Source organism: Agrobacterium sp. 22-221-1, assembly GCF_053522445.1.
In genome coordinates this window covers 1-56713 of sequence record NZ_JBNWCL010000014.1, presented here as the reverse complement: position 1 = coordinate 56713, position 56713 = coordinate 1, and the positions used below count along the sequence as shown (strand labels likewise).

At 60.7% G+C, this 56713-nt stretch carries 53 protein-coding genes and 1 tRNA gene (1 of these 54 cut by a window edge); 30 read left to right on the top strand and 24 right to left on the bottom strand.

From position 1 onward, the window contains the following. The 5 genes from ACQZ5N_RS19600 to ACQZ5N_RS19580 form a co-directional block, all read right to left on the bottom strand. Positions 1 to 957, bottom strand: partial view of an ABC transporter permease subunit gene (locus tag ACQZ5N_RS19600; RefSeq protein ID WP_003522483.1) — the 5' portion only. The gene continues 51 nt to the left of window position 1, outside the view; the window shows 957 of its 1008 coding nt (coding positions 1-957); it begins with the start codon at positions 955 to 957; its stop codon lies beyond the left edge, outside the window. Positions 958 to 1018: 61 nt separating this feature from the next. Beyond that, positions 1019 to 2623 carry an ABC transporter substrate-binding protein gene (locus ACQZ5N_RS19595; RefSeq protein ID WP_137453361.1) on the bottom strand — a complete coding sequence of 535 codons (1605 nt, stop codon included), beginning with the start codon at positions 2621 to 2623 and terminating at the stop codon, positions 1019 to 1021. A 119-nt stretch (positions 2624 to 2742) separates the two neighbouring features. Then, positions 2743 to 3930: a M24 family metallopeptidase gene (locus tag ACQZ5N_RS19590; protein WP_448733859.1), complete on the bottom strand. Its 1188-nt coding sequence runs from the start codon at positions 3928 to 3930 to the stop codon at positions 2743 to 2745. 553 nt (positions 3931 to 4483) lie between these two features. Beyond that, positions 4484 to 5233 (bottom strand): SDR family oxidoreductase, encoded by a 750-nt coding sequence (locus ACQZ5N_RS19585; protein ID WP_448733858.1) that lies wholly within the window; start codon positions 5231 to 5233, stop codon positions 4484 to 4486. Further along, positions 5230 to 5844, bottom strand: coding sequence for a nucleoside 2-deoxyribosyltransferase (locus tag ACQZ5N_RS19580; RefSeq protein ID WP_059756911.1), 615 nt, complete (start codon positions 5842 to 5844; stop codon positions 5230 to 5232). Before ACQZ5N_RS19580 ends, ACQZ5N_RS19585 begins: the two co-directional genes overlap by 4 nt. 176 nt (positions 5845 to 6020) lie before the next feature. Between ACQZ5N_RS19580 and ACQZ5N_RS19575 the strand changes: the two genes are divergently transcribed. The 4 genes from ACQZ5N_RS19575 (at position 6021) to ACQZ5N_RS19560 (ending at position 10119) form a co-directional block, all read left to right on the top strand. Further along, a complete protein-coding gene (locus tag ACQZ5N_RS19575; RefSeq protein WP_448733857.1) occupies positions 6021 to 6647 on the top strand; it encodes a ribonuclease D in 627 nt (208 codons plus the stop codon). 83 nt (positions 6648 to 6730) lie between these two features. Then, positions 6731 to 7960 (top strand): hypothetical protein, encoded by a 1230-nt coding sequence (locus ACQZ5N_RS19570; protein WP_269831883.1) that lies wholly within the window; start codon positions 6731 to 6733, stop codon positions 7958 to 7960. Between the two features lie 48 nt (positions 7961 to 8008). Beyond that, positions 8009 to 8317 (top strand): hypothetical protein, encoded by a 309-nt coding sequence (locus ACQZ5N_RS19565; protein ID WP_448733856.1) that lies wholly within the window; start codon positions 8009 to 8011, stop codon positions 8315 to 8317. A 254-nt stretch (positions 8318 to 8571) separates the two neighbouring features. Next, complete coding sequence (locus ACQZ5N_RS19560) at positions 8572 to 10119, top strand: hypothetical protein (protein WP_448733855.1); 1548 nt, start codon at positions 8572 to 8574, stop codon at positions 10117 to 10119. A 239-nt stretch (positions 10120 to 10358) separates the two neighbouring features. Here ACQZ5N_RS19560 and rpsA read toward each other — a convergent pair whose 3' ends face one another. Together rpsA and cmk are read right to left on the bottom strand one after the other, a co-directional pair. Beyond that, on the bottom strand, positions 10359 to 12059 hold the full coding sequence (gene rpsA / locus ACQZ5N_RS19555) for a 30S ribosomal protein S1 (RefSeq protein ID WP_003522474.1): 1701 nt from the start codon (positions 12057 to 12059) through the stop codon (positions 10359 to 10361). Between the two features lie 170 nt (positions 12060 to 12229). Beyond that, the gene (gene cmk, locus ACQZ5N_RS19550; protein WP_161987950.1) at positions 12230 to 12889 is read right to left on the bottom strand and encodes a (d)CMP kinase; all 660 of its coding nucleotides are present in this window, start codon (positions 12887 to 12889) and stop codon (positions 12230 to 12232) included. A gap of 199 nt (positions 12890 to 13088) precedes the next feature. Here cmk and ACQZ5N_RS19545 point away from each other — a divergent pair, with 199 nt between their 5' ends. Continuing rightward, positions 13089 to 13475 (top strand): TIGR02300 family protein, encoded by a 387-nt coding sequence (locus ACQZ5N_RS19545; RefSeq protein WP_003522472.1) that lies wholly within the window; start codon positions 13089 to 13091, stop codon positions 13473 to 13475. Positions 13476 to 13627: 152 nt separating this feature from the next. Then, positions 13628 to 13703: transfer RNA gene (locus ACQZ5N_RS19540), tRNA-Ala, on the top strand. 76 nt (positions 13704 to 13779) lie between these two features. Here the strand turns inward: ACQZ5N_RS19540 and ACQZ5N_RS19535 are convergent. Next, on the bottom strand, positions 13780 to 14280 hold the full coding sequence (locus ACQZ5N_RS19535) for a thermonuclease family protein (protein ID WP_448733854.1): 501 nt from the start codon (positions 14278 to 14280) through the stop codon (positions 13780 to 13782). A 73-nt stretch (positions 14281 to 14353) separates the two neighbouring features. Then, a complete protein-coding gene (locus ACQZ5N_RS19530; RefSeq protein ID WP_448733853.1) occupies positions 14354 to 14728 on the bottom strand; it encodes a PAS domain-containing protein in 375 nt (124 codons plus the stop codon). Positions 14729 to 14934: 206 nt separating this feature from the next. Here ACQZ5N_RS19530 and ACQZ5N_RS19525 point away from each other — a divergent pair, with 206 nt between their 5' ends. The 7 genes from ACQZ5N_RS19525 (at position 14935) to ACQZ5N_RS19495 (ending at position 20332) form a co-directional block, all read left to right on the top strand. Continuing rightward, entirely contained in the window at positions 14935 to 15837 is a 903-nt protein-coding gene (locus tag ACQZ5N_RS19525) for an NUDIX hydrolase (protein ID WP_448733852.1), read from the top strand. A gap of 69 nt (positions 15838 to 15906) precedes the next feature. Next, positions 15907 to 16878: a quinolinate synthase NadA gene (gene nadA / locus ACQZ5N_RS19520; RefSeq protein WP_003522468.1), complete on the top strand. Its 972-nt coding sequence runs from the start codon at positions 15907 to 15909 to the stop codon at positions 16876 to 16878. After that, positions 16875 to 18446, top strand: a complete 1572-nt coding sequence (locus ACQZ5N_RS19515) for an L-aspartate oxidase (protein WP_448733851.1) — start codon at positions 16875 to 16877, stop codon at positions 18444 to 18446. Before nadA ends, ACQZ5N_RS19515 begins: the two co-directional genes overlap by 4 nt. A gap of 1 nt (position 18447) precedes the next feature. After that, positions 18448 to 19305, top strand: a complete 858-nt coding sequence (gene nadC, locus ACQZ5N_RS19510) for a carboxylating nicotinate-nucleotide diphosphorylase (RefSeq protein ID WP_448733850.1) — start codon at positions 18448 to 18450, stop codon at positions 19303 to 19305. A 150-nt stretch (positions 19306 to 19455) separates the two neighbouring features. Beyond that, positions 19456 to 19707, top strand: a complete 252-nt coding sequence (locus ACQZ5N_RS19505) for a GlsB/YeaQ/YmgE family stress response membrane protein (RefSeq protein WP_003522465.1) — start codon at positions 19456 to 19458, stop codon at positions 19705 to 19707. Positions 19708 to 19719: 12 nt separating this feature from the next. Next, complete coding sequence (locus ACQZ5N_RS19500) at positions 19720 to 20121, top strand: DUF3597 domain-containing protein (RefSeq protein ID WP_448733849.1); 402 nt, start codon at positions 19720 to 19722, stop codon at positions 20119 to 20121. A 22-nt stretch (positions 20122 to 20143) separates the two neighbouring features. Then, the gene (locus ACQZ5N_RS19495; RefSeq protein WP_448733848.1) at positions 20144 to 20332 is read left to right on the top strand and encodes a hypothetical protein; all 189 of its coding nucleotides are present in this window, start codon (positions 20144 to 20146) and stop codon (positions 20330 to 20332) included. Between the two features lie 221 nt (positions 20333 to 20553). Here ACQZ5N_RS19495 and cydX read toward each other — a convergent pair whose 3' ends face one another. The 8 genes from cydX to ACQZ5N_RS19455 form a co-directional block, all read right to left on the bottom strand. Further along, positions 20554 to 20676, bottom strand: coding sequence for a cytochrome bd-I oxidase subunit CydX (cydX, locus tag ACQZ5N_RS19490; protein WP_003508602.1), 123 nt, complete (start codon positions 20674 to 20676; stop codon positions 20554 to 20556). 22 nt (positions 20677 to 20698) lie between these two features. Next, on the bottom strand, positions 20699 to 21856 hold the full coding sequence (gene cydB, locus ACQZ5N_RS19485) for a cytochrome d ubiquinol oxidase subunit II (RefSeq protein ID WP_448733847.1): 1158 nt from the start codon (positions 21854 to 21856) through the stop codon (positions 20699 to 20701). 6 nt (positions 21857 to 21862) lie between these two features. Beyond that, positions 21863 to 23440: a cytochrome ubiquinol oxidase subunit I gene (locus ACQZ5N_RS19480; protein ID WP_142781016.1), complete on the bottom strand. Its 1578-nt coding sequence runs from the start codon at positions 23438 to 23440 to the stop codon at positions 21863 to 21865. Between the two features lie 67 nt (positions 23441 to 23507). Next, the gene (gene cydC / locus ACQZ5N_RS19475; protein ID WP_448733846.1) at positions 23508 to 25199 is read right to left on the bottom strand and encodes a thiol reductant ABC exporter subunit CydC; all 1692 of its coding nucleotides are present in this window, start codon (positions 25197 to 25199) and stop codon (positions 23508 to 23510) included. Continuing rightward, entirely contained in the window at positions 25196 to 26992 is a 1797-nt protein-coding gene (gene cydD, locus ACQZ5N_RS19470; protein ID WP_448733888.1) for a thiol reductant ABC exporter subunit CydD, read from the bottom strand. Before cydD ends, cydC begins: the two co-directional genes overlap by 4 nt. 17 nt (positions 26993 to 27009) lie before the next feature. Further along, complete coding sequence (locus tag ACQZ5N_RS19465) at positions 27010 to 27588, bottom strand: GbsR/MarR family transcriptional regulator (protein WP_003522458.1); 579 nt, start codon at positions 27586 to 27588, stop codon at positions 27010 to 27012. 2 nt (positions 27589 to 27590) lie between these two features. Next, positions 27591 to 27797: a hypothetical protein gene (locus tag ACQZ5N_RS19460; protein ID WP_448733845.1), complete on the bottom strand. Its 207-nt coding sequence runs from the start codon at positions 27795 to 27797 to the stop codon at positions 27591 to 27593. Between the two features lie 251 nt (positions 27798 to 28048). Then, a complete protein-coding gene (locus ACQZ5N_RS19455; RefSeq protein ID WP_003522159.1) occupies positions 28049 to 29080 on the bottom strand; it encodes an L-idonate 5-dehydrogenase in 1032 nt (343 codons plus the stop codon). Between the two features lie 220 nt (positions 29081 to 29300). Here ACQZ5N_RS19455 and ACQZ5N_RS19450 point away from each other — a divergent pair, with 220 nt between their 5' ends. The 3 genes from ACQZ5N_RS19450 to ACQZ5N_RS19440 all read left to right on the top strand — a co-directional run bounded on the left by ACQZ5N_RS19450 (position 29301) and on the right by ACQZ5N_RS19440 (position 32182). Next, positions 29301 to 30056, top strand: coding sequence for an SDR family oxidoreductase (locus tag ACQZ5N_RS19450; RefSeq protein ID WP_003522158.1), 756 nt, complete (start codon positions 29301 to 29303; stop codon positions 30054 to 30056). 88 nt (positions 30057 to 30144) lie between these two features. Next, on the top strand, positions 30145 to 31038 hold the full coding sequence (locus ACQZ5N_RS19445; RefSeq protein WP_433823377.1) for an NAD(P)-dependent oxidoreductase: 894 nt from the start codon (positions 30145 to 30147) through the stop codon (positions 31036 to 31038). Positions 31039 to 31198: 160 nt separating this feature from the next. Continuing rightward, positions 31199 to 32182, top strand: a complete 984-nt coding sequence (locus tag ACQZ5N_RS19440) for an aldose epimerase family protein (RefSeq protein WP_448733844.1) — start codon at positions 31199 to 31201, stop codon at positions 32180 to 32182. Between the two features lie 18 nt (positions 32183 to 32200). On the opposite strand, the gene ACQZ5N_RS19435 is transcribed toward ACQZ5N_RS19440, so the two are convergent. Continuing rightward, the gene (locus tag ACQZ5N_RS19435) at positions 32201 to 32662 is read right to left on the bottom strand and encodes an Lrp/AsnC family transcriptional regulator (protein ID WP_003522155.1); all 462 of its coding nucleotides are present in this window, start codon (positions 32660 to 32662) and stop codon (positions 32201 to 32203) included. A gap of 167 nt (positions 32663 to 32829) precedes the next feature. Between ACQZ5N_RS19435 and ACQZ5N_RS19430 the strand changes: the two genes are divergently transcribed. The 10 genes from ACQZ5N_RS19430 to ACQZ5N_RS19385 all read left to right on the top strand — a co-directional run bounded on the left by ACQZ5N_RS19430 (position 32830) and on the right by ACQZ5N_RS19385 (position 47462). Further along, a complete protein-coding gene (locus ACQZ5N_RS19430) occupies positions 32830 to 33543 on the top strand; it encodes an aspartate/glutamate racemase family protein (RefSeq protein ID WP_080819962.1) in 714 nt (237 codons plus the stop codon). Further along, positions 33544 to 34314, top strand: coding sequence for a class II glutamine amidotransferase (locus tag ACQZ5N_RS19425; protein ID WP_448733843.1), 771 nt, complete (start codon positions 33544 to 33546; stop codon positions 34312 to 34314). 441 nt (positions 34315 to 34755) lie between these two features. After that, positions 34756 to 37218, top strand: a complete 2463-nt coding sequence (locus tag ACQZ5N_RS19420) for a glycogen/starch/alpha-glucan phosphorylase (RefSeq protein WP_003522152.1) — start codon at positions 34756 to 34758, stop codon at positions 37216 to 37218. Continuing rightward, complete coding sequence (glgB, locus tag ACQZ5N_RS19415; protein WP_448733842.1) at positions 37218 to 39425, top strand: 1,4-alpha-glucan branching protein GlgB; 2208 nt, start codon at positions 37218 to 37220, stop codon at positions 39423 to 39425. The genes ACQZ5N_RS19420 and glgB overlap by 1 nt, the downstream gene beginning before the upstream one ends. A gap of 21 nt (positions 39426 to 39446) precedes the next feature. Further along, positions 39447 to 40709 (top strand): glucose-1-phosphate adenylyltransferase, encoded by a 1263-nt coding sequence (gene glgC / locus ACQZ5N_RS19410; protein ID WP_003522150.1) that lies wholly within the window; start codon positions 39447 to 39449, stop codon positions 40707 to 40709. A 5-nt stretch (positions 40710 to 40714) separates the two neighbouring features. Next, on the top strand, positions 40715 to 42157 hold the full coding sequence (gene glgA / locus ACQZ5N_RS19405; RefSeq protein WP_269831900.1) for a glycogen synthase GlgA: 1443 nt from the start codon (positions 40715 to 40717) through the stop codon (positions 42155 to 42157). A 4-nt stretch (positions 42158 to 42161) separates the two neighbouring features. Next, complete coding sequence (locus ACQZ5N_RS19400; RefSeq protein WP_142781007.1) at positions 42162 to 43790, top strand: alpha-D-glucose phosphate-specific phosphoglucomutase; 1629 nt, start codon at positions 42162 to 42164, stop codon at positions 43788 to 43790. 106 nt (positions 43791 to 43896) lie between these two features. Then, positions 43897 to 45852 carry a glycogen debranching protein GlgX gene (gene glgX, locus ACQZ5N_RS19395; protein ID WP_448733841.1) on the top strand — a complete coding sequence of 652 codons (1956 nt, stop codon included), beginning with the start codon at positions 43897 to 43899 and terminating at the stop codon, positions 45850 to 45852. Positions 45853 to 45906: 54 nt separating this feature from the next. Beyond that, a complete protein-coding gene (locus ACQZ5N_RS19390) occupies positions 45907 to 46395 on the top strand; it encodes a MaoC family dehydratase (RefSeq protein ID WP_080853869.1) in 489 nt (162 codons plus the stop codon). 23 nt (positions 46396 to 46418) lie between these two features. Further along, positions 46419 to 47462 carry a DUF2332 domain-containing protein gene (locus ACQZ5N_RS19385; protein WP_448733840.1) on the top strand — a complete coding sequence of 348 codons (1044 nt, stop codon included), beginning with the start codon at positions 46419 to 46421 and terminating at the stop codon, positions 47460 to 47462. On the opposite strand, the gene ACQZ5N_RS19380 is transcribed toward ACQZ5N_RS19385, so the two are convergent. From ACQZ5N_RS19380 to ACQZ5N_RS19360, 5 genes are read right to left on the bottom strand one after another with little or no spacing between them, the layout of a single operon-like run. Beyond that, complete coding sequence (locus ACQZ5N_RS19380; RefSeq protein ID WP_065657378.1) at positions 47459 to 48013, bottom strand: sarcosine oxidase subunit gamma; 555 nt, start codon at positions 48011 to 48013, stop codon at positions 47459 to 47461. The two genes, ACQZ5N_RS19385 and ACQZ5N_RS19380, sit on opposite strands and share 4 nt — an antisense overlap. Further along, positions 48006 to 50966, bottom strand: a complete 2961-nt coding sequence (locus ACQZ5N_RS19375; RefSeq protein WP_448733839.1) for a sarcosine oxidase subunit alpha — start codon at positions 50964 to 50966, stop codon at positions 48006 to 48008. Before ACQZ5N_RS19375 ends, ACQZ5N_RS19380 begins: the two co-directional genes overlap by 8 nt. Further along, positions 50963 to 51277: a sarcosine oxidase subunit delta gene (locus ACQZ5N_RS19370; RefSeq protein WP_144578533.1), complete on the bottom strand. Its 315-nt coding sequence runs from the start codon at positions 51275 to 51277 to the stop codon at positions 50963 to 50965. The genes ACQZ5N_RS19375 and ACQZ5N_RS19370 overlap by 4 nt, the downstream gene beginning before the upstream one ends. 11 nt (positions 51278 to 51288) lie before the next feature. Beyond that, positions 51289 to 51699 carry a hypothetical protein gene (locus tag ACQZ5N_RS19365; protein WP_448733838.1) on the bottom strand — a complete coding sequence of 137 codons (411 nt, stop codon included), beginning with the start codon at positions 51697 to 51699 and terminating at the stop codon, positions 51289 to 51291. Next, on the bottom strand, positions 51699 to 52952 hold the full coding sequence (locus ACQZ5N_RS19360; protein ID WP_059756984.1) for a sarcosine oxidase subunit beta family protein: 1254 nt from the start codon (positions 52950 to 52952) through the stop codon (positions 51699 to 51701). Before ACQZ5N_RS19360 ends, ACQZ5N_RS19365 begins: the two co-directional genes overlap by 1 nt. A gap of 316 nt (positions 52953 to 53268) precedes the next feature. Between ACQZ5N_RS19360 and rpsU the strand changes: the two genes are divergently transcribed. Both rpsU and ACQZ5N_RS19350 read left to right on the top strand, forming a co-directional pair. Then, the gene (gene rpsU, locus ACQZ5N_RS19355; protein WP_003508541.1) at positions 53269 to 53496 is read left to right on the top strand and encodes a 30S ribosomal protein S21; all 228 of its coding nucleotides are present in this window, start codon (positions 53269 to 53271) and stop codon (positions 53494 to 53496) included. Positions 53497 to 53629: 133 nt separating this feature from the next. Then, complete coding sequence (locus tag ACQZ5N_RS19350; RefSeq protein WP_080819947.1) at positions 53630 to 54526, top strand: tetratricopeptide repeat protein; 897 nt, start codon at positions 53630 to 53632, stop codon at positions 54524 to 54526. 72 nt (positions 54527 to 54598) lie between these two features. Here ACQZ5N_RS19350 and ACQZ5N_RS19345 read toward each other — a convergent pair whose 3' ends face one another. Next, entirely contained in the window at positions 54599 to 54865 is a 267-nt protein-coding gene (locus ACQZ5N_RS19345; protein ID WP_035239160.1) for a DUF6074 family protein, read from the bottom strand. 340 nt (positions 54866 to 55205) lie between these two features. Here ACQZ5N_RS19345 and ACQZ5N_RS19340 point away from each other — a divergent pair, with 340 nt between their 5' ends. Together ACQZ5N_RS19340 and ACQZ5N_RS19335 are read left to right on the top strand one after the other, a co-directional pair. Then, positions 55206 to 55484 (top strand): exopolysaccharide production repressor protein, encoded by a 279-nt coding sequence (locus ACQZ5N_RS19340; RefSeq protein ID WP_059756990.1) that lies wholly within the window; start codon positions 55206 to 55208, stop codon positions 55482 to 55484. Between the two features lie 110 nt (positions 55485 to 55594). Then, positions 55595 to 56584 (top strand): glycosyltransferase family 2 protein, encoded by a 990-nt coding sequence (locus ACQZ5N_RS19335; RefSeq protein ID WP_448733837.1) that lies wholly within the window; start codon positions 55595 to 55597, stop codon positions 56582 to 56584. Positions 56585 to 56713 lie beyond the last annotated feature (129 nt).

The following is a 56713-nucleotide window of genomic DNA, read 5'->3' as shown; positions in this document are numbered from 1 at the left end:
CAGGTTGACGATCATCACCAGACCCGCGATCAGGAGCAGGCCGCTCTGCACGACCGGATAATCACGGCGCGAGATGGAATCGATCATCCACTTGCCGATGCCCGGCCAGGAAAAGATGGTTTCGGTCAGGATGGCGCCAGCCATCAACACGCCGATCTGCAGGCCGATGGTGGTGATGACCGGGATCATGGCGTTGCGCAGCGCATGAATGCCGACGACGCGGGCGGACGACATGCCCTTGGCGCGGGCGGTGCGCACATAATCCTCACCCATGACTTCCAGCATGGCCGAGCGCGTCTGGCGCGCAATCACCGCCAGCGGAATGGTGGCGAGCACGACGGAGGGCAGGATGAGATGCGAAAAGGCCGACGCGAAGGCGCCCTTCTGGCCCGAAATCAGGCTGTCGATCAGCATGAAACCGGTGACGGAGGGGAAGAAATACATCAGCGAGATGCGGCCCGACACCGGCGTCCATTGCAGGATGCCGGAGAACATGATGATGAGCAGCAGCCCCCACCAGAAGATCGGCATGGAGAAGCCGACGAGCGCGGTCGTCATGGAAATCTGGTCGAACCAGGAACCGCGACGGATGGCGGCGATGACGCCGACCGGCACGCCGATCAAGGTTGCGATGATGATGGCGACGAGACCAAGCTCGACCGTCGCGGGGAAGAGCGACAGGAACTCGGTGAGAACCGGCTTCTTGGTGACTAGCGAATTGCCGAGATCGCCCTGAAGCAGCCGTCCGAGGAAATGAAGATATTGCTGCCAGATGGGCTGGCTGAAGCCGAGCTGTTCGGCAAGCTGCGCATGCCGTTCGGGTGAAATGCCGCGTTCGCCCGCCATCAGCAGCACGGGATCTCCCGGCAGGACGCGCACGAAGGAGAAGGCGACAAAGGTGATCCCGAGAAATGTCGGAACGAGATAGAGAAGTTTGCCGAGAATGAACCGGATCATGGCTTTTTCCTGAAAAGACGCGCGGAAGAACAGGGTTCTTCCGCGCGTCCGTTGTTTGGGATTATTCCGCGATGTCGACGTTTTCGAAGGTGAAGTCGCCAAGCGGGCTCATGGTGAAGCCGGAAACCTTGGCGGACATCGGAACGAACTGCGTGGAATGCGCAAGCGTCGCCCACGGAGCCTGTTCCTTGAAGATCACCTGCGCCTGCTCGTAAAGCTTGGTGCGCTCGGCAACGTCAGTCGCCTGCTTCGCCTTGGAAATCAGCTCGGAGAACTCCTTGTTGCACCACTGCGCACGGTTCGTGCCGCCTTCGCCTGCCGAAGCGCAGGAGAGCAGAACGCCCATGAAATTGTCCGGATCACCGTTGTCACCGGTCCAGCCGAGGATGACGGCGCCGTCGCGGTTCACTTCGGTCGACTTCTTGAGGTATTCACCCCATTCATAGGAGACGATCTCAGCCTTGACGCCGACCTTGGCGAAATCCGCCTGGATGAGTTCGGCGGTGCGGCGTGCATTCGGCATGTAAGGACGCTGAACCGGCATTGCCCAGATCTTCATCGACAGATCCTTGACGCCAGCGGCTTCGAGAGCCTTCTTGGCCGCTTCCGGATCGTACGCATCGTCCTTGATGCTGTCGTTATAGGACCACATCGTCGGCGGGATCGGGTTCTTTGCAACCTGACCGGCGCCCTGGAACACGGCGTCGATGATCGCCTGCTTGTTCATCGCCATGTTCAGCGCCTTGCGGACTTCCGGCTTGTCGAAAGGCGCAACGGTGGTGTTGTAGGCGAAGTAGGCGACGTTCAGACCCGACTGTTCATCGAGCTTGAGGTTGGAATCGGCGCGGATGGCGGCAAGGTCAGCCGGTGCCGGGTAAGGCATCAGGTGGCATTCGCCGGCCTTCAGCTTCTGCAGACGAACGGCGGCGTCCGGCGTGATCGCGAAGATCAGGTCGTCGATCTTCGGTGCTTCGCCCCAGTAGTCGGCGTTCTTCTGGTAGCGGATGACCGCGTCCTTCTGATAGGCGACGAACTTGAACGGGCCCGTGCCGATCGGCAGGTTGTTGAAGTCTTCCTTGGTGCCGGCCTTTTCCAGCGTATCGGCATATTCCTTCGATACGATGGAGGCGAAAGGCATGGCGATGTTGGCGAGGAACGGCGCTTCCGGACGCGTCAGCACGAACTTGACGGTGTAATCGTCGACCTTGACGATTTCCTTGATCAGCGACGGCATTTCCATGGAGTTGAAATATTCGTAGGTGATGCCTGCGATATACTGGTTCCACGGGTTCTTCGCATCGCGCTGGCGGTCGTAGCTGAAGATCACGTCATCGGCGTTGAATTCGCGGCTCGGCGTGAACTTGTCGTTGGCGTGCCACTTCACGCCCTTGCGCAGGTGGAAGGTATATTCCAGACCGTCGCTCGAAACTTCCCATTTTTCGGCAAGGCCGGGCTCAACTTCGGTCGTGCCCTTCTTGAACTCGGTCAGGCGGTTGTAGACCGGATGCGCGGAAGCGTCGAAGGTGCCGCCAGCGGTGTAGGGCGACGGATCGAAGCCTTCCGGCGATGCCTCGGAGCAATAAACGAAGGTCTTCGCCATGGCGGGCATGGCGGAAGTGATCGCAATCGCAGAGGCGATAAGCAAACTGCGGGTCAGCGTTTTCATCTGGTGGTCCTTTCCCTCTTTTTCTGAGTTCCTGCGGCCCCGTCCGGGGGCCTACCTCTTCTGGTCAGCAGCGACATGGGAGCCCCGTGTCGCCGTTCGGTCCTTTGCCTCCCGACCAATTACCCGGCGACCGGCTGAAACAACCGGTCGAGGTTCTTCTCCGGTGGGCAGAACCAGCGCGGTCCCGCCTCCGTCATATAGGCTATATCCTCGAGACGGACGCCGCATTCGCCATAAACGCACAGCATCGGCTCGATGGAAAAACACATGCCCGGCTCCAGCGCCGTGGCATTTCCTGCAACGATATAGGGTTCTTCGTGAATATCCAGCCCAAGCCCGTGGCCGGTGCGGTGCGGCAGGCCGGGAAGCTGATAATCCGGGCCGAAACCGGCCGCTTTCAGGCTGTCGCGCGCGGCCCTGTCCACATCCGAGCAGGCAGCACCGACTTTGGCTGCGGCAAAGGCCGCCGCCTGCGCGTCGCGCTCGGCGTTCCAGAGGAAACGCTGCCGTTCCGTCGGTTTGCCGAAGACATAGGTGCGGGTGATATCGGAACGATAGCCGTGAAGAATGCCGCCGAGATCGACCAGCACCATATCGCCTTCGCTGAGCGTCTGCGCATGGGGCACGCCATGCGGATAGGCCGTCGCCTCGCCGAACTGCACCGCCACGAAAAGCGGCTTCAGGCCAAGGGCGACATGCGCCGCATTAACGAAATCAGCGACTTCCGTGGTGGAAACGCCGGGACGCAGCCCTTCGAACACGGCCTTCTGCACGCCGTAACTCGCGTCCATCGCCGTCTGGATGATGGCGATCTCGGCTGCGGATTTGACCTGCCGCTGGGCGACGATCATCGGCTGGGCGGAAATGATGCGCCCTTCAAGACGCTGCATGAGGGCCGATGCGAAGACAAAGGGGGTGGCCGGATCGATGGCGACAAGATGACCGGGACAGGTCAAGTCACCGATACGTCTTGCCATCAGGTCGAAGGGGCTTTCATCCTCTTCCCAGACGGCAACCTCACCCGCAATGCGGATGAGCGTCTGAAGCTTCGGCTCCTCGAAGGTCGGGCTGACATAGACCGGCACACCTTCCGCCGGCACCAGGGCGCCGTGAATGCGCTCGGAAAGACCAAGCGACAGGCCGGTATAATAGGTTAGCGACGATGATGCATCGAGCCAGACCGCCTTGATATTTTGCTGGATCATTCGCGCCTGCAGGCCGCGTAGTCGCAACCTGAGCTCGTCTTCAGCGATCGATGAAACCGCGATCGGCTGAAACCGCTTCAGCGCCTCTTGAAAGTCTGCCATTCTCTCCCCGCCGCTTTCGGGCCGCAGACACAGGCGTGCCGACAACCTCCCAAGCGTTCTTTTGCCCATGCTTAAACACAGGGCGGGGGGTAAGCAATGGCCCGGCAAGGCACGCCACCACAAAACTGTGCAAATTTATCTAGACATAACGAAAATGTGATCGACGCACGCCTGATTTCAACATTCGTTGCCTTGACGCAGAAATTCAAAATCCCCCGGAAATCCAAGGGGAGACTGCGGACCGTTTTCAGCACCGAGCCGGTGCACGGGAAGTAAACGGCCAAAAATATTCAAGGAAAAGACGCCCAAAAAAGGAAAAAGCCTGCCGCGGGAGGAGGTGCGGCAGGCTTCAAACTTGATCGGTGATTGGGAGGAGGAGTACCACCGATCCACATCGAGCGACGCTGGGAGGAGGAGTGCGTCGCTTCGATGATTTGAATATAGCGGTATCCGTGATTTTTAACAGAGCAAGTCTCGCAATGCAGCATTGCATTTCTGCATAGCTCGAAAATTCCTGCCCGGTTTTTCAGCACTCCCCAAAATCGCGGGAAAATCAGCTGTCCCGATAGACCTGGAAACCGGCGAAGGACTGGTTGACCGGCATGAGTTCGAGGCTGTTGATGTTGATATGCTTGGGCTGCGAGGCGACCCAGTAGATGGTGTTGGCAATATCGTCCGCCGTGATCGGATTGACGCCCTTGTAGAGATTGTCCGAGGCTTCCTGATTGCCGCCGGTGCGCACCAGCGTAAATTCCGTTTCGCACATGCCAGGCTCGATGGATGTCACCCGCACGCCCTTGCCATGCAGGTCGGAACGCAGGCCGAGCGAAAACTGCCGCAGGAACGCTTTGGTACCGCCATACACATTGCCGCCCGTATAGGGGTAATGCGCGGCCACAGACGAGAGGTTGACGACAATACCCTTGCGCCCGATCAGCGTCGGCAGCAGATGGTGGGTGATGTTCAGGAGACCGGTGATGTTGGTGTCCACCATGATCTGCCAGTCTTTCAAGGGCACCTGCGGTGCGGGCGCGGTGCCGAGTGCGAGACCGGCATTGTTGACGAGAACGTCGATATCCTGGAAGCCTTCCGGCAATCCGGACAGCGCCTTTCCTGTCGCCTCCTCGTCGGTGATGTCGAAGGCGAGGCCATGAAAGGCGGAACCGAGCTCGGCGGAAAGCGCCTCCAGCCGTTCCGCCCGCCGGCCCGTGCCGATGACCTTCCAGCCTTCCTTGACGAAGCGCCGCGCCGTGGCCTGTCCGAAGCCGGATGTCGCGCCGGTGATGAGGATGGTTCCGCTCATGATGATGCCTCCACTCTATTGGTTTTTTCAGGGTCAATCGGTGTCAGTAACTTTTCGGCCGCCGCCGCGAGACAGCGCCTGTAGGCCTCGAGATCCGTATACAAGGCCTCTTCGGGAGCATCGCCAACGATGATGACGCCGCCGCGCCGCAAAATCCCGCCATGCAGCATGAGATTGTCGACCATGTCGAAATTCTCGATCGACAGCCCGTCCGGCCCGCGATAACGGCCCGTTTCATCCAGGGTGGCGACGCCGCCATAATGCGCCTTGATGCGGGTGAAGTGATTGGCCGCGACATTGGTATAAGCGAAAACCGGCTTGCCCAGCGCGCACATGAAGCCCAGCTCATAGCTGGTTCCCGTATCGGCGGCGATGCCGCGAAACGGCGTGAGGTTGGCGATCACCGCATCCGCTTCCAGCATCATCCGCTCATCGACGGCATTGATGTTGCAGCCGTGACCGACCCTGGTATCCGCCGGCGGAATTTGCAGATCGCCCGGCGAAAGCGGCGTGAAACCGGCTTCCCGCGCCAGCGAGGCCTTGAGATCGAGCATTTCGCGCGCGTTCGGGAGGAAGACTTCCGGTCCGGCGAGATAGATTTTCTTTGTCATCGGGAATTCATGCGATTTGTCAGGAAAGGATTTCCCGACCCTAACCCGGGGGCTTTCGCAAAGGCAAGTGCCAAGGCCATGCGGCGTGACGCACCGGACGAGCCGATAAAACGGTATCGTCCCGCCGCTCTTTCCGTTATAGCCGGAGCAAGAAACTGGAATTTCTGGAGCAGGACATGGCAGCACCCATCCGTTACCACGAAGGCGATATTTCCGCCGAAGATGCCGCGCGTTACACCGGCGCCATCGCAATCGATACGGAAACGCTGGGACTGGTGCCGCGCCGAGACCGCCTCTGTGTCGTTCAGCTTTCGCCGGGCGACGGCACGGCGGACGTCATTCGCATTGCCGCCGATCAAAAGGAAGCGCCGAACCTCGTCCGGATGCTTGCCGACCCTGCCCGCCAGAAGATTTTTCACTATGGCCGTTTCGATATCGCCGTTCTGTTCCACACCTTCGGCGTGACGACCACGCCGGTCTTCTGCACCAAGATCGCCTCGCGACTGACCCGAACCTATACGGACCGGCACGGGCTGAAGGATAACCTTAAGGAAATGCTGGAAGTCGATATTTCCAAGGCCCAGCAATCTTCCGACTGGGCGGCCGAGACCCTGTCGCCGGCGCAGCTCGAATATGCCGCCTCCGACGTGCTGCACCTGCACGCGCTGCGCGACAAGCTGACAGGTCGTCTCGTGCGTGACGGCCGCCTCGACCATGCCGACGCCTGTTTCGCCTTTCTGCCGACCCGCGCGAAGCTCGACCTCCTCGGCTGGGAAGAAACCGATATTTTCGCCCATAGCTGAGCGAGCCCGCCTCCGGTTTAAGCACTGATTTACCAGAATTGCCTATTCTCGGCCGCAACTTTGGCGGCCGGGGACTTTGAGGGATGATTACTCCGCTACAGCAGACGGCGGGCATTGCGGTCAGCGACCTCATGCGCTCGATGGTCGAAACCATCGAGGAACGCCAGCGCGAAGAGCAGGAAAAGGCCAACGGCACCAAAAAGGACGATGCGGTCAAGACAAACCCGCAGCCGGACGAAAGCCAGCGCACCGCCAATGAGAAGATAAGCGCCTATCTCTTCGGCGTGATGAAACCGGATGCCGATGCCTTCGCCTCGCTCGTCTCCCGCTTTTCCTCCGCTCTGGGCATCACACAGGAAAAGGACGAATCGAGCTTTTCCTTCGCGCGAAGACTTCAGGATGCGCTGACCCTGACCGACAGCTTCGAAAAAACCGATGCGCAGGGGAAAGCCACGAAGATTTCCCTGAAATCCTTCGGCGTTTCGGAGGCTGAGGTCGTGGACGTGCTGAACAATGGCGTCAACAGCAAGACCGATCCCATGGCCGCCCTTGCCGCCCGCATCGCAAAGGGTGCAGGCCTCACAGGCACGGAAGAGGATTTCGGCGAGCAGATGTCGAAAGCCATCATGGCGGCGCGCGCGACCCTGCCGAAAAACGTCGACGATCTGGAAGAATCGACCGGCCTCAAACAACTCGGCGTTTCCGCCCGGCAGATGATCTCCGCCATCGCCAACCCTTATGGCGATGAGGCGCGCGCCGTGAAGGAGGCCTTGGACGAACAGGCGCAGGGCACCCGCTTCATGACGCGTGAAACCCTGAAGGTCATTCAGCGTCTCGAAGATGTCGCCGATCCCAAAACCAGGGAAGAGTTGCAGGCCGAACGCGGTAAAGATCGTATCGGCGAAATCAACGATGCCGAGGTGAAGGCCGAGCGGGAACAGGATATTCAGGCGCGCGATGCGCAGGGCAAGCTTGAAGACGTGCAGGAGCTTCAGGACGTCGTGAAGGAGCATATCGATGCTTCCGGCGACGAAAAAACGGAAGGCGTCGATCCGCAGGCGCCGGCCGACACATCGTCGGAAACGGCCCTGATCGCCGTGCTTGCGGCTGCGCCTGCTGAGCAAGCCGCCCCGGCGGAAAACGAAAATGAGCCGGCGGAGACAGACGCGGGCACCGATCCGACCGATGCGGAAGACGACGGCGAAAAACTGCTCGATGCGCAGGCGCTTGTCGAAGACACCCGCAACGCCATTTTGCCGATCTCGATCGACGACAATGGCCTTTATGAACTGCTGAAGAAAAAGGCGGCATGATTGCCGCTTCCGATCGTCACTTGAGCGAAACATGATGTGAGTTCAGACATGACCGATATTTCCAGCCTATCCGGCAGCGCCGTTTACGACACAGAACCCAATGCCGCGCAGGCGCTGCTATCCATGGCCGCCCCGTCGCTCGTTCCGGATGATGCGGCCTTCACCGCGCCCGCTGAGGAAGACAGCCTCATCGAACCGGTGAACATTCAACCGGATCGAAATCTTCCCAAGGCAAGCTGGCTCGATGCCATGCCGCCGGAAGCTTTTGAGACGGCGCCCAGCGATCCCGACCATATTTCCTCGGTCAATTCCGACGATAACGGTCTTTACCGCATGTTCATCGGCGTTTCGCCCTGACCGGACGCGCAATTCGTTGGTTAGCCAAATCTTAATATCTGCAAGCCAAGATTGAGCTTGATGATTCTGTATGCGCTGCAACCGGCATTGCGGCCAGAGGCGTATACGGCGCTCCCGCATGAGCGGGCGAGATGACACCTGTCCATCACCGGCGCGGCGATTTTTCAACATTCAAGCCAGATGCGGATCACAGAGCCAATGGGGATTGGCCCTTTCGCAGCCAGCGGCGGTCACCGATAGAAACGGAGCGCAGCATGTTACCGCCTGTACCGAAAATTGCGGCAACCGATGCCGCCTATGGAACCACGGTTTCACTGACACCGCGCGAGCAGGTGAAACAGACTGCACCGCCGCAACCGAACACTCCCGCCCCTGAAAACAGCAGCCTTTTTGCCCGCGCGGCAATCGCCTCCCTTGCCAGCGAATTTCAGCTCTCGCGCAGCACCGCCGTTCTGGCGGAAGCGCTCGGCAAGCTGATGAACCTGCCCCGGCGGGATGGCGAAGCCATAGAGACCTATGTGACGCGGCTGACGGAGGCGCTCCGCACCCTGCCCGCGCCACAACGCCTGGCGCTGGAACAGCAGGTCGGCAAGGCCCTGCAGGGCCTGACCCTTTCGATGCTCGCCGAAATCCTGAAACAGCCGACCGGGCCGGATGCTGCCCGCCTCGCGCTGCTGATCGAGCTTTCCCGTTACAAGGGAACGGACCTTGCGGCAAAGGCGGTGGTTTCCTCCTATCAGCAGAACAATTCCTCCAATCCCGCCCCCGCGCAATCGGCCCAGCCGAAACAGCAAAACGCACCGGGCCAGAATGCGGAAGCTCGCCCGTCTCCGGCCGCGACAGCGCAGGCGGCAAATTCCGCCACCGTCAGCCGGCTCCTGCCGCTGCTCATCGGGCCGCTCGCCCTCAGTGGCGCAGCGATGAAAGCCACGGTGGCGGCGCTAACGGCGCAACTGGACCCCCGGCCCACGCTTTCCACCCCGCCTGCCGACACACATGATACGCCGACCAATGCCGCAAAGCCGGATGGAAGAGCCGAAAACACGGCACGTCCGCTTCCGCCACAAACCGGCAGCGTGATGAAGGAAGTGTCGGCCGAGGCCCGCCCGGCAAATCCGCCCCGCGCCGAGACCGGCGAAGCCCGCCCTGCCCTTCCGCATCGGGAGACGATGAAGCCGGAGCAGAAAGAAATCCGCACGGGCCTTACCCCGCCATCAGGTTTGTTCGCAGACGACGCCGAGACCGTGAACAGCCTGCTGCTTGCCGCCACCGCCGGCAAACTTCCGCTCAAGCCGACCGGTACGCAAGAGCCTCCGCCCGCGCCGCAGGGTGTTGCGCAGCAACCGTCCGACGATCAGCCCCCCGAAAAATCGGCCCTCGCAACAGCCGCCGCCCGCCCCTCGGGTGAGGAAACGGAAACGGCGACCCAACGCCCCGAAGCCCAGCCGCTGCCTCGGAGTGTGCTGGACCCGGAAGCGAGAATGGCGATGCTGGAGCAATCGGCTTCGCAATCGTTGATCGCCGCGGCTCTGGTAAAAGACGGCACACCGCTGCCGCTTGTCGCCTATCCTCCGGCGGATGAGGACTATGAATCGGAAACGCCGCCGCGCGGAGGCGGCCCATTTTCCGAGGATGAGGCAAACGACGAGGCCGAAGCCGGCGCTGATAATTCCGACGGTCAGGACGAAAAAGAAGAGCGCATCGCCGCCAATGACGGGATCGACACGCAGGAAAGCCCGACGGCGGTGGCTTCCGACGACAGCGCGGAAAATTATTATCTGAAGATGAGCGGCATGCTCTGAATTCGGCGTGGTCAGATTGGAATGTAAGTTGCGCCAATCACGCCGACGTCATCCTCGGGCCTGTCCCGAGGATCTGCGACCGATTGATTTTATTCGACGTGATTAGATCCTCGGCACAGGGCCGAGGATGACGTCGAGAGAAGCCTTACCCTTCGCGCTCAAGCGGGCAAGGCCCGTTGAACCCAACAAAAAACCCGCCGGAAATTCCGGCGGGTTCTTCATTTCAAAGATCGGAGCGATTATTCGCCGCGGTTCTTCAGAGCCGCGCCGAGGATGTCGCCGAGCGAAGCGCCCGAGTCGGACGAACCGAACTGTGCGACGGCTTCCTTCTCTTCAGCGATTTCCAGAGCCTTGATCGAAAGCATGACCTTGCGGTCCTTCTTCGAGAAGTTGACGACGCGGGCGTCGACAACCTGGCCAACCGAGAAGCGCTCGGGGCGCTGCTCGTCGCGGTCACGGGAAAGGTCAGCGCGACGGATGAACGAGGTGAGGTCTTCGTGGTTGACGAGCTTCACTTCGATGCCGCCATCGTTGACGCCGATGACTTCAGCGGAAACGACTGCGTTCTTGCGCAGGTCGCCGGAAGAAGCGGCTTCGCCGACAGCATCCTTGCCGAGCTGCTTGATGCCGAGCGAGATGCGTTCCTTCTCGACGTCAACGTCGAGAACGACGGCCTTGACGACGTCACCCTTGTTGTACTCTTCGATGACCTGCTCGCCCGGACGGTTCCAGTCGAGATCAGACAGGTGAACCATGCCGTCGACATCGCCTTCGAGGCCGATGAACAGACCGAATTCGGTCTTGTTCTTGACTTCGCCTTCAACTTCAGTGCCGGCCGGATGGCTGTAGGCAAATGCCTGCCACGGGTTTTCCAGCGTCTGCTTGAGGCCAAGCGAGATACGGCGCTTGGACGGATCGACTTCGAGAACGACAACGTCGACTTCCTGGCTCGTGGACAGGATCTTGCCGGGATGGACGTTCTTCTTGGTCCAGGACATTTCGGAAATGTGGATCAGGCCTTCGATGCCCGGCTCCAGCTCGACGAATGCACCGTAGTCGGTGATGTTCGTGACCGTACCGGAGATCTTCTTGCCAACCGGGTACTTGGCGGAGATGCCATCCCACGGATCGGACTCGAGCTGCTTCATGCCGAGCGAGATGCGGTGGGTTTCCTGGTTGATGCGGATGATCTGAACCTTGACCTGCTGGCCAATGTTGAGGATTTCCGAAGGATGGTTGACGCGGCGCCATGCCATGTCGGTGACGTGCAGCAGGCCGTCGATGCCGCCGAGGTCAACGAACGCACCGTAATCGGTGATGTTCTTGACGACGCCGTCAACAACCTGGCCTTCTTCAAGGTTCTGAACGATTTCAGAACGCTGCTCAGCACGCGACTCTTCGAGAACCGTGCGGCGCGAAACAACGATGTTGCCGCGACGCTTGTCCATCTTGAGGATTTCGAAGGGCTGCGGGTTGTGCATCAGCGGGGTAACGTCGCGGATCGGACGGATGTCGACCTGCGAACGCGGAAGGAAGGCAACAGCGCCGTCCAGATCGACGGTGAAACCACCCTTGACCTGGTTGAAGATAACGCCTTCGACGCGCTCGCCAGCTTCGAACTTGGCTTCGAGCTTGACCCAGCTTTCTTCGCGGCGAGCCTTCTCGCGCGACAGAACGGCTTCGCCGAGAGCGTTTTCGATGCGCTCGACGTAAACTTCGACTTCGTCGCCGACCTTCAGCGTGCCGTCCTTGGACTTCGCGCCGAATTCCTTCAACGGTACGCGGCCTTCAACCTTGAGGCCGACGTCGACGATGGCAACGTCCTTCTCGATTGCCGTTACGATACCCTTGGCAACATAGCCTTCGGCAAGATCGTTGGAGGCAAAGGATTCTTCGAGAAGCGCTGCGAAATCTTCGCGCGTGGGGGTAGATACTGACATGAAATCTCCTGATTGCATCCGCGCAATGGCGAATACAAAAGCGCCGGTGGGCTAGTGTTGTTGATACCCGACCCCATGCCCGCCTTTTCAAAAGGCTTTCCGGCGCAAGGACATGTCTTCGGGCAATTCCGGACTAAACGCAGACGGCAGGAAGCCGTTCCGCGAGAAACCTATCTCTTCAGGGCGGCGTCGATGATCGTCCGCGCGGCCTGAAACGCCGCCTCTATACTCATTTCCGACGTATCTAGCAAGTGCGCGTCTTCAGCCGGCTTCAACGGGCTGTCGGCGCGGCCCATGTCGCGCTCGTCGCGTTTTTTCACTTCAGCGAAAATGGCATCATAATCGCCGCTGCCGCCATTGGCCAGAATTTCATCATAACGGCGTCGCGCCCGCACGTCCGCAGAGGCCGTGACATAGAGCTTCACCGGCGCCTGCGGGCACACAACCGTGCCGATGTCGCGCCCGTCAAGCACCGTGCCCGGTTCCTTTGCGGCAAAACGCTGCTGCGCCTTCACGAGCGCGCGCCTCACCGGCGTCATCACGGCGATTTTGGATGCGGCCTCGCCGATATCGTGCCGGGAAAGAACGGCGCGATCGAGCCCCGCAAGATCGACTTCCAGCGCGATCTTCTCAGCCACGGCTTCGTCATCGAGCGGCAGGCCCGCATCCAGAAGCGCCTTGGCGGTCGCCCTGTAGGTCAGCCCGGTATCGAGATGGTGGAAACCATAGGTCTCGGCAATCCTGCGCGACAGGGTTCCTTTGCCCGCCGCAGCCGGCCCGTCTATGGCGATCGTGAAGGTCATGAAGCTTTCCGCCTGTGCATTCGTCATTCATATAATAGAGTGCGCAACGCCTTCTTATTTATATCGGCATCCCCGCATAGGGGTTGCGCCGAGGCGGGCGGCACCCGAAGTTTGTCTTTGACACGAAAGAGCGCAACGATTAAGGGGACCGGCTATAAATTTTACCGTCTATGCCGGTTTTACGGCGTACACACCGAAACTCATTCGACAATTTGAGGCTTAGACAGTGGCAAAAGCGGAACTTGGTACCAAGCGCACAGACCCCGATACCGGCAAGAAGTTCTACGATCTGAACCGCGATCCGGTCGTTTCTCCCTACACCGGCAAGTCCTGGCCGCTCTCCTTCTTCGAGGAAAGCACCGCCCAGGCCAAGATGGAGCAGGCTGAAGAAGAGGAAGTGGCGGAAGTCGATACCGAAAACACGGAAGTCGAACTCGTCTCGCTGGAAGATGCCGATGGCGATAACAACGGCGACGATATCCCCGATCTCGGCGACGACGATGACGTCGAAATCGATGACGACGACGACACCTTCCTCGAAACCGACGACGAAGATGACGACGACGACATGTCCGGCATCATCGGCGTATCGGGCGACGACGAAGAAGCTTGATTTTACTTGATAATTCGGCCCGACGACAAAAAAATGACGCCGGGCCGTTTTTTATGCTTGCACTCGTCGGAAAGCCGCAGTAGTAAGCCGCCACCGAACGGAACAACAACCGCTTCGGTTCCCGGAACCGGAAGAAATGCCGGAACCCTTATGGGGCTATAGCTCAGCTGGGAGAGCGCTTGCATGGCATGCAAGAGGTCAGCGGTTCGATCCCGCTTAGCTCCACCAAACCTTCCCAGACAAAAAATACCTTCCCTTCGGCCAGTCGCTCTTGCGCATCTCGCAACCCGTTCGACCTGATCGCCTATTGCAGCAGCGCCCGTACATCCTGCCCGTTGATCCGGCACTCCACGGAACCGCCGGCACCACCTTCCTCCACCGTCCGACATTCCAGATATCCGCCGCGCAGCCGATTCTCCAGCGCCTTGAAGGCGTTGAGGCCGCAGGCGTAACGGCGGCCGTCGGGGCCGGTGCAGACGCGGTTGCGCTCGACATCCTCCACGCCGGCGAGGCGGAATTCCTTGCCCTTGAAAGTGAAGCGGCTGCTGGAGATGACGCGCAGGCGCTGGTCTGCATGCATCTTCAGCGGATAGAGATCGGGAGGCGTCGGAATGCGCTCGTAATTTTGGCTACGCGGATCGACCCGCACCGGCGAGGTCGTCCACAGCAGTTCCGTATTGGCCGCAAGGCCTGCTGGCGCCGATGTCGCCTCGCCATTGATGAGCGAGGCGATGCGGATGCCGGCTATGCCGAGGCCAATGGCCAGAACGATCTGAAACAGCAAAATTGCGATCTGCCGGACCATGTCACCGCAACATCAAAACAATGAACGAATTAAAATCGATCGGCCGCCGCCTCGCGAAGAGGTCCGCCGCTTATCACATCAATAAAATCTTGCCGGCACTGACATCACGCACCGTGCCCATAGCCATGATCGGGATCCGGTCGCCATCCAGGATCACTCTTCCCGTTGTCCGCAGCCAGCGAAAACTGCCGGATTTGAGCTGAATGCGGTATTCCTGATCGTAAAACACGCCGCTTGTCAGCGAATTATAGACCGCCTTGGCGACACGCGCCCGCGAGCCGCTTTCGATCTGCGCAATGAAATCTTCGACCGGAATGCCGCAGGCGGCTTCTTCCGGCGAAAATTCGCGCAGGCGGGCGGCCACGGCATCCAGATAAACCAGATTTTGCCCGACGTTCCAGGTGTAGTAACCCACAAGTGTCTCTTCGAGAGATATGTTTTCCAACATCGGCCTTCTACAGTCTGAAATGCTCGTGCGGGTCTGTAACATATCAGATGACGGACGACTAACCACAAGAATTCATCCTTTTGTCTGATGGCGTCCGGTTTTCAGTCAGACTACTTATCGACAGCCCTTTTCGGCCGCCATGTTGGCGAAGCAACCTTCCTGTGCCAAAGAAGATTGATCTTGCGCCAACGACCAGAGGAGCCGCCGTGACCATCGGGCTTGCCCATGCCGAACTCATCGCCGTCGTCACCGCCATCACCACGGATGAGCCGCGGGTCATGACCGTTCGGGAAGGTGCAGCGCTTCCGTCGGGACCGTTCGAATTCGGGCACAGAACCCTCCAGAGCGGCTTGCGGGAATGGATTCACGAACAGACCCATCACCCCGTCGGTTATCTCGAACAGCTCTATACTTTCGCCGATCGCGACCGCAACAACGACATTTTAGGCGGCAGAACCATCTCCATCGGCTATCTGGGGCTGGTTCGCGAACAGGAAGCCTCCGGCGGCAAACGTCCGCTCTGGCACGGCTGGTACGAATATTTCCCCTGGGAGGATCATCGTCAGGGACGCCCGGAAGTTCTGGACAGCATCATCGACAGGCTGCGCGCCTGGGCGGATTCCGATCCTGCTTCCAAAAGCCAGCGCCATTTGCGGGCCGATTTCACCTTCGGCCTCGATGGCGGCGGCTGGAACGAGGAATTGACCCTGCAGCGTTACGAGTTGCTGTATGAAGCCGGGCTGGTCGAGGAAGCACAGGGGGAACCGCGGATCAATTTCGGCAGGCCGATGTTTGCCGATCACCGCCGCATTCTCGCCACCGGCATCGCGCGTCTGCGGGCCAAGATCAAATATCGCCCCGTGGTGTTCGAACTGATGGCCGACGCCTTCACGCTCCTGCAGCTACAGCGCGCCATCGAGGCGCTGGCGGGGCTTACGCTGCACAAGCAGAACTTCCGCCGGCTGATCGAACAGCAGCAGCTGGTGGAAGAGACGGGCCAGATGGCGACCGAAACCGGCGGACGCCCGGCAAAGCTCTTCCGCTTCCGCCAGACCGTTCTCGATGAACGCGCCCTTTCCGGAACGAAACTGCCGCTCTCCCGCAATTGACATATGCTCACAATGAGAATATGTCTTTGCCCTGGATATACTCAAAAAGAGTATAAATGGGAGAGCACCGTGAACGAGCAGATTTCCGCCGCAAGCCTTTACGACCGCGTTGCCCGCGTCATTCCCAAGGCCGAATGGATGAGCTTTCAGGACGATGTGGAGGCGATCCTCGAGCTGAAGCGCAAGCGCAATGCCGTCATCCTCGCCCATAATTACCAGACACCGGAAATCTTCCACGGCGTCGCCGATATCGTTGGCGACAGCCTCGCCCTTGCCCGCAAGGCGATGGAGGTGGAGGCGGATGTCATCGTTCTGGCCGGCGTGCATTTCATGGCCGAGACGGCAAAGCTGCTCAATCCGGAAAAAACCGTGCTCATTCCGGATATGGCCGCCGGCTGTTCGCTGGCCGATTCCATCACGCCCGAGGACATCGCGCTTCTGCGCAAGGCCTATCCCGGCGTTCCGGTCGTGACCTACGTGAACACCTCCGCCGCTGTGAAGGCGGCGTCTGACATCTGCTGCACCTCCGGCAATGCCCGCCAGGTGGTGGAATCGCTCGGCGTGCCGCGCGTGCTGATGTTGCCGGATGAATATCTGGCGAAGAACGTGGCGCGGGAAACCAATGTCGAGCTGATCGCCTGGCGCGGCCATTGCGAGGTGCACGAGCTTTTCACCGCCGATGATATTCGCGAATTGCGCGAAAGCCATCCGGGAGTCACCGTGCTGGCGCATCCGGAATGTCCACCCGATGTCGTCGAGGCTGCGGATTTTTCCGGCTCCACCGCCGTCATGTCGGATTATGTCGGCCGCGAGCGTCCCGCCCGCGTGGTGCTTTTGACGGAATGCTCGATGAGCGACAATGTCGCCGTGCATCACCCGGATGTCGAATTCATCCGCCCCTGCAATCTCTGCCCGCATATGAAACGCATCACGCTTGGCAATATCCGCACGGCACTTGAGGAAAACCGCCACGAAGTGACGGTCGACCCGGCCATCGCTGTCGCCGCCCGCCGCGCCGTGGAAAGGATGCTGGAAGTATGAGCGAACGCCTCCCGTCGCATACGGGCTGGACGATCATTGTCGGCAGCGGCATTGCGGGCCTGATGGCGGCGCTGACGCTTGCGCCGCAGCCCGTGCTGCTTCTGACACGCGGCGCTCTCGGCGGCGAGACCTCCAGCGCCTGGGCGCAGGGCGGCATTGCCGCGAGCCTCGGGCCGGACGATAGCGCCGCACTGCATCTTGCCGATACGCTCGCCGCAGGCGACGGCCTCTGCGATGCAGATATGGCCGCAGAGATCGTTTCCGCCGCCCCCGCCGTCATCGAGGCGCTGGAGCGGGCCGGGGTGCGCTTCGATCGGGATACCGAAGGCAGGCTCGTTTTCGGGCTGGAAGCCGCCCATGGCAGAAGGCGCATCCTGCATGCCGAAGGCGACGGGTCGGGCGCGGCCATCGTCAGGGCTCTCGCCGCCGCCGTTCTTCGCACGCCGTCCATAACCGTTCTGGAAGGCACGGAGGTTCGCCGCCTGCTGACGGAAAATGGCGTCATCGCCGGCCTCGCCTGCATCGGGCCAAAAGGCTGCTTCACTTTGCCGGCAGGCCAGATCGTTCTCGCCACCGGCGGCCTCGGCGGACTTTATGAGGCGACGACCAATCCCTCCGGCAATTTCGGGCAGGGCATCATGCTCGCCGCCCGCGCCGGCGCCATCCTCGCCGATATGGAATTCGTGCAATTCCATCCGACGGCGCTTTCCTCGCCCAGACGGCCGCTGGCGCTGGTGAGCGAAGCGGTGCGTGGCGAAGGCGCACTGCTTCTCAATGAAAACGGCGAACGTTTCATGGCGGGAGTTCCGGGGGCGGAACTTGCCTCGCGCGATATTGTCGCCCGCGCCATCGACCGCGAAATACTGCGTGGTGGCAAGGTCTTTCTCGATGCCCGCAAGGCGCTCGGCTCCGGCTTTTCCGCCCGCTTCCCCTCGATCGACCTGCTCTGCCGCGAAGCCGGGATAGACCCGGCCCGTGAGCTCGTTCCGGTGCGCCCGGCGGTGCATTACCATATGGGCGGCGTCGCCACCGATGGTAAAGGCCGAAGCTCGGTGTCGGGTCTCTGGGTTGCCGGCGAAACCGCCTGCACGGGGCTGCATGGCGCGAACCGGCTTGCCAGCAATTCCCTGCTGGAAGCGGCGGCCATGGGCATGCGCGCGGCGGAAGACATTGCCGGCAGGCCGGCATATGCGGGAAAACAGGCAGCGGATATCGCAACGCTCCCCGTGCCCGATTTCCCGACAGCTGACCTCTCCCCGGTCCGGCCCATCGTTTCCCGCCATCTCGGCATCGTAAGACATGCGGAAGGGCTGACGGGTGCGATCCGCGATCTTCTGCCACTGACTGAGCGGAACGGCCCGGCATCCGATCCTGCCCTTGTCGCGCTGGCCATCGCCGTCTTTGCGGGGCTGCGCACGGAATCGCGCGGCGCGCATTTCCGCGACGATTTCCCTGAAAAACATGCGACGGCGACGAGGCGCAGGCTGAACCTCAGCGACGTCCTCACCATCGCCCATGAATTCTCCTCTTCCAGCCATTCTTCGGCCAGCCTTGCGCGGAGCGCCTGACATGACCCTTTCACCCCTGCCACGCCTCATCATCGAACCGCTCGTGCGCAACGCTCTTCTGGAAGACCTCGGGCTGGCGGGCGACATCACGTCCGCCGCCGTCATTCCCGCCGATCATCGCTCGGTCGTCGTCATGGCCGCGCGCGAACCGGGCGTTATTGCCGGTCTCGACGCGGCGGAACTCGCTTTCCAGTTCGTGGATCCGGCCATCGCGATGAAACGGCATATGCAGGATGGGGCCGCCGTGGCGCCCGGCGATATCATCGCAACGATTGAAGGCCCCTCGCGCGGCCTTCTGACGGCGGAACGCACGGCGTTGAATTTCCTCGGCCACCTGTCGGGCATCGCTTCCGTCACCGCAAAAATCGTTGCCGCCATTGCCGGCACCAAGGCCTCGGTCGCCTGCACCCGCAAGACGACGCCGGGGCTGAGAGCGCTGGAAAAATATGCCGTGCGCGCCGGCGGCGGCATGAACCACCGTTTTGCGCTTTATGACGCCGTTCTCATCAAGGACAACCATATCGCGGTAGCGGGCGGCGTGCGCGACGCCATCCGCGGCGCCCGGCAGGGCGTGGGGCATCTCGTCAAGATCGAGGTGGAAGTCGATACGCTTGCGCAGTTGCGCGAGGTCATGGATGAGGGCGTCGATGCGGTCCTTCTCGACAATATGACACCCGAACAGCTGCGCGAGGCGGTGGGGATCGTCGCCGGTCGCGCCATTACCGAAGCGTCCGGCCGCATCAATCCGCAGACGGCCGCAGCCATCGCCGCAACCGGCATAGATCTCATCTCCGTCGGCTGGCTGACCCACAGCGCGCCGGTTCTCGATATCGGCCTCGACTTTCAAAGCCAGAGCTAAAGAATATGCGGCGCACAGTTCGCCGCACGGAACCAATCGTCGATATCGCCGTTATTGCTCCGCCTGAGGTCTATTCAAGGCGGGGGGATCAGTGCGCGCAAAAGCCTGTCCATATGCCTGCGGACCTCTCTCACAAAGGAAAGGCTTGTTATGGAAGACGCACAAGTTGGCTGGATTGCAGCAATCATCATCGGCGGCGTAGCCGGTTGGCTCGCCGAACAGTTCATGAAAAGCAATATGGGTCTTTTCATGAACATTATCCTCGGCATTGTCGGCGCCATCGTCGCCAATTTCCTTCTGGGGCTCGTGGGCATTTCGCTCGGAGGCTGGATTGGCTATCTCATCGCCGGTTTCATCGGCGCCTGCATTCTCATCGCCGTCGGGCGGGCATTTCGCCGCTAAGGGGAGGACACCATGAGCTTTTTCGACAAGATCAAGAACGCTATTTTCGGCAAGGCCGAGGCCGCACCGCAGACTTCGGCTCCGGCCGGCACGCCGGCAGCCACAGCAAGCCCGGCCGCACCCGCTCCGACAGCCGCGGCTCCGGCCCCCGCCGGCAATGTCGACGTCGCTTCGATCCTGGATGCGGCGGTCAAGCAGAACGGCCAGAAACTCGACTGGAAACATTCGATCGTCGACCTTCTGAAAGCGCTCAATCTGGACAGCAGCCTCAGCGCCCGAAAGGAACTGGCAGGCGAACTCGGCTATACCGGCGACACTTCGGATTCGGCGACCATGAACATCTGGCTGCACAAGGCCGTCATCAAGAAACTGTCCGAAAACGGCGGCAAGGTCCCGGCCGACCTTCTGGATTGAACCGATAAACGGGAGCGCTGCGATGGACGACTATTCCAGCCTTCGAGAGCAGATCGGCCGGGACCTCGGCACCCTGCACAGGACCGAGAATCCGAAATCGATCTTCGAGATCGCGGACGACTATCTTCTGGGAAATCCAAATCTCAACAGAGCCATGGTCGAAGACATCATCAAGGAAGAAGCGGACAAGCGCGGCATCGCGATCCACTGACGCCGCACGGCAGTTGTAGCAAAAGGGCGGCATCCCAACCGGATGCCGCCCTTTTATATTTGGCGGAGTTGCATCATCCGCACTCCGTCACCCCGGACCAGATTCGGGGTCCAGCGCGATCAAGTCCTTGATCGCGAGAAACTCTTTTCACGGCGCGGACGCGTCGTGGCTGGATGCCGGATCTAGTCCGGCATGACGGAGGAGAGGCTTCCGCCGAAGCCCTATTTATCCAGCTTCGCTTCGGCCTTTTTCGCGTTTTCTTCCATCAACTCATACCACATGGCGTTCATGACGGCGAAGATGGCGGCGAGAGGCAGGCCGAGCAGCCAGGCGAAATACCACATGTTCGATCTCCTTCTTTCTTAATCAATAAGCATGACCGCTGTCGTCGCGGATCGCCTTTTCATCCACCTTGCCCCACAGCACGCGATAGACCCATGACGTATAGGCGACGATGATCGGGATGAAGATGAGGGCGACGACCAGCATGATGAACAGCGTCATATGGCTGGACGACGCATCCCATACCGTCAGGCTCGATTTCGGATCGACCGAAGACGGCAGGATGAAGGGAAACATCGTCAGCCCCACCGTGGAGATGATGCCGAAAATCGCGAGCGAGCTGGAAAGCAGCGCCAGCACTTCCCTGCGGGCCCGGAGCAAGAGGAAAGCGACGAGCGGGAAGACAAGACCGAGCGCCGGCGCCAGCATCATCCAGGGATGCGCCGCGTAATTGGCAAACCAGACACCGCCCACAACCTCGACCGTCTTCGACAGCGGATTGGAAGGACCGTCGGTCACGACCTCCGAGGTGAAGCGATAGCCATCGATACCGAGCCACAGAAAAACGCCGCCGAGCGCAAAAAGAACGGTGGTGGCAAGGGCCGCGATGCTGCCGAAACCGCGCGCGCGGGCCGCGACCGGACCATCCGTCTTCAGCACCAGCCATGCCGCGCCGTGCATGATGAGCATGGCGACGGATACGAGACCACAGAGGATGGCGTAGGGGTTCAGAAGCTCGAACAGCGTCGTGCCGTCATAGAAAATCCTGAGGTCGTCATTGAGGTGGAAGGGAACGCCCTGCAGCACATTGCCGATGGCCACGCCAAAGATCAGCGCGGGAACGAAGCCGCCGATGAAGAGCGCCCAATCCCAGCCGGTGCGCCAGGCGGCGCTTTCACGCTTGGAGCGATATTTGAAACCGACCGGCCGCAGGATCAGCGCAAACAGGGTGGCGAACATCGCCAGGTAAAACCCTGAAAACGACACCGCATAAAGCGGCGGCCAGGCGGCGAAGATCGCGCCGCCGCCAAGGATGAGCCAGACCTGATTGCCCTCCCAGACGGGGCCGATGGAATTGATGACGACACGCCGCTCAATGTCAGTTTTCGCCACGAAGGGCAGCAGCGCGCCGGTGCCGAGATCGAAACCGCCGGTCACGGCAAAACCAATCAGCACCACGCCAAGCAGCAGCCACCAGATGACGCGGAGGATTTCGTAGTCGATGAGTTGGTGCAATATCATGATCGTTTACTCCGCAGCGACGAGTTTTTCAGGAACGAGCGGCGCTTCCGGCTCATGGTCCGGCTCGGGCCCCTTGCGGATCGCCTTCAGCATCAGCCCCATTTCGACGATGAACAGCACCGTGTAGATGGCGATGAAACACAGGAGCGTGATGAGGACGGTGGAGGCGCTGAGGCTGGAGACGGCCGCCGCCGTGGGCAGCACGCCCTCGATGATCCATGGCTGACGGCCGAATTCGGCCACCACCCAGCCCATTTCCGCTGCGATCCACGGCAGGGGAATGGCGAAGACCGCCACTTTCAGCAGCAACGGATAATGATCCAGCCGGCGGCGGGCCGAAAGATAAAAGAACGTCGCCGTCAGCAGGATGAAGAAGATGCCAAGGCCGACCATGATGCGGAACGCCCAGAACAGGGTCGGCACATGCGGAATGGTATCCGCCGCCGCCTTGGCGATCTGCTCTTCATTCGCCTGGCGCGGATCGTCGACATATCGTTTCAGCAGCAGGGCATAACCGAGCTCATGGCCGAGTTCGGCAAAGGTGCCGCGCACCTCTTCCGGCAACGCCGCGCCCTTGCCGGTGGCGCGTATCTGCATCAGCGCGTCATAGGCCTTGATACCGTCGCGGATGCGGGTCTTGGCCTGCTCCACCAGATCGTTGATGCCCGGAATTTGCGTGTCGAGCGAGCGGGTGCCGATGAGGCCCATCACCCACGGGATCTTCACCGCGAAATGGGTTTCCCGCGCTTCCTGATCCGGAAAACCGATGGCCGTGAAGGGGGCCGGGGCCGGCTCGGTTTCCCACATGGCCTCGATGGAGGCGAGCTTCATCTTCTGGTGTTCGGTGGAGAGATAGCCGCTTTCATCACCCAGCACGACGACCGACAGCGCGGACGCCAGACCGAAGGAGGCGGCAACCGTCATCGAACGCTTGGCGAGATCGACATGGCGGCCTTTCAGCACATACCAGGCCGAAACGCCGAGCACGAAGATGGAGGCCGTCACGTAACCCGCAGACACCGTGTGGACGAACTTCGCCTGCGCCACCGGGTTGAACAGGACCTCGAAGAAGTCCGTCACTTCCATGCGCATGGTCTGGGGATTGAAGGCCGATCCCGTCGGGTTTTGCATCCAGCCATTGGCGATCAATATCCATAGCGCCGAAAAATTCGAACCGAGCGCCACGCACCATGTCGCAACGAGATGACCGAGTTTCGACAGCTTGTCCCAGCCGAAGAAGAACAGCCCGACGAAGGTGGCTTCCAGGAAGAAGGCCATCATGCCTTCGATCGCCAGCGGCGCACCGAAAATATCGCCGACATAATGGCTGTAATAACTCCAATTCATGCCGAACTGGAATTCCATGACAATGCCGGTGGAAACGCCGAGCACGAAGTTGATACCGAACAACGTGCCCCAGAATTTCGTCATCTGCCGCCAGACCGTGCGGCCGGTCATGACATAGACCGTTTCCATGATGGCGATCACCACCGATAGTCCGATCGTCAGGGGAACGAACAGAAAGTGATATAAAGCCGTCACTGCAAATTGCAGGCGCGACAGCGCCACTATGTCGAGTTCCATAGTCCTATCTACCTTTTCCGGAAGGCCGGCCTTCCATTTTCAAGACGACGCCGGCTCTCAAAAAATCTCAGTCCGGGCGCAGTGTCTCCAGCACTACGCCGTATTCCGGGGTGCCGCTTTGACATTCATCAAATTGACGCCCCTCTTTCAGCACGATGATGCGATCGGCAAATTCCGCCTCGCGGCGATTATGGGTGATCATCACGACAGTCTTTCCCTCTGCCCTCGCAAACAACCGGGTGAGCACGTCGCGGGCGGTCTCGCCGTCCAGCCCTTCCGTCACCTCGTCGAGAAGCCAGAGCGGCCGGTCGGCGAGCAGGAAACGGGCGAGCGCCAGCCGGCGCGACTGGCCGCCGGAAAGCCCCTGGCCCGCCTCGCCAAGCCTTGTCTCCAGCCCGGCCGGCAAAGATTTGACGTGTTCGGCAAGGCCTGCCGCCTCGAGCGCGGCCCATAACTCGGCACCGGTTGCGGCGGGTTTCCCCAGCCGTAGATTGTCGGCGATGCTGTCGCGGAAAAGCTGGCTTCGCTGCGTCATAAGAGTGGACGGCAGGGCGTTGACCGTGCCGGCAGCCGGCTGCAATTCACCCGCCAGAAGCTGGATGAGGCTTGTCTTGCCCGCACCACTCTGGCCGATGATGGCAACCCGTTCCCCGGAGGCGATTGCAAGGTTAATATCCGTCAGGATCGGATTGTCGTTCCCTTCCCGCTCCAGACGCACGTTTTTGAGCTCTGCCGCCATGCCGTCGACCGGCGAGGCGGGACAGCGGCCTTCAGCCGTTGCCGAAAGACGCGGCGCGATGCGCCTTGCGGAAAACAGCGTGCGCCCAAGCTCCATCGCTCCACGACGAAGCGCCGTAAAAGGCTCCAGCGCGGCAAAACAGACGAGCAGCCCGAGAGCCGCGGCCGGCGCGCTCACCGCCCCCTGTTCCGCAAGCCAGGCCATGCCGAGAAGGGCAGCACTCAAAAGAACGGCCGCTGAAACCCCGAAGGAAAAACCGGCACTGGTCTCGATACGGTTCAGGGTGTCATCGCAGGCAGAGAGGTAATCATCCGCCCGTTTCACCGCCGCGACCTGTGCGGAAAGGCGGCCGGTGGTCAAGAGCTCCGTCTGCCCGCTCACGAGATCGGCCGTGCGAGCCCGAAGCGCTTCCAGCCCGATTGCCCGGCGGCGCGAGAATGTTTCCGCCTGCAAGGCGGCGCGAACCGAAATTCCAAGCCCCGCCGCAATGAGGAAAACCGCCGTCAGAGTGCCCGCCAGAGGATGGAGAAAAGCAAGCCCGAGACCTGTCGTAATTGCGGCAAGGATCGCCACGGCAGCGGGAACCAGCACGCGCAGATAAAGCGAATCCAGCGCATCGATATCCGCCGTCAGCCGGTTCAGCAGGCGCGCGGGCCTCGCCTCCAGGGATTTCGCGGCCTGCGGCGCGGCAAAGCCGCGAAACAGCTTTTCCCGAAGTGCTGCAAGCACGGAAAGCGTGGCGTCATGGGTCGTCATGCGTTCGCCGTAACGGGCGGCGGTGCGCGCCAGCGCCAGAAGACGAATGGCGGCCGAAGGCGCAAAGACATCGAAGGCATAGGCCGTTGCCGGCAGAAGACCGGCAATCGCCGTTGCGGTGATGAACCAGCCGGAAACGCCGAGAAGGCCGATGCCAGCCAGCACTGTCGTTACCGCCAGAGCCGCGCCCGCCATCAACATGCCGCGCCGCGCCGACCAGAACAGGCCGATAATGGGTCTCAATATCGCAAAACGCGCGATCATGGCTGCCCCCTCGAATGGATCGCCGTCATATCCACGATCCTGTCCATGCGCGCCGCAAGCACCGGATCATGGGTCGCGACGATCAATGTCCTGCCATTTGCCAGTTGCAGCAGGTTTTCCGTGACGAGAGCAGCCGTTTCCCGGTCGAGATGGGCTGTCGGCTCATCGGCCAGAACAAGCTGCGTTGCGGGGTCTGCGAAAGCACGCGCAATGGCAAGCCGCACCGCCTCCCCGCCCGAGATTCCATATCCGCCATCGCCAATCTGCAGATTCCGGCGTGCGTGAGACAAGCCATCGAGCCCGGTGCGGCGCAGCGTCTCTTCCACCATACCGTCACTGACAACCGAACGGCCGAAGCGAATATTCGCCTTCAGCGAACCGGCAAAAAAGAACGGCTTCTGGCTGACCCAGCCGATCGTCCTGCGCAGCCCATCCGCCGTCGCATGATCGAGCTTGACGCCACCGATCCTGATCGAGCCCTCTCCAGCCTCGGCCAACCCGGCAATCAAGGAGAGTACAGTGGATTTGCCACAACCGGAAGGCCCGAGAATTGCTACCCGCTCACCCTGCTGAACGGTCAGGTTGAGATTTTGGATGACAGGCGGGGCGTTCGGATAAGCGAAGGAGAGATTATCTATCTCCAGCAGGCCGGGTGTCGGGGATGGGACAGACGCCACATCCGCACCCTCGCCCGCGATGGCCGCACCGCCGGCCGTCAATTTGCCGAGCGCATCAAGCGCCGCTTCGCCGGCCGCGCGGTCGTGCCAGACGGCGGAGAGTTCCCGCAGCGGCTCGAAAAAGGCGGGCGCCAGCAGCAGGATGAAGAGGCCCTCGGCAAGCGTCAGCTTGTGGCCCCAGGCCCCGAAATCGAGAAAACCGAGCAGATGAAAACCGATATAAACGGCGGTCATGGCAACGCCGAGCGCTGCGAAAAGCTCCAGCACCGCCGAGGAGAGAAAGGCGATCCTGAGCACCGCCATCGTCCGCTTCTTCAGGTTTTGCGCATCGGCGCTGAGACGCTCCGCCGTCAGATCGACGGCTTTAAGCGTGCGGATCGTTTCCAGCCCGCGCAGGCGATCGAGCAGGAAGGCATTCATATTGCCCGTCTCGGCAAGCTGCTTTTCGCTGGCGGCCTTGGCCTGCCAACCGATGAGCGCCATGAAAAGCGGGATGGTTGGCATGGCGAGCAGCAGCACCAGCGCCGCAATCCAGGTAAAGGGCAGGATCGCCAGCACGAAAACCAGCGGCACGAGGGTCGCCTTCATCTGCGCCGGCTGGAAACGGGAAAGATAAGGCACCAGCGCTTCCGCCGCTTCGGCCACGACGCCTGCCGCCTCACCGGAGGCGGTGCGTGACAGATCGAGCGGGGAAACCTTCGCCACAGCCTGCAGCGCTTCCAGCCGCCGCTGCGACAGCGCCGTGCGAGCCGCACGAAACGACAGCCGCGCCGCGATCTTTTCCAGCCATGCCTTGATGAGGCCGAGGATGAGAACCGCGGCCGCAGCCGGCACGATCGCCATCATCGGCGCGCCATCGGCAATTCTTCCGACTGAAAAGGCAAGCAAACCTGCCTGCGGCAGCCAGAGCAAAGCCGCCAGCACATGCAGCAGGGCAACGGATCTCCCAACCGCCGGCGAGCGTGTCATTTTCGCCCGCTCGGCGGCTCTGTCGCGAGAGGTTTTGCGATTGGAATTGCTGAAGAAGCGCCGACGCCTCGCGTCGGGCGAGACTCCAACCGGCGCAGGACAGACTGCCCCGTCACCATCGGCCCCCTGGCGGATTTCCACGGACATGCTCACGGCCGATCTCCTCACCCGTCCTTCTTCGCGCCACGGGGTCTGGCGAGGGAGACGATCTTGTCCTTGGCCTCCAGAAGCTTCGTGACCTTCGAACCGAGCGCCAGAAGCGAAGCCAGCCTTTCCGTCTCCAGCCGCTTCACATCGTCATACCAGCCGGTCAGCTGCTCGATCAGCGTCTTCATCTCGTCGATGCGCTTTTGCGCATGCCGCTCATCTTCATTTTCCGGCGTCTCCATCAGAATTTCGCGCAGCACGCTGAGCGTGGGATCGATCTCGCGCTTCTTGCGCTCTTCGGCAAGGGTGCGGAGAATTTGCCAAACATCGTCAGGCGTCGTGAAAAAATCGCGCCGGTCGCCCGGAAAATGCTTGAGAATTGCAAGGTTCCACGCCTGCAACTCCTTGAGGCTCATCGACACGTTGGAACGGGAAATGCCGAGCGCCTCCACAATCTCGTCCGCACACAGCGGCTGCGGCGAAATATAAAGCAAAGCATAGACTTGGCCGACGGTGCGGTTGATGCCCCAGCGGCTGCCCATCTCACCGAAATGCAGCACGAAGGACTGAACGAGCGGGGACAGGCTGGTTGGCATTTTTACGTTTCCTGAATTTTCAGTAATTTCTGAAATTTCGATAACGCAAAAAACGGCAGGCGGCAAATCACCTTTTTGACCTGCGTCAAAATGTGCAAATGGGCAGAGGCGACGCCGGTAAAGACGGTCGTGGGTGCAGCCCGGGGCAAAATATGCGGCAGTCGTGTTAGGGGGGATGACAGGCTGGGGCGTTTGCTGGCGTCCGTCACTTTCCCTCCGTCATTCCGGCCTTGAGCCGGAATCCAGCCAGCCCAAGTCCTTGGGCTGAAAGGACTCTCTCGCCGCGCAGACGCGCGCCGGCTAGATTCCGGCTCAAGGCCGGAATGACGTATCTAAAGCAGTTGATGATATCGATAACATCTTCACGAGTCGCCACGGGCAAGAACCCACCGAAAAAATCGGCGGCGGGATGACCCGCCGCCGATCGAAACGTCGGCGCATTCGCGCGTAGAAACGTTGCTTACGAAAAAGCGATCTGCACCTTCATCGCACGGCTGCGGTCCGAGGCGAATTCAAAGGCCGAGATGGCGTCGGCGAGATCGACGGTCTGGGTGATGAACGGCTTGACGTCGATCAGGCCTTTGCGCATCAATTCCACACCGGTGGCGAATTCCTCGTGGAAGCGGAAAGAGCCGCGCAGATCCAGTTCCTTGGCGGTGATCGCCATCATCGGCAGGCTCATATCGCCGCCAAGGCCGAGCTGGACGATGATGCCGCGCGGACGAAGCGCGGCAATACCCCCGGCAAGCGCCACCGCCGCACCCGAGCATTCATAGAGAACATCGAAGGTTCCCTTGTTCGCACCATAGGCGGCAAGTGCGTCGGGCTCATCCTTGCTGTTGATGACACGATCCGCACCCGCCTCACGCGCCTTGGCAAGCGTGAAATCGGAAAGATCGGTGGCGACGATCTCAGCCGCGCCGGCACGACGCGCCGCCAGAATGGACAGGATGCCGATCGGGCCGCAGCCGGTGACGAGCACGCGTTTCCCCAGCAAATCGCCGGCGCGGCGGGTAGCGTGCAGCGTTACCGCCAGCGGCTCCGCCATGGCCGCCTCGCCGGCGCTCAGGCCATCGGCCGGCACGCATTGCAGGGCGTCGGCCACCAGAACCTCACGGAAAGCGCCCTGAATATGCGGGAAAGGCATGGCGCTGCCATAAAAGCGCATGTTGAGGCACTGGTTGTGCAGGCCTTCCTGGCAGAAGCGGCAGGTTCGGCATGGGCGGGATGGCGAAACGGCAACCAGACCGCCGACCTTCAACCCTTCCACGCCCTCGCCCAGTTCTTCGATGACGGCGGAGACCTCATGGCCGAGCACCATGGGTTCACGAAGCCGCACCGCGCCGAAGCCGCCATGGTTGTAATAATGCAGATCGCTGCCGCAAATTCCGCCCCGGACCAGACGAAGCCGCACTTCTCCCGGCCCCGGCGCTTCCTCGGGCCGCTCCTCGATGCGCACATCCTTTGCCCCATGGGCAACAATCGCTCTCATAAATATCTCCCGTTCGACATCGCGCTTGAGCGGCGCGACAAAATAATCCGCATCCCTGTCACCGCCGCCTGCCGCGCATTTGCACGTCGTGCCGCCTTCCCACCCGCCCGATCCGTACCGAAACCGGGCGTTTAAGCCTTGACATCCACGTCTGAAAGGGATGAATGTTATCGATAACATAAACCTGTATGAATACAATGTCGAGAGACTGGAGGAAACAGTGGGCCTTAAATTGTTCGATCTTTCCGGCCGCCGCGCCCTGATCACGGGTTCGTCCCAGGGCATCGGCTTCGCGCTGGCGCAAGGGCTGGCGGAAGCGGGAGCGGAAGTGGTGCTGAACGGGCGCGATGAGGCGAAGCTTAAAGCAGCAGCCGCCGGCATCAAGGGTGCGAAAACGCTTGCCTTCGACGCCACCGATCATGAAGCGGTGCGCAAGGCTATCGACGGTTTCGAGGCGGAAGTCGGCCCCATCGATATTCTGGTCAACAATGCCGGCATGCAGCACCGCACGCCGCTCGAGGATTTTCCGGCAGATGCCTTCGAGCGCCTGCTGCAGACCAACATCGCCTCGGTGTTCCACGCCGGACAGGCGGCCGCGCGCCATATGATCAGCCGCGGCCGTGGCAAGATCATCAACATCGCCAGCGTTCAGACCGCCCTTGCCCGCCCCGGTATCGCGCCCTACACCGCCACCAAGGGCGCCGTCGGCAACCTGACGAAAGGCATGGCGACGGACTGGGCCAAATACGGCCTGCAGTGCAACGCCATCGCACCCGGCTATTTCGACACGCCGCTCAACGCGGCGCTGGTGGCGGACGAAACCTTCTCGGCATGGCTTGAAAAGCGCACGCCCGCCGGTCGCTGGGGCAAGGTCGAAGAGCTTGTCGGCGCCTGCATCTTCCTGTCGTCCGATGCCTCGTCCTTCGTGAACGGACATATTCTCTATGTCGACGGCGGCATCACCGCTTCGCTTTAAAAACACCGAAACCGGATGGCCGGCTGCGGCCGCCATCCGGTTTTGAACCGATGACACCACGACACTTTGGGAGGAGGCCGTGAACACCATGACCGAGAAGAACAAAGTCGCCCTGATCGGCGCCGGCGCCATGGGCGGGGCAATCGGCACACGGCTCATCGAGACCGGAAATCATCTGACGGTTTTCGATCTGGATGCGGAAAAGGTGGCGGCGCTGACGAGCCTCGGCGCGCAGAGCGCGGGGACGGCGGCGGAAGCGGCTTCGGTTTCCGATGTGGTCATCCTCAGCCTCAATTCGCCGAAAATCGTTCGTATCGCCGTCTTCGGCAAGGATGGCGTCGCGGCGGGGGCGAAGCCCGGCACGCTCATCATCGACATGTCCTCCATCGATCCGGAAGCGACGAAGGAACTGGCGGCCGATGCCGCGGAAAAGGGCCTGCGCTGGGTGGACAGCCCGCTTTCGGGCGGCGCGCCCAAGGCGCTCATCGGGCAATTGACGCTGATGGCCGGCGGCAGCGAGACGGATGTGGCCGATGCGCATCGCGTGCTGCGGCATGTGGCCAGCAATTATACCCACATGGGACCCTGCGGCGCGGGGCAGACGACGAAACTCATCAACCAGGTTCTGTGCGGGCTGAACTTCCTTGCGGTGGCGGAAGCAACGCAGCTTGCGCTGGATGCCGGCGTCGATGCCGCCAAAATCCCGCAGGCACTGAAGGGCGGCCGCGCCGACAGCGCCATCCTGCAGGAATATATGCCGCGTTATGTGGCGAAGGATTACCGCCGCACCGGCCGCATCGACAATATGGTGAAAGACCTCAACGGCGCGCAGGATCTCGCCCGGCGCACCAACACGGCCATGCCGCTGACAGCGGTTTGCGCCGAGGTGCACCGCATGCTGACGGCGGCCGGGCTGGGTGGGGAGGATCAGGCCGCGCTGATGGAATATTTCAGCGGCGCGAAACGAACCTTTCCGGACTGATTTGCCCGGCAGACATGGAATGGCAGGAGCCTGTTGATACAGCCCTAGCGGGCCCTTAACGGCCATTGCGAAATTGTCCTTCAGCGAAGATGATCGGGCGAATCGGCACGGCAGCTGCCCCGATGACCGCAGACGCATGCATGCAAAGGACAATTTCCCGATGACTACCTCCACCACAGGCACGGGGATTGCCGGTCTGACCGTTTCTGGAAACGGTTTCACTGCCGAAATCGCTTACGAGGGCGCGACGCTTTTAAGCTGGCGGCCGGTCTCTGCCAATGGCTGCGAAGGCGAAAATCTTGTCGACGGATATTCGACGCCCGCCGAAATGCAATCGCAAAACGGCGTGAGAAACGGCATTCTCGCACCCTTCACCAACCGCATCCCGTATGGTCGGTTCGGTTTTGGCGGGCAGATGCATCGCATTGAGCCGGTGCTTGCTCACGAGGCCCTCGTCTTCCATGGATTTGTCAGAGCCGTGCCCTTCGCGCTTGCGCAGTCTTTCGAGGAAAACGGCGCTCACATCCTCGTCTTCCGCGCCGAAATAGCGCCTGCGGATTTCAAGGGTTATCCCTACCGTCTCGCCATCGAGGTGGAATATCGTTTCGCCGGCCATGAGATCACCATCGACATACGCGGCATCAATCGCGACGGCCGACCCCTGCCTTTCGCCGCCGGCTGGCATCCCTATTTCCGCCTGCCCGGCACGACGTCTATCGACGATCTTCTTCTCACACTGCCCTCGCGAACGGCGATTGAAACAGACGAAGACCTGATCCCCCTGCGCAACCCGCAGGGCGGGATGGTCAAACGGGACGACACCCGCTTTCTCCATGCGCCGCTGGCCGGCCATGTGCTCGATGTCTGCTTCACCGACCTCATCGCATCCGAAAACGGGCTTTACGAGACGAGGCTCGAAAACCGGCACGACGGCTCGAGCCTGACGGTATGGCAGGAGCGCGGGCACATGCATGTCTTCACCGGCGATACGCTCGCCCGCGACAGGCGACAATCCATCGCGCTCGAACCGGTGGAAACGCCGACCAACGCCTTCAATCAGCCAGAACTCGCGGATGCGATTGCGCTGCAACCGGGCGAGACGCGAAGCTTCCGCTTCGGCGTTCGTTTCGAGACGGCGCGCTGATTAAGGCTCGATGATCGCTCAGATATGTGTCGTCGGCAGCGAAGACGACAGCTTCACCGTCTCCATGGAGATATAAGCGGACATGTCGTAAAGCTCGACGCGGCGCAGGATCTGTTTGTAGATCGTGTCGTAATATTCGACATTCGGCAGCACCAGTTTCAGAATATAGTCGAAATTGCCGGTCAGCCGGTGAACCTCGACAATTTCCGGTATGGTGCTGACGGCGGCATGGAACCGGTCCAGCCAGTCCTCCGCATGCAGCCCGGTTCTCACCAGCAGGAAAACCGTGGTCGGCAGGTTGATCTTGCGCCGGTCGAGCAGCGCCATCGTACCCGTTACATAACCTTCCGCCCGCAACCGCGTAATGCGACGCGAACAGGCGGATAGCGACAGCGACACTTCCTCCGCGATATCGGCAAGCGGCGTTTCTGCATTTTCCTGGAGAATCGCAAGGATTCGGCGGTCACGGTCATCAATCATCGGCAAAGAATGCACAGGTTAACGCAACAGCGCAAGAAATTTGCGATCTTTAGAGAAAGAGCGCCCTAGTTTTGCATCTAGGCCGCGAAATCCCTGCAAAAACGCATGCCGTTTTCGTCCCGACGATGGCATTCTTATTTTCAATCAAACTTGATAAGGGAACTCTTATGAAACGGATCGGCCTGATCGGCGGCATGAGCTGGGAATCCACCGCAACCTATTACCGCATGATCAACGAGGCCGTGCGCGACAGCCGCGGCGGGCTGGTTTCGGCCGATATCGTCATGCATTCGCTCGATTTTTCCGAGGTCGTCGCTCTTCAGAAGGCCGATCGCTGGGATGAGGCCGGTGCGCTTCTGGGTGCGGCCGGCGCGCGCCTTGCCAATGCGGGCGCCGATTGCGTGCTGATCTGCACCAACACCATGCATCTGGTCGCGGACACCGTGGAGAAGATGTCAGGCGTGGCGTTGATCGACATCATCGATGAAACCGCCGCAGCCCTGAAGGCGGACGGACGCCGCAAGCCGCTGCTGCTCGCCACCCGCTACACGATGGAACATGGTTTCTACACCGACCGCATGCGCCGCCACGGCGTCGAGGTGGTCGTGCCCGATGCGGAAGACCGTGTTGCGATCCACGACATTATTTTCGGCGAACTCTGCCAGGGCGAAATCAAGTCCTGCTCGCGCGAGCGCTATCTCGCGGTCATCGAGAAGGCCCGCGCACTCGGCGTCGATTCCGTCATTCTCGGCTGCACCGAGATTTCGCTGCTGATCGATCCCGATGCCCTGCCGCTGCCGGGTTACGATTCGACCGCCATTCACGCGAAGGCCGCCGTCGGCTTCGCGCTCGGAAACAAGGCCCTGAACAGAGCCGCATGAATGTGCCGCCTCTTTGCCTATTCCGGTAAACCGGTCTGGCTCGACAGTCTGCTGATCGAGCCGGAAGCATCGCTGGTCAGCCAATCCATGGCCGCAAGGGAAGCGAAAACCGTCGTCAATGGCGATGGCTGCGGCCTTGGCTGGTATGGCGAACGTGGAACGCCCGGCGTTTTTCGCGATACAAGGCCCGCCTGGTCCGACGCCAATCTGGCGGCGCTTTGCCACCAGCTCCGCTCGGGCATGTTCATGGCCCATGTCCGCTCCGCCACATCAGGCGAAGTGTCCCGCGCCAATTGCCATCCCTTTGCGCATGGGCGATACCTGTTCATGCATAACGGCCAGATCGGCGGTTACGAGCAGATCAGGCGCGATATCGATTCCCTCATCCCCGACGATATCTATGCATCCCGGCGCGGCACCGGCGATAGCGAAGCCATTTTCCTGATTGCCGCCGGGCATGGCCTCGACACCGAACCGGTTCGCGCCATTTCCACCGCGCTGCGGCTTTGCCAGGAACAGATGATGGCGGCAGGCGTCTCTTCCGCGCTGCGATTCAGTGCCGTTCTTATGGATGGCGATTGCCTGCATGCCTTCCGCTGGTCAAGCGACGACAAGCCGCCGACGCTCTACTGGCGCGGGCTCGATGACGGCATCGCATTGAGTTCCGAACCCTTTTCCTTCGATTGCGCGCCCTGGTGCGCCGTTCCCCCCAATACCAGGGTGACGATCCGCGCCGGCGAGATGGCGATGGAACCTTTTCTCCTGCCGTAAACAGCGCCATTGGCGATGATCGCAGCCGGTTTTTACGCCCGCGCCACCACAGGTCGGCCCAGCGGCAGCGCTGCCCTGTTTATTTTCATTGAATTTTCACAACCGCGAAGGCTAGTGTGTGATCCGATAGTTCGAAACAGATTTCAGGACCGGTGAACCATTTCAGAAGTATTGCAGCCTCTTCCCCTTTTCCGAGCGATGCCCGGCATCGCAAGGACCAAGAAAATCCGCTGAAGAACGGCGCAGACAGGGCGATCAATGCCTTCGGCGATCCTTTGGGCGCCGAGAAAAACACTTATTTTTCATTGCGCTAAGCTGTTCAATTTTCCGAAAAAATTGCTGTTGCCACGCCTCCATATCGATGCATAAACTGGCATCAGCAAAGGCAAACCGGATCGACCTCATCAGACCCTCTCCTCCCACCAAGGTGCTGACCGACCAATGATCAATAATCTCAACGCCGCCGATCTTCCCCGCCCCGCCCCGCGCAGTTCCAACCCGGAAATCATGGCGTCGGAAATCATCGAACGCCTGACCTACCGCATCGGCAAGGACGTCAAGGTTGCAAAACCGCACGACTGGCTGACCGCAACCATCCTCGTCGTGCGCGACCGCATCATCGACAAGTGGATGGAATCCACCCGCAAGGCCTATGCCAACAATTCCAAGCGCGTTTATTACCTGTCGCTCGAATTCCTGATCGGCCGCCTGATGCGCGACGCCATCTCCAATATCGGCCTGATGCACGAAATTCGCGATGCCCTGTCCTCGCTCGGCGTCGACCTTGACGTCATCGCCGGGCTGGAGCCGGATGCGGCGCTCGGCAATGGCGGTCTCGGCCGGCTTGCGGCCTGTTTCATGGAATCCATGGCGACCGTCGACATTCCCGCCTATGGCTACGGCATCCGTTACGTGCACGGCCTCTTCCGCCAGCAGATGGCGGATGGATGGCAGGTGGAACTGCCGGAAACCTGGCTGGCGCACGGCAACCCCTGGGAATTCGAGCGTCGCGAAAGCTCCTATGAGGTCGGCTTCGGCGGCTCGGTGGAAACCATCGGCGGTTATGAAGATCCGCAGCGTTTCGTCTGGAAACCGGCCGAACGCGTCATCGCCATGGCTTACGATACGCCGGTCGTCGGCTGGCGCGGCACCCGCGTCAATACGCTGCGCCTGTGGTCGGCGCAGCCTATCGACCCCATTCTGCTGGCCGCCTTCAACGCTGGCGACCATATCGGCGCCTTGCGCGAAAGCAACAAGGCGGAAAGCCTGACGCGGGTTCTCTACCCCGCCGATGCGACGCCGGCCGGTCAGGAACTGCGCCTGCGGCAGGAGTTCTTCTTCTCCTCCGCCTCGCTGCAGGACATTCTGCGCCGCCATTTGCAGCAATATCCCGATTTCACCTCGCTGCCTGAGAAGGTCTCGATCCAGCTCAACGATACGCATCCGGCCATTTCCATCGCCGAAATGATGCGTCTTCTATGCGATGTGCACGGGCTGGAATTCGAGGAAGCGTGGAAGATCACGCAGGGCACGTTCTCGTATACCAACCACACGCTTCTGCCGGAGGCGCTGGAAAGCTGGCCGGTGCCGCTGCTCGAGCGTCTTCTGCCAAGACATATGCAGATCGTCTATGCGATCAACGCCAACACGCTGGTCTACGCCCGCAAGGAAAAGAAGATGGCGGATCAGCAGATCCGTTCGATCTCGCTGATCGATGAAGGCGGCGAACGCCGCGTGCGTATGGGCAACCTCGCCTTTATCGGCTCGCATTCCATCAACGGCGTTTCCGCCCTTCATACCGACCTGATGAAGGAAACGGTCTTTGCCGACCTGCACAGCCTTTATCCTGACCGTATCAACAACAAGACCAATGGCATCACACCGCGCCGCTGGCTGATGCAGTGCAATCCGGGTCTCACCAGCCTGCTGCGCGAAGCGATTGGCGACGATTTCCTCGACGATGCGGAAAAGCTCACCGCGCTCGACCGTTTTGCCGACGATGCCGGTTTCCGCGAAAAATTCGCCGAGGTGAAGCGTCTGAACAAGGTGCGGCTTGCCAATACGGTGGCGCAGCGCATGGGCATCCGCGTCGATCCTTCGGCCATGTTCGACATCCAGATCAAGCGTATCCATGAATATAAGCGCCAGCTTCTGAACCTCGTGGAGACGGTCGCGCTTTATGACCAGATCCGTTCTCACCCGGAACTGGATTGGGTGCCGCGCGTTAAGTTCTTCGCAGGCAAGGCGGCGCCGAGTTATCACAACGCGAAGCTGATCATAAAGCTTGCCAACGATATTGCCCGGGTCATCAACAACGATCCGGCCGTGCGCGGGCTTCTGAAAGTGGTGTTTGTTCCGAACTATAACGTCTCGCTTGCGGAAATCATGGTTCCCGCCGCCGATCTTTCCGAACAGATATCGACGGCCGGTATGGAAGCTTCCGGCACCGGCAACATGAAATTCGCGCTCAACGGCGCGCTCACCATCGGCACGCTCGATGGCGCCAATGTCGAAATGCGCGATCATGTCGGCGCGGAGAATATCGTCATCTTCGGAATGACGGCGGATGAAGTGGCCAAGGCACGTGCCGAAGGCCACAATCCCCGCGCGATCATCGAAGGATCGGCCGAGCTGTCGCAGGCGCTGTCTTCCATCGCCTCCGGCGTCTTCTCGCCGGATGACCGCTCACGTTTCGCCGGCCTGATCGACGGTATTTACAACAGCGACTGGTTCATGGTCGCCGCCGATTTCGACGCCTATGCCAATGCGCAGCGCGAAGTGGACGCGATCTGGAGCGATCCGGATAGCTGGTATGCCAAGACAGTGCGCAACACGGCGCGTATGGGCTGGTTCTCGTCCGACAGGACGATCCGCCAATATGCCACCGAGATCTGGAGAGCCTGATGAAAAAACCGCTCAATTCGGCCGAAGAGAAAAAGACTGGCGACATCACGAAGGCTGAAATCGAGGCGATCAAGAGCGGTTTGCATTCCAATCCCTTTGCCCTTCTCGGCGTGCACGAAACGCCGGAAGGGTTTTCCGCCCGCTGTTTCATTCCCGGCGCCGAGGAGGTTTCCGTCCTGACACTGGACGGAAATTTCGTGGGCGAATTGAAGCGGCTCGATCAGGACGGCTTTTTCGAAGGCCGGATCGATCTTTCGAAGCGACAGCCGGTGCGGTATCGCGCCAGCCGCGACGATGCCGAATGGGCGGTGACCGACCCCTACAGCTTCGGCCCGGTTCTCGGCCCCATGGACGATTATTTCGTCCGCGAAGGATCGCATCTCAGACTCTTCGACAGGATGGGCGCGCATCCGCTGAAGCTCGAGGGCGTCGAGGGCTTCCACTTCGCCGTCTGGGCTCCCAATGCGCGGCGCGTTTCCGTCGTCGGCGATTTCAATAATTGGGATGGCCGACGGCATGTCATGCGGTTCCGCAAGGATACCGGCATCTGGGAAATCTTCGCGCCTGACGTCTATGCCGGCTGTGCCTACAAGTTCGAAATCCTCGGCGCAAACGGCGAGCTTCTGCCCCTCAAAGCAGACCCCTATGCCCGCCGCGCCGAGTTGCGGCCGAAAAACGCCTCCGTCACCGCGCCGGAACTCACCCAGAAATGGGAAGATCAGGCCCACCGGGAACATTGGGCGCAGGTGGACCAGCGCCGCCAGCCGATCAGCATTTACGAGGTGCATGCCGGCTCCTGGCGGCGGCGCGAGGACGGCACGTTCCTGAGCTGGGACGAACTGGCCGCCCAGCTCATTCCCTATTGCACGGATATGGGCTTCACCCATATCGAGTTCCTGCCCATCACCGAACATCCCTATGACCCTTCATGGGGTTACCAGACGACCGGGCTTTATGCGCCGTCCGCCCGTTTCGGCGATCCGGAGGGCTTTGCGCGTTTCGTCAATGGCGCCCACAAGGTCGGCATCGGCATCCTGCTCGATTGGGTTCCGGCGCATTTTCCAACCGACGAGCACGGGTTGCGCTGGTTCGACGGCACCGCGCTTTACGAACATGCCGATCCGCGTCAGGGTTTTCATCCCGACTGGAACACGGCCATCTATAATTTCGGCCGCATCGAGGTAATGTCCTACCTCATCAACAATGCGCTTTATTGGGCCGAAAAATTCCATCTCGACGGCCTGCGTGTCGATGCGGTCGCCTCGATGCTCTATCTCGATTATTCCCGCAAGGAAGGCGAGTGGATCCCCAATGAATATGGCGGACGGGAAAATCTCGAATCCGTCCGCTTCCTGCAGAAGATGAATTCCCTCGTCTACGGCACCCATCCGGGCGTCATGACCATTGCCGAGGAATCCACCTCCTGGCCGAAAGTATCCCAGCCCGTCCACGAGGGCGGCCTCGGCTTCGGTTTCAAATGGAACATGGGCTTCATGCACGATACGCTGAGTTATTTCTCGCGCGAGCCGGTGCATCGCAAGTTCCACCATCAGGAACTGACCTTCGGCCTGCTTTACGCCTTCAGCGAAAATTTCGTGCTGCCGCTTTCCCATGACGAGGTGGTGCACGGCAAGGGATCGCTTATCGCCAAGATGTCCGGCGACGACTGGCAGAAATTCGCCAATCTGCGGTCCTATTACGCCTTCATGTGGGGCTATCCCGGCAAGAAGCTGCTGTTCATGGGGCAGGAATTCGCACAATGGAGCGAATGGAGCGAAAAGGGCTCGCTCGACTGGAACCTGCGCCAATATCCGATGCATGAGGGCATGCGCCGCCTCGTGCGCGATCTAAACCTCACCTACCGTTCAAAACCCGCTTTGCACGCCCGCGACTGCGAACCGGAAGGTTTCCGCTGGCTTGTGGTGGATGACCACGACAATTCCGTCTTCGCCTGGCTGCGCATGGCGCCGGGTGAAAAGCCGGTGGCGGTCATCTGCAATCTCACGCCGGTCTATCGGGAAAACTATTATGTGCCGCTTCCGCTTGCGGGGCGGTGGAGGGAGATTCTCAACACCGACGCCGAAATTTATGGCGGCAGCGGCAAGGGAAATGGCGGACGCGTTCAGGCGGTCGATGCCGGGGGAGACATCGGGACAATGCTCGTCCTGCCGCCACTCGCAACGATCATGCTCGAGCCGGAAAACTGACAGACAGAGAGGGAGGACACCATGTCGGAAAAAAGAGTTCAGCCTTTGGCACGCGATGCAATGGCCTATGTCCTCGCAGGCGGCAGAGGAAGCCGCCTGAAGGAATTGACGGACCGCCGGGCAAAACCCGCCGTCTATTTCGGCGGCAAGGCGCGCATCATCGATTTCGCGCTCTCCAACGCGCTCAATTCCGGCATTCGCCGCATCGGCGTCGCCACGCAATACAAGGCGCACTCGCTCATCCGCCACCTGCAGCGCGGCTGGGACTTCTTCCGTCCCGAGCGTAACGAAAGCTTCGATATTCTGCCGGCCTCCCAGCGCGTTTCCGAAACGCAGTGGTATGAAGGCACGGCCGACGCCGTCTACCAGAACATCGACATCATCGAGCCCTATGCGCCGGAATATATGGTCATCCTCGCCGGCGACCATATTTACAAAATGGACTACGAATACATGCTGCAGCAGCATGTCGATTCCGGTGCGGACGTGACGATCGGCTGCCTTGAAGTGCCGCGCATGGAAGCGACCGGCTTCGGCGTGATGCATGTGAATGAAAAAGACGAGATCATCGATTTCATCGAAAAGCCGGCCGATCCGCCGGGCATTCCCGGCAATGAAGGCTTCGCTCTCGCCTCGATGGGCATCTACGTCTTCCACACGAAATTCCTGATGGAAGCCCTGCGCCGCGACGCCGCTGACCCGACCTCCAGCCGCGACTTCGGCAAGGACATCATTCCCTATATCGTCGAACACGGCAAAGCCGTCGCCCATCGCTTCGCCGATTCCTGTGTGCGTTCGGATTTCGAGCACGGCCCCTACTGGCGCGACGTCGGCACCATCGACGCCTATTGGCAGGCCAATATCGACCTGACGGATGTGGTACCGGACCTCGATATCTACGACAAGTCCTGGCCGATCTGGACCTATGCGGAAATCACGCCGCCGGCGAAATTCGTGCACGATGACGAGAACCGCCGCGGTTCGGCGGTGTCTTCGGTCGTCTCCGGCGATTGCATCATTTCCGGCGCCTCCCTGCAGCGCAGCCTGCTGTTTACCGGGGTGCGCGCTAATTCATACTCCCGCCTTGAGAATGCCGTAGTACTGCCGAGTGTGAAGATCGGGCGTCATGCCCAGCTCAGCAATGTCGTCATCGACCATGGCGTGGTCATTCCGGAAGGACTGATTGTAGGAGAAGACCCAGAACTGGATGCCAAACGTTTCCGCCGCACCGAAAACGGCATTTGCCTTATCACCCAATCGATGATCGACAAGCTGGACCTGTAGAGCCCATGAATGTCCTTTCGGTTTCATCCGAAATCTATCCCCTGATCAAGACCGGAGGGCTCGCCGACGTTGCCGGCGCGCTCCCCATCGCGCTGGAAGCCCATGGCGTCACGACGCGCACATTGATACCCGGATATCCGGCGGTGAAAGCCGCCGTGACGGACCCCGTCAAATGTTTCGAATTTACCGATCTGCTCGGCGAAAAAGCCGATGTGCTCGAAGTGCGGCATGAGGGGCTCGATCTCCTCATTCTCGATGCGCCCGCCTATTACGAGCGCTCCGGCGGCCCCTATCTCGACCAGACCGGCAAGGATTACCCTGACAATTGGAAGCGTTTCGCGGCGCTGTCGCTGGCTGCCGCCCGCATTGCCGCCGGCGCGCTTCCCGGCTGGCGGCCGGATATGGTGCATGCCCATGACTGGCAGGCCGCCATGGCGCCGGTCTATATGCGTTATGCCGAAACGCCGGAGATTCCGAGCCTTCTCACCATCCACAACATCGCTTTTCAGGGCCAGTTCGGCGCGAATATCTTCAGCAAGCTTGCATTGCCCGCCCATGCCTTCGGCATGGAAGGCATCGAATATTACAACGATGTGAGCTTCCTGAAGGGTGGCCTGCAGACGGCAACGGCGCTCAGCACCGTCAGCCCGTCCTATGCCGAGGAAATCCTCACCCCGCAATTCGGCATGGGGCTGGAAGGAGTGATCGGCAGCCGCGCCCATGTGCTGCACGGCATCGTCAACGGCATTGATGCCGATGTCTGGAACCCGGCGACGGACCATCTGATCCACGACAATTATTCAGCCGCCAATCTCAAGAACCGCGCGCTGAACAAGAAGGCGGTCGCCGAACATTTCCGCATCGACGATGATGACAGCCCGCTTTTCTGCATCATCTCCCGCCTCACCTGGCAGAAGGGCATCGACCTCATGGCGGAAGCCGTGGATGAGATCGTTTCCCTCGGCGGCCGTCTGGTCGTGCTGGGCGCCGGCGATGTGGCGCTGGAAGGCGCGCTTCTGGCGGCGGCATCCCGCCACCATGGCCGCGTCGGCGTTGCCGTCGGTTACAACGAGCCACTGTCGCATCTGATGCAGGCGGGCTGCGATGCGATCATCATTCCTTCGCGTTTCGAACCCTGCGGCCTCACCCAGCTTTATGCGCTGCGTTATGGCTGCATTCCGGTCGTCGCCCGCACCGGCGGCCTTGCCGACACGGTGATCGACGCCAACCATGCCGCCATCGCCAATAAATCGGCGACCGGCGTGCAATTTTCACCCGTCACGCTCGATGGTCTGAAACAGGCGATCCGCCGGACCGTCCGTTATTACCACGACCCGAAACTATGGACACAAATGCAGAAACTCGGAATGAAATCCGATGTTTCCTGGGAAAAAAGCGCCGGTCTTTACGCCGCGCTTTACAGCCAGCTTATTTCGAAAGGCCATTGAAACAATGATCAAGACCGTTCAGACGAAGCCCTATCAGGACCAGAAGCCGGGCACATCCGGCCTGCGCAAGAAGGTGCCAGTCTTCGCCCAGGAAAATTACGCCGAGAACTTCATCCAGTCGATCTTCGACGCGCTTGAGGGCTTTCAGGGCCAGACGCTGGTGATCGGCGGCGATGGCCGTTATTACAACCGCGAAGTCATCCAGAAGGCGATCAAGATGGCCGCCGCCGCCGGTTTCGGCAAGGTATTGGTCGGTCAGGGCGGCATTCTCTCGACGCCTGCCGCCTCCAACGTCATCCGCAAATACAAGGCCTTCGGCGGCATCGTGCTTTCCGCCAGCCATAATCCCGGCGGCCCGAACGAAGATTTCGGCATCAAATACAATATCGGCAATGGCGGCCCCGCGCCGGAAAAGATCACCGATGCGATCTATGCCCGCTCGAAGGTCATCGACAGCTATAAAATCTCCGACGCCGCCGATATCGATCTCGACAAGGTGGGCAGCTTCAAGGTGGACGAACTGACGGTCGAGGTGATCGACCCGGTTGCCGATTACGCCGCTTTGATGGAAGAGTTGTTCGATTTCGCCGCCATCCGCGCGCTGATCGCCGGCGGTTTCAGGGTCGTGGTCGATTCCATGAGCGCCGTTACCGGTCCCTATGCCGTGGAGATCATCGAAAAGCGCCTCGGCGCGCCGAAGGGCTCGGTCCGCAACGCAACGCCGCTGCCGGATTTCGGCGGCCACCATCCCGACCCGAACCTTGTCCATGCCAAGGAGCTTTATGACGACGTCATGAGCCCGGAAGGCCCCGATTTCGGCGCGGCCTCCGATGGCGATGGCGACCGCAACATGGTCGTCGGCAAGGGCATGTTCGTCACCCCGTCCGACAGCCTCGCCATCATCGCCGCCAATGCCAAACTGGCCCCCGGTTATGCCGCCGGCATTTCCGGCATTGCCCGCTCCATGCCGACGAGTGCGGCAGCGGACCGTGTGGCCGAAAAGCTCGGCCTTGGCATGTATGAAACGCCGACCGGCTGGAAATTCTTCGGCAATCTCATGGATGCCGGCAAGGTAACGATCTGCGGCGAAGAAAGCTTCGGCACCGGCTCCAACCATGTGCGCGAAAAGGACGGCCTGTGGGCCGTGCTCTACTGGCTGAACATTGTCGCCGCGCGCAAGGAAAGCGTGAAGGACATCGTCACAAAGCATTGGGCCGAATATGGCCGCAACTATTATTCCCGCCATGACTATGAGGAAGTGGATTCGGACGCCGCCAACACGCTGGTCGCCACCCTGCGCGAAAAACTCGCCACACTTCCCGGCACCAGCTACGGCAATCTGAAGGTCGCGGCGGCGGATGATTTTGCCTATCACGATCCGGTCGATCAGTCGGTCAGCAAAAATCAGGGCATCCGCATCCTGTTCGAAGGCGGTTCGCGCATCGTGCTGCGCCTTTCTGGCACGGGTACTGCGGGCGCCACGCTTCGCCTTTATGTCGAGCGTTACGAGCCGGATGCAGCCCGTCACGGCATCGAAACGCAGGAGGCGCTTGCCGACCTGATTTCCGTTGCCGATACGATCGCCGGCATCAAGGCCCATACCGGCCGTAGCGAGCCGAGCGTTATTACGTAAGGGCTTGCCGCCCGCTCATGAGGGACGCACTGAAAGCGTTCCTCACTCGGCCTTGCCTCCCTTTTCCATTCTGGAAGAGAAACACCATTTCCCGGAGAGACAGACCATGCAGACACCTTCCGTTTTCCCCAAAGGCGCAATCCAGACGGAAAACGGAACGGAATTCACGGTCTATTCCCGGCACGCCTCGCAGATCGATCTCTGCCTTTTCGATGCGAAGGGCGAGAAAGAAACGGCGCGTTTGCCGATGATGCGCGGTGAAGATGACGTTCACCGGTTGACCGTCCCCGATGCCGGCCCCGGCACGCGATACGGTTTTCGCGCTCACGGCATTTACGCCCCCGAACACGGCCTCTGGTTCGATCCTGCAAAGCTGCTGCTCGACCCCTATGCCACGGAGATCGACCGCCCCTTCCGGCACGATCCCGCGCTTTACGCCTTTGGTGCGGATACCGGCGGGATCATGCCGAAGGCGATCCTTTCGCAATATGAGCCGGTCAGGCGTCAACCGCCGCTTTTTGCCGAAGGCGGGCTGATTTACGAACTCGCCGTCAAATCCTTCACCCGGCTGCATCCCGAAGTGCCGGAAGAGATCAGGGGCACCGTCGCCGCACTTGCCCATCCCGCCATTGTCGCGCACCTGAAAAAAATCGGCGTCGATGCGGTGGAGTTGATGCCGATCACCGCATGGATCGATGAGCGCCACCTGCCGCCGCTCGGCCTTTCCAATGCCTGGGGTTATAATCCCGTCGGTTTCATGGCGCTCGATCCACGCCTCTGCCCCGGCGGCGTGCGGGAATTGCGCGACACGGTTGCGGCGCTGCATACGCAAGGCATCGGCGTCATTCTCGATCTGGTCTTCAACCATACCGGCGAAAGCGACATCGAAGGTTCGATCCTGTCGTTGCGCGGGCTCGATAACCTCACCGCCTTCCGCCACCCGCCGGGAAAGCCGGGCGTGCTGGTCAACGATACCGGCACCGGCAATACGGTTGCCTGCGATCATCCCTATATTCGCCAGCTCATCGTCGATTCCCTCAGGCATTTCGTTCTGAATGCCGGGGTGGATGGCTTCCGTTTCGACCTCGCGCCCGTGCTCGGGCGAACGGCCAATGGCTTCGACATGGTGAGCGAAACGCTTGCAGCCATGCATTCGGACCCCTTGCTTTACGACCGCCTGCTGATCGCCGAACCATGGGATATCGGCCCCGGCGGATATCAGCTCGGCAATTTCCCCGAAAGCTTTCTGGAGTGGAACGACCGCGCCCGCGACGATATGCGCCGCTTCTGGCGCGGCGACGCCGGCACCACCGGGGCGCTGGCCGATGCGCTTTCCGGGTCTTCGCCAATCTTTTCCCGTCATGGCCGCTTAAACAGCCGCAGCGTCAATTTTCTCGCCGCCCATGACGGTTTCACCCTGTTCGATCTCGTCAGCCACGAACACAAGCACAATGAGAAAAACGGCGAGAACAATCGCGACGGCCACAATGAAAACCACTCCTGGAACAATGGTTTCGAAGGCCTGACGGATGACCCTGCCATTGTCGCCGCCCGCATTGCGGATGTGAAGGCGCTGCTTTCCACCCTGTTCGTCAGCCGCGGCGTCTTGATGCTGACCGCCGGCGATGAGGGCGGCCGCAGCCAGCATGGCAACAACAACGCCTATTGTCAGGACAATGACATCACCTGGGTCGACTGGTCTTCGCTTGTCCCCGAACTGATCGATCACACCGCATTTCTCGCAGCGCTTCGCAAACGCTTCGGCGTCTTTTCCGAGACCGGCTTCTTTTCCGGCAGCGGCGATGTGAAATGGCTTGCGCCGGGCGGGGAGCCCATGACGGTTGCGGACTGGGAAAGCCCGAATGGACCGGCCTTCGCCATGGTGCTGTCAACGTCGGACCGGGAAACGGGCGACGAGGTCGAGCTTGCGGTTCTCATCAATCGCGGTCGCGAGGTCGTTCCTTTCACGCTGCCCGGCGATGGCTGGTGCGCCATCGGCACGGATTTCGGCAATCCCGCCTTCCTGCCCGCCCGTTCCGTGGTGTTTTATCTGCGCAGTTGATCCCTTCGCGTCGCCAGCCGTATAAGTCCCTGGAAACAATGCGGACGAGGTAACATGACAAAAGAAATTGCGCTGGCGGAGATGAAAAATCTGGTCGGCACGGAAATGGGCGTCTCCGACTGGATCACCGTCGACCAGACGATGATTGACGCCTTCGGAAAGGCGACGCTGGACGAACAGTTCATCCACACCGACCCGGAGCGCGCCAAAGCGGAAAGCCCCTTTGGCGGCACCATCGCGCATGGATTCCTGACGCTGTCTCTGCTTTCGGCGCTGAATTACGATGCCCTGCCCCGCATCCGCGAACAGACGATGGGCATCAATTACGGCTTCGATGCCGTTCGTTTCGTTACGCCGGTCAAAAGCGGTGCGCGGGTACGCGGCCGCTTCACACTGGCGGAGGCGCGTTTTCGCGGCGCGGCCATGTTGATGACGACCTATGACGTGACGGTGGAAATCGAAAACGAGAAAAAGCCGGCACTTACCGCCCGCTGGACCACCATCAGCCAGTTCAATCCGGAGGACAGGCCGGAAGACGCCTGAAACTGCCGCAAGGGAGAGACCGCATGCATGACGAAGCCGTAAAGAATGCGTTTCTCGTGCAGGCAAGAGCCTGCGACAGCCTCGGCTCGCCCTTTACCGCACGGCTCTGCCGCGCCATGGCAGCAAGGCTCGACCGCGATACCGAGGTGGGCGAGCGGATTTTATCCTGGCCAGGCGATGTCGGCCCCTCGGGCGATTCCGTTCCCCTGCGGCTGGCGGGTGCCCTGCATGCGCTCGCCATCGAGGAAAAGATCGCGCCGCCTGCCGATATCCCGCCGGAAGACGAAGAAGCGCTCTGGCAGGCCTGCGCCAGCGCCCTGCGTTTTCATTCCGCCTTCATCCTCGAAAGGTTGAAATCACCGCCGCAGACCAACGAGGTTCGCCGTTCCGCCGTTCTGCTGCCGGGCTTTCTTTCGATTGCGGCACTGACCGGCAAGCCGCTGGTGCTTTCCGAAGTCGGAGCCAGCGCGGGCCTCAACCTGCAATTCGACCGTTACCGGTATCGTCTCGGCGATCTCACCTGGGGTGAACAATCCGATGTTTTCCTGTCACCGGAATGGCGCGGCAACACGCCCGCCCATGAGCGGATCGAGGTTATCGAGCGCGCCGGCTGCGATCTCAACCCGCTCTACCCGTCATCCGCCGAAGATCGCCTGCGGCTGATGTCCTATGTCTGGGCCGATCAGACAGACCGGCTGGAGCGAACCGCCGCCGCCCTGCGGATAGCCGTGGAACATGGTCTGCATGTTGAGAAGGCGGACGCGGTCGACTGGCTGAAACACCGACTTGCCAAGCAATATGCGGGTGCTGTCCACGTCGTCTATCACTCAGTCGCCTGGCAATACCTGCCCGATGGATTGAAACAGGCAGGCGAGGCTGCGATTGCCGAAGTTGGAACCCGCGCCACGCCGGATGCCCCGCTTGCCCGGCTGCAAATGGAGGCGGATGCGACGCCGGGCGGCGCCGCCATTACCCTGCAGATCTGGCCGACCGGCGAGAAACAGGAAATCGGCCGGGCCGATTTCCATGGGCGATGGGTGGAATGGCGGGGCTGGATGGCGGGTTAAACCGCCACGTCCTCAGCCGCCTCCTGCAACAGCCCGCCGACATATTCCGCAAAGGAACGCCAGCATTCCACCCGGAACGTATCGTCCGCCGTGCGCAGCAGCACCACTTCCGCCTTGCCGAAAACTGTGCGTGAGCACGCACCGACCGGGAACTTTGCGAGAGAAAGATCCTGCGGGCAGCCGGCATTGAGTGCCGCTTCCGCACCGGCGCCGGAGACGATGACGGCCGTGTTGCGGTGGGAAATATCGGTTGCAGAAAACAGGCCGGAAACGCCGGCGAGAGCCGCCATCAAGTCGCTCTCGCCCTGATCGATCACCAGCCATTCATCCGGGCCGAGCCACAGAGCGGACCGCAGGCCCGAGGTGACGGAGCTTTTCGGGCGGGCAGGCAGGGCAAGACCGAGCGCTTCCGAAAGTGCCGGCAGGGCGCTTTCCCGGGCGCGCAGCGACAGCCGCGATGCGGAAGCAGCGGGTTTCAGCGAAACGAAGGGAGAGCCGCCGTGAAAATCCTCGAGCACGGATTTGCGTTTTGCGTGAAGTTTGTCAGCCATTGAGACGGGCTCCTTCCTTGTCGAGGAAGACCATGTCGGTCACTTCGACGGCAATGGTTTTATCGGCGAGCGGAATGTAGAGCGTTTCGCCCATGCGCGCCCTGCCATCCGCCACCAGCGCAAAAGCGATGGAATGGCCAAGATTTTCCGACCAGTAGGCGGAGGTGACATGACCAAGCATGGTCATGGGTTTCGGCTGGTTTGGATCGACAATGATCTGGCCGCCCTCGTCCGGAACGGTCAGCCGGTCTTTCGTCTTCAGGCCGACAAGCTGTTTGCGGCCGGAGCGTGTGAGATCGGGGCGTTTCAGCCCGCGAATACCGACGAAATCCGTCTTCTTCTTGGAAACGGCCCAGGCGAGCCCGGCATCGTCAGGCGTCACCGTGCCGTCCGTATCCTGCCCGACGATGATATAGCCCTTTTCCGCACGCAGGATATGCATGGTCTCTGTGCCATAAAGGCAGCCGCCCACGGCTTCCGCCCTTTCGCGGATCGCGGTCCAGACGGCTGCGCCATAATCGGCCGGAACGTTGATTTCGAAACCGAGTTCGCCGGTGAATGACACGCGGAAGAGCCGCGTCGGCACACCGCAGAATGTGCCTTCGGCCACCGCCATATGCGGGAAGGCCTCCGGCGAGAGATCGATGCCCTCGACGAAGGGAGCGATAACCTCGCGCGCCTTTGGCCCCTGCACTGCAATCACGGCCCATTGTTCGGTGGCCGAGGTGAGCCAGACATTGAGATCGGGGAATTCGGTCTGGAGATAATCTTCCATGTGCTGGAGAACGCGCGGCGCGCCGCCCGTGGTCGTCGTCACATGGAAACGGTCTTCGGCAAGACGGCCGACGACGCCGTCGTCGTAAACGAAACCGTCTTCGCGGGTCATGATGCCGTAACGGCAGCGGCCGGGTTTCAGCGTGTCCCAGGCATTGGTGTAGATGAGGTTCAGGAACTTCGCCGCATCCGGGCCGACCACCTCGATCTTGCCGAGTGTGGAGGCATCGAACACGCCGACGCTTGTCCGAACCGTCTTGCATTCGCGGTTGATCGCCTCATGCATGTCCTCACCCGCACGCGGGAAGAACCAGGCGCGTTTCCAGTTGCCGACATCCTCGAACACCGCACCGGCCGCAAGCTCTTCCTCGTGCATCGGCGTCTTGCGGGCCGGGTCGAACAGTGCGCCGCGCGAATGGTTGATGAGCGTGCCGAAGGTGACCGGCGTATAGGGCTGACGGAAGGTGGTGAGACCGACCTTGGGCAAATCCCTGCCAAGCGCCTCCGATGCGATGGCAAGGCCATGCATATTGGACATCTTGCCCTGATCGGACGCCATGCCATTGGTGGTGAAGCGCTTGATATGCTCGACGGAATGCATACCCTCGCGCACGGCGAGGCGGATATCCTTGGCGCAGACATCGTGCTGGAAATCGATGAAGGCCTTGACGCCGGTGCCCTCACCCGCGCCTTCTGCCGTACCGATCATGCCGCCTGTCCAGGTCCGCGCATTCTCGCCGGAAAACTCCACGCCGCCGCCACCGGCAGCCGCGGCCTCGGCGATCAACGCGGCAAGATCGTCCGTGCCGTTGCAGGCGCCGATGGAGACGCCGTTCTGCACATGGATATCCGGCAGGAAACGCTGGTTAGCCGCGTCAAACTTCAGCTTGCCACGCGATTGCGAGAAGAGATGCACCGAAGGCGTCCAGCCGGCGGAAACCACAAGCGCATCGATGGCGATCTTGCGCTTGTTGGAGCCGCCATTGCGGCCGACGGTCATGGAAGACACACGCAGGCGGCCCGCGGTGTTGTAAACGCTATGGCCCGCCAGCACTTCGATGCCGAGCGCCCGCGCCTCATCCAGCAGGCGCTGATCCGGGTTCTCGCGGCAATCGACGATGGCGGCGATTTTCACCCCGGCCTTTTTCAGATCGAAGGCCGTCTCATAGGCTGAATCATGAGCGGTGTAGACCCCGACATTTTGGCCCACGGCGACGCCGTAATGGTTGAGATAGGTGCGTGCGGCCGAGGCCAGCATGATGCCGGGGCGGTCATTATTGGCAAAGACCATGTGGCGTTCGATCGCACCCGCCGCCAGCACAACCTTTTTGGCGCGCACCTGCCACAGCCGCTCGCGCGGCTGGTGTCTGGCGGGCGTGGCGAGATGATCGGTCACCCGCTCGGCCAGCGCCACGAAATTGTGGTTGTAATAACCAAAAGCGGTGGTGCGGGTCAGAACCCGCACATTGGGCAGGGACTTCAGTTCGGCAAAAACCTTCTGCGCCCATTCGTAACCGGGCAGACCGTCGATGACAGTACCGGTGTCGAAACGCAGCGCGCCGCCGACTTCGGCATTTTCATCGACCAGAATGACGCTGGCGCCGGTTTTCGCGGCAGCAAGCGCCGCGGTCAGACCAGCGACACCGGCGCCGGCCACCAGCACGTCGCAATGGGCATAACGGCCGGAATAATGATCCGCATCCGGCTCGCTCGGCGCCTTGCCGAGACCGGCGGCGCGGCGGATCAGCGGTTCGTAAATCCTGTGCCAGGCGGCCTTCGGCCACATAAAGGTCTTATAATAAAACCCGGCCGCGAACATCGGCGACAGGAGGTCGTTGATCGCACTCAGATCGAAGGATAGCGACGGGAAACGGTTCTGCGAGGCGATGATCGCGCCGTCGAACACTTCCTGCACCGTGGCGCGCACATTGGGCTGCTTGCGCAGGCTGTCCCGCGACACATCGATCAGCGCATTCGGCTCTTCCGGCCCGGCGGAAAGGAAGCCGCGCGGCCGGTGATATTTGAACGAGCGGCCGATCAGATGCACGCCATTGGCCAGAAGCGCGGAGGCGACCGTGTCCCCCTCCAGCGCCTGATAAATCTTGCCATCGAAGGTGAAGCGCGCGGTTCTGGCCGGGGTGAGACGACCGGCCCCCTTGATACGAAAATCGCCGCTCATTGCCCGGCTCCCTTTTCTGCGGAAAGGACCGTCTCAGCATCGGGTTTCGGCTCACCCGCCTTGTAGGTCATCAGGAATTTGTCGCTGACCGAATCGCGGGCGGCGTTGAAGAAGCGGCCGCAGCCGTGAATGTGACGCCAGCGTTCGAAAACGAGGCCCTTGTCATTGTCGCGAATGAAGAAATATTCGGCGAAGGCCTCGTCGGAAATATCGGCGATGTTTTCCGGCCGGGCGATATGGGCTTCGCCCGCCCAGCGGAATTCCAGTTCGGAACGGTCTTCCCCGCAATAGGGGCAATGGATCAGAAGCATCGTCGCTCCACCTAGAGAGAATTTTCCGGAAGCGCTGTTCCGGCGGGTTGGTCACACAGCCGCTTTCCCATGGCTACGAAAGGGGAAAGCCGCTTTAAAAGCTGCTCGAAATTATCGAAAGGGCGTAGCGCCGAGGCCCGGCCCATATTGACGATGGCAACCGCCATCATGTCGGTGTCGATCGCGAAGGGGTAATCCTGCTCGCCATCTTCCTTCTCGCCGACAAAATAAACCATCTTGTTCGCGAGACTCGGAGCACAGAGAAGCAGGCCTTTTTCCGCCACGAAAGGCCAGTCTTTCTCACCGTGCATCTTCGCAATCTTCTGGCTGCGAAAATCCTTGGCCTCGGGAATGATGCTGCCGACGGGCACGGCCACGGCCGCGCCTGATATGTTGATCGCAAGCATGGCCGCCGCCAGCATCAATGCGCCACCGCGGCAGCGGCAGCCTCATCGATCAGGCGACCGGTGCGGAACCGGTCGAGCGTCAGCCCCGCCGCCAGACGATGCGGTTCACCGCGCGCGATGAGATGCGCGAAGAGGTTCGCCGAACCCGGCGTCGCCTTGAAGCCGCCCGTCCCCCAGCCGCAATTGACGAAGAGATTCTGCACCGGCGTCACGCTCTGGATCGCCGAGCGGTCGGGCGTGTTGTCGGTGATGCCTCCCCATTGCCGCATCATCTTGACGCGGCGGAAGATCGGGAACAGCTCGCAGATGGCGTCCAGCGTGTGGGTGATGATCTGCAGGCCGCCGGTCTGGGAATAGGAGTTATATTGATCGGTGCCCGCGCCGATGACCAGCTCGCCCTTGTCGGATTGCGAAATATAGGCGTGGACCGTGTTGGACATCACCACGCAGGGGAAGATCGGCTTCAGCGGCTCCGACACCAGCGCCTGCAACGGGTTGGAATGCAGCGGAACGCGCACATCCGCCATCTTCATGATGACGGAGGAATGACCGGCGGCGGAAACGCCGATTTTCTTCGCACCGATGAAACCGCGATTGGTTTCCACACCCGTCACCGCCCCGTCCGGCCCACGGCGAATGCCCGTGACCTCGCAGTTCTGGATGATGTGCACGCCGCGGTCGGAGGCCGCACGCGCATAACCCCAGGCAACCGCATCGTGGCGCGCCGTGCCGCCGCGGCGCTGGAGCGCTGCGCCATTGATCGGATACCGCGCATTGCCGGAAATATCGAGCGGCGGGCAATAGGCTTTCGCCTGCTCCGGCGTCAACCACTCATTGTCGATGCCGTAAAGACGGTTGGCATTGATATGGCGGCTGAAGGATTGCCGGTCATGAATATTGTGCGACAGCATCATCACGCCACGCGCCGAATACATGACGTTATAATTGAGATCCTGGCTCAGGCCTTCCCACAGTTTCAGGGAATGCTCGTAAATATCCATGCTCTCTTCATAGAGATAGTTGGAGCGGATGATGGTGGTGTTGCGGCCGGTATTGCCGCCGCCAAGCCAGCCTTTTTCCAGAACTGCGACATTGGTAATGCCGTGTTCCTTGGCAAGATAATAGGCAGCCCCCAGCCCGTGGCCGCCGCCGCCGATGATGATGACATCGTAATCCTTGCGCGGCTCGGGCGAGGCCCATTGCGCATCCCACCCCTTATGACCCCTGAGCGCCTCACGCGCCACGGCAAAAACGGAATATTTGCGCATTCGCAATCTGCTCCTCAAGAACCGGCCAGAAGCCGGAAACATGGCTCCGGCCCTTATCATACACATGGCAAATCGGGATGGGAGGCAATATCCATTTTGCGACGCCGCAATGATTTTGTTTCGACATCGCAGGCAGAAATCCGGGCAAGCCGCATTTTGCTGGGTGATTATGCGCTACCGGCTGGACTTGCTGCAAATGATCTGTTATTGCACGTCACCAATCGCCCGGCTCGACAGCCGAACGAACGATTTTTTATTTGCGTGCGAATGCCTTATTCACATAGCAAATTAACCAAACCAAAGGAACGGGATTCACGTGCAGGTACTAGTCCGCGACAATAACGTTGATCAGGCGCTCCGCGCCCTGAAGAAAAAGATGCAGCGCGAAGGCATTTTCCGTGAAATGAAAATGCGCGATTACTACGAAAAGCCCTCCCAGAAGCGCGCTCGCGAAAAGGCTGAAGCCGTTCGCCGCGTTCGCAAGCTGGCACGCAAGCGTGCACAGCGCGAAGGTCTGGTTGCAGGCCCCCGCGCAGGCCGTTAATAGGCCGTCTTTTGGACGTTTTTGAATGCTTGTTGGGCGGGGGCGATCAATTCGCCGCCGCTCTTTGTGTTTGTGGCCGGAGAACGCTCTTGAAAACGACCGTGAGACCGGCCTGCGAGGGAACCCACACCGAATGATCGCTGTCGACGCCTGTGTTGTGAAAAACTCCGATGCCTCCACGCGCCGGGTGCCATTGAAAAACAACAGAGGGTTCCGCGCTTCTCTGGTCGTCTGTACCGTCCTTGCCGGTCTTTCCGGCTGCGCGACATCCAACCAGACGGAAGATGTATTCAGGATCGACCGTGCCCAGGGTTCGCAGGAAAACATCGCCTCGCTCACCTCGGTCATCAACGCCAATCCGCAGGATCCCGAAGGCTATAACGTCCGTGGCTCGGCTTACGGCCGCGCCGGCGATTCGCGCCGCGCCATCGAGGATTTCAACAAGGCGCTGCAGCTCAACCCGCGCTTTTATCAGGCCTATGCCAACCGCGCGCTGGTCTATCGCAACTCCGGGCAGCAGCAGCAGGCCCTGCAGGACTACAACGCCGCCCTGCAGATCAATCCGAGCTACGATGTGGCACTGATCGGCCGCGGTAATCTTTACCGCCAGTCCGGGCGTGTGAACGAAGCCTTCAACGATTTCTCCCGCGCCATCGAGCTTGAAACCACCGACGGACGCGCCTGGCACAATCGCGGCCTGATCTACCAGCTGCGCAACCAGCATGCCCAGGCCATCGAGGACTTCTCCAAGGCAATCTCGCTGTCGTCGACCTCGCCGGAGCCCTATAACGGCCGCGGCCTCTCCTATGTCGCCTTGAACGACGATGAAAACGCCTTTGCCGATTTCAACCACGCCATTTCGCTGGATGGCAATGTGGCGGAATCCTGGGCCAACCAGGCGCTTGTTTATGAGCGTCGCGGCGAGATGGCCAAGGCTGCCAAGTCCTATGGCCATGCGGCCCGGCTCGACCCAAAATACAAGCCCGCACTTGACGGCGTTGCCCGCACACGCGGCGCTAGCGCTTCCTGATCAAACGGGCATGAACAAAAAAGCCGGCAGGTTTGACACCTGCCGGCTTTTTTTATGGAAAACGCTGAGGCCTCAATGGCTGTCGCGGCGTGCCTCTGGCGTGGCGTCGCCCGCCCACAATTCAGCCTGCACGGCGTTTTGAAATTCCATGACCTCGCGCCGCATGGCGGCGTCCTCATAGCCAAGCGCCATCAGACGGGCGGCCAGCTCACGGCACTCCCTGCGCCAGAAATCATTCGCCTCCACACCATGCAGCCGGTCGAGCATGGTTGCACATCTTTTTACGTCGGCAATACGGTTCTTTGCCGGAAAGGCGATTACTTCTGAACTCGTTGTCACGCGGGCACCTTGCTCTTGCTGAGGAATCAATACCGACTTTTTAAAGGCGAGATGGTTAACGAAGTCTGCAGAGGGCGTAAGACAGCCGACAATGGCCGCAAGAGAACGATTTTACGCCTCTCAAAAGCAGGAAATCGCCTGGTAAGGCAGCCCCGATTGGGGGAAGTCATCGATTACCGAGGAATTTACCAATCAAGATTACCGAAATTTCATGCCGCAACCGTTAGAAGAAGTATATGTGTGTTGAAACAGCACCGGTCTCATCGTATATTTCTTGCAAAGAAGAAAAATGCCGCAGCGCAGTCAAAAATGGAGAAATCGTTCTCGGGAGGAGAGCACCATGTATGCACCTCGTGTTTTTTTCAGCATGATCGGTGCATTGCTTACCTTTGCGGTTGCGACATATTTCATCCACGGCTCGTTCTATACGGCATTCATCCAGACCCTCATCTGCGCGGTCATTCTGCAAGTCGGTTATTTTGTTGGGATTCTCGTTCTGGTCGCCCGGGAAAAGCGGCGGATGCGCGAAACCTTCGCGCGGGATCGTGGCGCCGAGGCAATGCAGGCGGACGCCGTAAAAAGCCCGCCGCCGCACGGTGCAAAACTGACCGATATGTGAGCTTTCACGCAGCTTCATTTATTGCGTCGCAAAAAAATCGCTTGCATCCATACCCGTGACACTTTCTGCTGGCCAAATCCTGACGGTTGGTCAAAGCAGAAGGACAATACATGGTGAGCGGTTCACAGCCCATTTGCGTCATCATCGCTGCGAAAAATGCATCCGAAACAATCGATATCGCCATACGTTCCGCCCTTGTGGAGCCGGAGGTCGGCGAAGTCGTGGTAATCGACGATGGTTCCACCGACACGACGAGCGATGTGGCGCATGCGGCGGATGACGGCACGGGCCGTCTGCGGGTCGTGCGATTCGAGGTCAATCGAGGCCCTTCGGCTGCGCGCAACCACGCCATCTCGATTTCATCGGCGCCGCTCATCAGCATTCTCGATGCGGACGACTTCTTTTTCAGAGGCCGTTTCGCGGCCATGCTGGCCGACGACGACTGGGATCTGGTGGCCGACAATATCGCCTTCATCCAGCAATCGGTCCCCGGCGCATCCTCCATGCAGCCGGTCCGTTTCGAACCGCAGGCGCGGTTTCTGTCGCTGACGGAATTCGTGGAAGGCAATATTTCCAGGCCCGGCGTCGAACGCGGAGAAACCGGGTTTCTGAAGCCAATCATACGCCGCGCTTTTCTCGACAAACATGCACTGCGTTACGATGACGGCCTGCGGCTCGGTGAAGATTACGAGCTTTATGTGCGGGCGCTGGCCGCCGGCGCGCGTTACAAGGTCATCCGCCATTGCGGTTACGGCGCGATCGTGCGCGGCAACTCGCTGAGCGGCCGCCATCGCACCGAAGATCTTCGCCGCTTATACGAGGCGGACAAGGCCATTCTCGCCGGCTGCCAGCTTTCGGCAGAGGAAACGGCGATCCTGCGCGAACATGAAAAACACATCCGCGCCAAATTCGAGCTTCGCCATTTTCTCGATGCGAAAAAGCAGAAGGGCATGGGCGGCGCGCTGAGCCACGCCCTTGCGCGGCTCCCCGCCCTGCCCGCCATCACGCGCGGCATCTGGAGCGACAAGACCGCCCGATTCCGGAAATCCCCGCCGGTGCGGGATGTGCGTTATCTGCTGGATGGTACGCCGGTTTCGTAAGGGAAAAGGCGACCTCCGCCAATTTCTCGCCGTCATCCTCGGGCTTGTGTGGAGGATTTGTGGTTTACTGGATGCATCAGCCGGGCATCGCAAACCCGGCTGATGCAGGCAGGCGGCCGTTTTTTCGGG

Excerpts from the sequence above, each read along its gene's own strand:
- ACQZ5N_RS19595 (WP_137453361.1), bottom strand. The coding sequence starts at position 2,623 with ATGAAAACGCTGACCCGCAGTTTGCTTATCGCCTCTGCGATTGCGATC.
- ACQZ5N_RS19590 (WP_448733859.1), bottom strand. The coding sequence starts at position 3,930 with ATGGCAGACTTTCAAGAGGCGCTGAAGCGGTTTCAGCCGATCGCGGTT.
- ACQZ5N_RS19585 (WP_448733858.1), bottom strand. The coding sequence starts at position 5,233 with ATGAGCGGAACCATCCTCATCACCGGCGCGACATCCGGCTTCGGACAG.
- ACQZ5N_RS19580 (WP_059756911.1), bottom strand. The coding sequence starts at position 5,844 with ATGACAAAGAAAATCTATCTCGCCGGACCGGAAGTCTTCCTCCCGAAC.
- ACQZ5N_RS19575 (WP_448733857.1), top strand. The coding sequence starts at position 6,021 with ATGGCAGCACCCATCCGTTACCACGAAGGCGATATTTCCGCCGAAGAT.
- ACQZ5N_RS19570 (WP_269831883.1), top strand. The coding sequence starts at position 6,731 with ATGATTACTCCGCTACAGCAGACGGCGGGCATTGCGGTCAGCGACCTC.
- ACQZ5N_RS19565 (WP_448733856.1), top strand. The coding sequence starts at position 8,009 with ATGACCGATATTTCCAGCCTATCCGGCAGCGCCGTTTACGACACAGAA.
- ACQZ5N_RS19560 (WP_448733855.1), top strand. The coding sequence starts at position 8,572 with ATGTTACCGCCTGTACCGAAAATTGCGGCAACCGATGCCGCCTATGGA.
- rpsA (WP_003522474.1), bottom strand. The coding sequence starts at position 12,059 with ATGTCAGTATCTACCCCCACGCGCGAAGATTTCGCAGCGCTTCTCGAA.
- cmk (WP_161987950.1), bottom strand. The coding sequence starts at position 12,889 with ATGACGAATGCACAGGCGGAAAGCTTCATGACCTTCACGATCGCCATA.
- ACQZ5N_RS19535 (WP_448733854.1), bottom strand. The coding sequence starts at position 14,280 with ATGGTCCGGCAGATCGCAATTTTGCTGTTTCAGATCGTTCTGGCCATT.
- ACQZ5N_RS19530 (WP_448733853.1), bottom strand. The coding sequence starts at position 14,728 with ATGTTGGAAAACATATCTCTCGAAGAGACACTTGTGGGTTACTACACC.
- ACQZ5N_RS19515 (WP_448733851.1), top strand. The coding sequence starts at position 16,875 with ATGAGCGAACGCCTCCCGTCGCATACGGGCTGGACGATCATTGTCGGC.
- nadC (WP_448733850.1), top strand. The coding sequence starts at position 18,448 with ATGACCCTTTCACCCCTGCCACGCCTCATCATCGAACCGCTCGTGCGC.
- ACQZ5N_RS19505 (WP_003522465.1), top strand. The coding sequence starts at position 19,456 with ATGGAAGACGCACAAGTTGGCTGGATTGCAGCAATCATCATCGGCGGC.
- ACQZ5N_RS19500 (WP_448733849.1), top strand. The coding sequence starts at position 19,720 with ATGAGCTTTTTCGACAAGATCAAGAACGCTATTTTCGGCAAGGCCGAG.
- ACQZ5N_RS19495 (WP_448733848.1), top strand. The coding sequence starts at position 20,144 with ATGGACGACTATTCCAGCCTTCGAGAGCAGATCGGCCGGGACCTCGGC.
- cydX (WP_003508602.1), bottom strand. The coding sequence starts at position 20,676 with ATGTGGTATTTCGCCTGGCTGCTCGGCCTGCCTCTCGCCGCCATCTTC.
- cydB (WP_448733847.1), bottom strand. The coding sequence starts at position 21,856 with ATGATATTGCACCAACTCATCGACTACGAAATCCTCCGCGTCATCTGG.
- ACQZ5N_RS19480 (WP_142781016.1), bottom strand. The coding sequence starts at position 23,440 with ATGGAACTCGACATAGTGGCGCTGTCGCGCCTGCAATTTGCAGTGACG.
- cydC (WP_448733846.1), bottom strand. The coding sequence starts at position 25,199 with ATGATCGCGCGTTTTGCGATATTGAGACCCATTATCGGCCTGTTCTGG.
- cydD (WP_448733888.1), bottom strand. The coding sequence starts at position 26,992 with ATGTCCGTGGAAATCCGCCAGGGGGCCGATGGTGACGGGGCAGTCTGT.
- ACQZ5N_RS19465 (WP_003522458.1), bottom strand. The coding sequence starts at position 27,588 with ATGCCAACCAGCCTGTCCCCGCTCGTTCAGTCCTTCGTGCTGCATTTC.
- ACQZ5N_RS19455 (WP_003522159.1), bottom strand. The coding sequence starts at position 29,080 with ATGAGAGCGATTGTTGCCCATGGGGCAAAGGATGTGCGCATCGAGGAG.
- ACQZ5N_RS19445 (WP_433823377.1), top strand. The coding sequence starts at position 30,145 with ATGACCGAGAAGAACAAAGTCGCCCTGATCGGCGCCGGCGCCATGGGC.
- ACQZ5N_RS19440 (WP_448733844.1), top strand. The coding sequence starts at position 31,199 with ATGACTACCTCCACCACAGGCACGGGGATTGCCGGTCTGACCGTTTCT.
- ACQZ5N_RS19435 (WP_003522155.1), bottom strand. The coding sequence starts at position 32,662 with ATGATTGATGACCGTGACCGCCGAATCCTTGCGATTCTCCAGGAAAAT.
- ACQZ5N_RS19430 (WP_080819962.1), top strand. The coding sequence starts at position 32,830 with ATGAAACGGATCGGCCTGATCGGCGGCATGAGCTGGGAATCCACCGCA.
- ACQZ5N_RS19425 (WP_448733843.1), top strand. The coding sequence starts at position 33,544 with ATGTGCCGCCTCTTTGCCTATTCCGGTAAACCGGTCTGGCTCGACAGT.
- ACQZ5N_RS19420 (WP_003522152.1), top strand. The coding sequence starts at position 34,756 with ATGATCAATAATCTCAACGCCGCCGATCTTCCCCGCCCCGCCCCGCGC.
- glgB (WP_448733842.1), top strand. The coding sequence starts at position 37,218 with ATGAAAAAACCGCTCAATTCGGCCGAAGAGAAAAAGACTGGCGACATC.
- glgC (WP_003522150.1), top strand. The coding sequence starts at position 39,447 with ATGTCGGAAAAAAGAGTTCAGCCTTTGGCACGCGATGCAATGGCCTAT.
- glgA (WP_269831900.1), top strand. The coding sequence starts at position 40,715 with ATGAATGTCCTTTCGGTTTCATCCGAAATCTATCCCCTGATCAAGACC.
- ACQZ5N_RS19400 (WP_142781007.1), top strand. The coding sequence starts at position 42,162 with ATGATCAAGACCGTTCAGACGAAGCCCTATCAGGACCAGAAGCCGGGC.
- glgX (WP_448733841.1), top strand. The coding sequence starts at position 43,897 with ATGCAGACACCTTCCGTTTTCCCCAAAGGCGCAATCCAGACGGAAAAC.
- ACQZ5N_RS19390 (WP_080853869.1), top strand. The coding sequence starts at position 45,907 with ATGACAAAAGAAATTGCGCTGGCGGAGATGAAAAATCTGGTCGGCACG.
- ACQZ5N_RS19385 (WP_448733840.1), top strand. The coding sequence starts at position 46,419 with ATGCATGACGAAGCCGTAAAGAATGCGTTTCTCGTGCAGGCAAGAGCC.
- ACQZ5N_RS19380 (WP_065657378.1), bottom strand. The coding sequence starts at position 48,013 with ATGGCTGACAAACTTCACGCAAAACGCAAATCCGTGCTCGAGGATTTT.
- ACQZ5N_RS19375 (WP_448733839.1), bottom strand. The coding sequence starts at position 50,966 with ATGAGCGGCGATTTTCGTATCAAGGGGGCCGGTCGTCTCACCCCGGCC.
- ACQZ5N_RS19370 (WP_144578533.1), bottom strand. The coding sequence starts at position 51,277 with ATGCTTCTGATCCATTGCCCCTATTGCGGGGAAGACCGTTCCGAACTG.
- ACQZ5N_RS19365 (WP_448733838.1), bottom strand. The coding sequence starts at position 51,699 with ATGCTGGCGGCGGCCATGCTTGCGATCAACATATCAGGCGCGGCCGTG.
- ACQZ5N_RS19360 (WP_059756984.1), bottom strand. The coding sequence starts at position 52,952 with ATGCGCAAATATTCCGTTTTTGCCGTGGCGCGTGAGGCGCTCAGGGGT.
- ACQZ5N_RS19350 (WP_080819947.1), top strand. The coding sequence starts at position 53,630 with ATGATCGCTGTCGACGCCTGTGTTGTGAAAAACTCCGATGCCTCCACG.
- ACQZ5N_RS19340 (WP_059756990.1), top strand. The coding sequence starts at position 55,206 with ATGTATGCACCTCGTGTTTTTTTCAGCATGATCGGTGCATTGCTTACC.
- ACQZ5N_RS19335 (WP_448733837.1), top strand. The coding sequence starts at position 55,595 with ATGGTGAGCGGTTCACAGCCCATTTGCGTCATCATCGCTGCGAAAAAT.